This is a genomic window from Pseudomonas fragi (genome assembly GCF_002269505.1).
GTDB classification, from domain to species: Bacteria; Pseudomonadota; Gammaproteobacteria; order Pseudomonadales; family Pseudomonadaceae; genus Aquipseudomonas; species Aquipseudomonas fragi_D.
Genome location: NZ_NQKQ01000009.1, coordinates 1 through 56,908, shown reverse-complemented (window position 1 = coordinate 56,908; position 56,908 = coordinate 1). Strand labels below are relative to the sequence as shown.

Genomic DNA, 56,908 nt, shown 5'->3' with positions numbered 1-56,908 from the left:
GCCACCCCTGGTATTGACGCGCATCGCGTCGCCCCGGGGCGAGCTGAACTTCATGTCCACGTTCACCACGTTCGGCATGCCGCTCGATATCACGGTAACGTCATTACGCATCGAGCATCTGATCCCTGCCGATACCAGAACCTGGCAGATCATGACCGCGGCTTATGAGCGGTCACTGCTTGAGACGCAAAGCCGCCAGGACAACCTGCATACTGACGGACTGGCACACACTGTATTGCCCCATTGACGGCCTCGGGCTCAGTCCCGGCTAAGTCTTGTGCCGTACCTTTGCTCCAGCGCCAAACAGCGCGCCAAACAGCAGAGGTACATCCCATGAACAGCACCGCAGCCCGCTGGCTGAACAAAGTGCCCGAGGTGACGCTGTCATTCTGGGTAATCAAGATCATGTCCACCACCGTGGGCGAAACCGGCGCCGACTATCTGGCCGTCGATGCCGGATTCGGCGCAGGCCCCACCAGTATCGGCATGGCCGTACTGCTGGCCATCGCGCTGTTTTACCAAATGCGCACCAGGGCCTACACCCCCTGGATCTACTGGCTGACGGTTGTGCTGGTTAGCGTCGTGGGAACGCAGATCACCGACATCCTCACCGACAAGCTGGATGTCAGCCTGTACACCAGCACCACGATTTTTTCTGCATTGCTGGCGATCAACTTCATGGCCTGGTACCGCAGCGAACGAAGCCTGTCGATCCGCGACATCACCACCCCAAGGCGCGAGCTGTTTTATTGGACCACAGTGCTCTGCACCTTTGCCCTGGGCACCGCAGCCGGGGATCTGGCCACAGAGGCCCTGGGGCTGGGCTTCACCCTAGGCGCAGTGATTTTCGCCGCCCTGATCGGCGCCACGCTGCTGGCCTGGCGCTTGGGTGCCAATGCCGTGCTGACGTTCTGGATCGCCTACATCCTGACCCGGCCGTTTGGCGCGTCTCTGGGCGACCTGCTGACCCAGGCCAAGACCTACGGCGGGCTGGGCATGGGCGCCACCTGGACCAGCGCGCTGTTTCTGTGCGTGATCGTGCTGCTGGTCGGTGCTGCGCAAATCAGTGTCGACAGCAATCGCAAGGCCATTGCCGGGTAACTCTTCAACGCCAATCAAGGATATTCCCATGCGCCACACTCAACGCGTTATCCGTCATCTCGCCCTGGCCGCTTCCATCCTGTTGCTGGGGCTGAATGCCGGCTGTTCGAAACCTGCCGATCAACCGGCCACTATCAGCGCTTCCAGCACGAGCCGGACTGCCTCTAAACTGGGCGACCTGTCACAATTTCATGTCATCGCCGCCGAGGTTGGTGCACAGGTGCAGCGCAACGACCTGGCAGGCGCAAAAACCCGCATCAAGGATCTGGAAACCCTCTGGGATTCTGCCGAAGCCGGGATCAAGCCTCGGGCTGCCAGTGACTGGCATGTACTCGACAAGGCCATCGACCACGCCCTCGACGCGCTGCGGGCCGGCACCCCGAGCCCGACCGACTGCAAGGCAGCCATGGATAACCTGCTCAAGGCCTTTGACAGCATGAAAGGCGCCGCATAAACGCCAAACCGAAGCAAACAACGGCACAGATGCTTCACTGAGGTCTGTGCCGTTGGCTTTTTTGAGGGACAGGGACATGCGCATATTGCTGGTCGAAGATGACCCCATGATTGGCGACGCGATTCAGGGCGCGCTGACGGACGCAAGCTATGCCACCGACTGGGTGCAAAACGGCACCAGCGCCTTCAGCGCACTGGATACCCACCACTACGATCTGGTCCTGCTCGATCTTGGCCTGCCGGGCCTGGACGGCCTTGATGTACTGGCCCGCATCCGCGCGCGCAACAACCCCGTGCCGCTGCTGGTCATTACTGCCCGCGACAGCCTTGAAGACCGGGTACGTGGTCTGGATGGCGGCGCTGACGACTATCTGCTCAAACCCTTCGCCATGGCCGAATTGCTGGCGCGCATGCGCGCAGTACTGCGCCGCAAGGGCGGCAGCGCCGTGCCCGTGCTTGGCAATGGTATCGTTTCACTGGACCTGGTGTGCAAGCAGGCCAGCACTGAATCAAACAACGCAATCGCCCTGTCCAGCCGCGAATTTGCCCTGCTGCAAGCGCTGTTGATCCGCCCGGGGGCGATCCTCTCGCGCAGCGAACTGGAAGACCGTCTGTACGGCTGGGGCAATGAGGTTGAAAGCAATGCCATCGAATTCCTGATCCACGCCTTGCGGCGCAAGTTGGGCAGCCATGTGATCAAGAATGTCAGGGGAATGGGATGGATGGTTTCAAAAAACGTCTGAACGAGTCTGTGCAACTCAGGCTTTCAATTGCCCTGTCACTGACCATTGTGCTGGTCGCCGTGATCGCCGGCGTGTTCGTGTTCAGCTCGGCCTTCGACGAAGCCCACGAGTTGCAGGACGAGACCCTGCGTCAGGTTGCCCTGTTATATGACCGTCAGCACATGACCCTGCATTACCCTGAAGGCCCGGCCCTGGAGGGTGATGACGAAGAGTCCCGGGTGATCATCCAGCATCTGGCCGACGGCAAGGATGCTGCGGCCAATAATGACGAAACCGTGCCGTTACCCTTGCCCACCACCCTGGCCGATGGCTTGTCCACTGTGGATGTGGGTGGCGAAGCCTTTCGCGTACTGGTGCGCACCACCGGCCGCGGCGAGCGCATTGCCGTGGCCCAGGAAGTTGACAGCCGTAACAAGGACGCTCGCGAAAGCGCCTGGCGCAGTCTGCTGCCCTTCCTGATCCTGTTTCCGGCGCTGTTGCTGGTGGTCGCCGACCTGGTACGCAAACTGTTCCGCCCCATCGCCACCCTCGCGGCTGAAATCGACCGGCGTGGCCGGCATGAACTGCACCCGCTAGACGAACAGCACCTGCCCACGGAGATCCGCCCGTTTGTAGTGGCCATCAACCGCCTGCTGGCACGGGTGGCGCAGGCAATGGAGAGCCAGCGGCGCTTTGTGGCCGATGCCGCCCATGAGTTGCGCTCGCCCATGACCGCGCTGTCCCTGCAGGCCGAGCGACTGGCGGCCAGCCCCCTGCCAGCGCTTGCCCGTGAACGCCTGCAACCGTTGGCCCGGGGCATTGAGCGCAGCCGGCAACTGATCGACCAGCTACTCTGCCTGGCCGCCGCACAAGCTGGCGTGCCTCGCCCGCACACCCGGATTGGCGTGCTTGATATCTACCGACGGGTACTGGAGGACTTGCTGGCGCTGGCCGAGCAAAAACACCTCGATATCGGTGTCGAAGGTGACAAGGACGTGGAGCTACTGAGCAATGAAATGGACCTGTATACCCTGATCAAAAACCTGGTGGACAACGCCATCCGCTATACCCCCGAAGGCGGCACCATCGACCTGTGTCTCGCACAGACCCGCGACGGCGTGCACCTGCAAATCAGGGATTCGGGGCCGGGAATCAAGGTTGAAGAACGCTCGCGAGTGTTTGATCCGTTCTACCGCACCCTGGGTTCAGGCGAGAGCGGTTCCGGGCTCGGGCTGTCGATCGTCAAGGCCATTGCCGACCGTATCGGCGCCAGGGTCGAGCTGGCCTGGAGCGACGAGATAAACCGGCGCGGGCTATGTGTTTCTCTGTGGTTTACGCTCCCCGCACAGCAGAGCTGACATAGACTCTGTGGCACTTTCACCTACCACTCGGGCTGACCTTATGAGCACACCGTTTTTTTCATCCTGGACATTCTGGGCATTGCTCTCGGCGGTGTTTGCCGCCATGACGGCTATTTTCGGCAAAATCGGCATCACCGGCATCAACTCGGATTTCGCCACCCTGCTGCGTACCGTGGTGGTGCTGGTGAGCCTGGCACTGATCCTGTACGCAACCGGCCAGTATCAGTCGCTGGGCTCCATTTCGGCGCGCAGTTATGTGTTTCTGGTGCTCTCGGGACTGGCCACCGGGGCCTCGTGGATCTGCTATTACCGGGCACTGCAACTGGGCCAGGCGTCACTGGTGGCGCCGGTGGACAAACTCAGCGTGGTGATTGTGGCCGTGCTGGGCGTGACGCTGCTGGGTGAAAAGCTCGATATTCGCCAATGGGCGGGGATCAGCCTGATTACCGTGGGTGTGGTGTTGCTGGCGTGGCGCAAATGACCACGGCCCTCAACGCCGGTGCGCCAGGGAGCGCACCAGCCTGTCCCCCAGGCTTTGCACGCTCTGCACCAGGATCACCAGCACCACGACCGTGGCAAACATGACCTGGTTGTTGAAGCGCTGATAACCGTAGCGGATCGCCAGATCCCCCAGACCGCCGCCGCCAATGATCCCGGCCATGGATGAAAAGCCGATCAGCATCACCAGTGTCAGGGTAATCCCGGCCAACAGTGCGGGCAGTGCTTCGGGTAGCAGCACCTTGAAAATCACATGCCAGATATCGCCCCCCATCGCCAGGATGGCTTCGATGCGGCCCTTGTCGACTTCGTCCAGGGCGTTTTCAACGATACGGGCAAAGAACGGAAAGGCACCAATAGTAATAGGTACCACCGCCGCCGTGCTGCCCAGTGTTGTGCCGACCACCAGCCGCGTCAGCGGGATCAGGGCAATCAGCATCACCACAAACGGCAGCGAACGGCCGATGTTGACCGCCCCGCCCAGGCAGTTGTTGAGCCGGGGCATCGGGTACAGGCCATCGCGGCGGCTGATAAACAGCAACACCCCCAGCGGCAAACCGATCAACAGGGTGAAGAGCCCCGCCAGTACTACCATATAGAGGGTTTCACCGGTGGCATTGAGCACCAGTTGCAAGATGTCACTCCACTCGTTCATGCGGTTCATAGACGCTCCACCCTGACGCCGCGCTGCTTGAAAAAATCCATGACCCGGTGCAGTTTCGGCTCACCGCCGCCCTGGCCCAATGACACCCGCAAGCGCCCCACTCGCCGCCCGCCAATGGTTTCGACGCCGCTGGCCAGCAGGTTCACCTGCACGCCTTGTTGCTGCACCAGTTCATGCAGCACGGGAGCGGCCAGCAGGTTGTCAAAAAAGCTCAACTCCAGCGCCTGGCTGTCCTTGCCCAATGTCGAGCTATAGCCCGGCAACAGTGAGCGCCCCAGGCTCGATTGCGGATTGGCGAGCAGCTGCGCAATCGGCCCAGCCTCGACCAAGCGGCCGTTGGCCAGTGAGGCGGCGTGATCACAGATGGCCTTGACCACATCCAGTTCATGGGTGATCAGTACAATGGTCAGCCCCAGCTGACGGTTAATATCGCGCAACAACTCCAGGATCGACGCCGTGGTCTCCGGGTCCAAAGCGCTGGTGGCCTCATCGGACAGCAGATAAGCCGGGCGCGCAGCCAGGGCGCGGGCAATCCCTACCCGCTGCTTCTGACCGCCGGACAACTGCGATGGAAACGCCAGCGCCTTGTCACTCAGGCCCACCAGGTCGAGCAACTCCCGCACACGCTCCGTGCGTTGTGCCTTGGCCACCCGGGAGATTTCCAGGGGCACGGCAATGTTGTCGAACACTGTGCGTGAGTGCAGCAGGTTGAAGCCCTGAAAAATCATGCCGATGCGCTGGCGTTGCTGGCGCAGCTCGCTGTCGGACAAGGCCGTGAGGTCCTTGCCGTCGAGCAGGATGCGCCCGCTGCTGGGGCGCTCGAGCAGATTGAGGCAACGCAGCAAGGTCGATTTACCCGCACCGCTGCGCCCGAGAATGCCGTAGATCGCGCCATCGGGGATGCTCAACGACACCTGATCCAGCGCAGGTGCCTGCCCTGCCCGATAGGTTTTGCCCAACTGCTCGACAATGATCATGGCTTGGCGTCCAGGGCTGCCACCGGAATCACCGAACCGGCGTAATTGTCGGTAATAAATGTGCTCACCTGCGGCGAAGCCAGGTCCTTGGCCAACTGTTTGATCCGCGGGTCATCCTGCAGCTTGAGCGTGGTCACCACGATATTGGCGTACGGGTTGTGCTCGACCTTCTCCAGCCCCAGCGCATCCTTGGCGGGTACCAGGCCCGCTTCCAGTGCGTAGTTGCCGTTGATTACCGCCAGATCCACATCGTCCAGCGATCGCGGAATCTGCGGTGACTCGATTTCCAGGATCTTCAGTTGTTTGGGGTTTTCGGCGATGTCCTTTGGCGTTGCCTGATTGGCGGCCGGATCATTGAAACCGTCCTTGAGCTTGATCAGGCCGTTGTCCTGCAGCAGATACAGGGCGCGGCTCAGGTTAGTGACGTTATTGGGCACGGCGACCGTGCCCTGTTGCGGCACCTGATCGAAGGTTTTATGGCGGTGCGAGTAAATCCCCAGCGGCTCGATATGCACCGTTGCCGCCACGGCCAGTTTTACGCCCAGGGCCTGTTCCTGAGAGCGCAGATAAGGCAAGTGTTGAGTGTAATTGGCATCCACATCGCCATGCACCAGCAGCTCGTTGGAGTTGACCCCGGGTGGAATCTCGATGATCTTGAGGTTCAGCTGCGGGTCGATTTTTTGCACGTATTCGAGAATCTGCGCATGGGGCACAGCGTCTGCTGCGACCCGTAAAGGCGCCTGCGCCTGCACATTGAAAGCAGCGGTCAGCGCGCCCAGCACGGCCAGGGTCAAGCCTGTTTTTTTAATCATGTTCACGGTCCTTGCTCAATGAGGGCTCAAGCGCTCAGCGCGTTGGGAATCAATGCGTCGGCGTAATAACGTTGGGCAACATCGGGGTGCGAGCGCAGGCGGCCCTTGAGGTAGTTCCAGCCGACATCGCGAAACAGTGGATTGGCCGGGTCACTGGCCGGGCCCCTCGCCTCGCGCAGCAACGCCGCCGGCAAGGGGTAAAGCGGCACCACGGCATCCAGTTGCGCGCCCAGGAAAAACGCGATCGACAGGCGCTCGCTGCCCTGGGCGGGCGACTGCACACGGTGCACCGTGGCGCGCAAATAACCGTTGGTGGCCAGCTCCAGCAATTCGCCGATATTCACCACCAGGGTATTGGCCCGTGGTAGCACGTCGATCCAGCGGCCCTCCTCGATTTCGACCTGCAAGCCGGCCTGTTGGTCCTGCAGCAAAAAGCTCAGAAAACCCGAATCCTTGTGCGCGCCAACGCCCTGATGGCTGTCGTCCGGGGCCTGGCCCGGGTAGCGCATCAGCTTGATATGCTCGTTGGGTTTGTCACCGTACAACTGGTCAAATGCCTCTTGCGGCAAAGCCAGCGCCTGGGCGAAAGCTTGCAGCAAGCGCAGCGACATGGTGGTCATGGCCTGCTGCCAATCCAGCAGCAGGGGCTTGAGCGCGGGCAGCGCCTGCGGCCACTGGTTGGGACCTTGCAAACGCGCCCAGTACGGGCTGTTTTCATCCAGAGGCAGCGCTTGCCGCTCAGCGCCCAGATCGAACTGTTCGCGCAGGTCGGGTTTGCCCCGGGTGATCTCGGAAGCGGCACGGTTGTAACCGCGAAAATGCGGGGAGTTGATCATGCCGACTGCGGCTTTTTCACTGTCCGGCAAGGCAAAAAACTGGCGGGCGTGGTCCTGTACTTGCTGCAACAAAGCACTGTCGATGCCGTGTCCCGTCAGGTAGAAAAAACCCACATCCCGGGCCGCATGACGCAAATCGTCAAGCAAGCCCTGACGCTGCGCGGCAGTGCCTTCAAGCAATGACAAGTCCAGGGTTGGCAAAGCGATGATGTCTCGTGTAAGCGGCATGGCTCACTCCCATGTTGAGCTGCTGAAAGGCCCTGGACCTGTAGATGTCCGGCGTTGACTTAAAGCTAAACGATCTTAAAAACTGGTAATAAATATCGTTTTTGCATTAGCTTAGTGTCATTTCAAGCAGCCTTTTTGGTATGCCTTGGCACTTGAGAACCGCGGGCTATACGGCACCACGACACTTTCAGACAGATACGCGGCCCGGGGAGTGACTTTTCCTACACGCCAATCCTAGTATTGCCGCGCATCACCCTGCCCCTAAAAAAATAACGTATGGAAACTCAGCAAATGCCCTTCACCCGTACTCTTCTGGCCCTGTCTTTGGGCATGGCTTTACTGCAAAACCCGGCCTTCGCCGCACCGCCACTGTCGATGGTCGACGGCGTTGCCCAAGTCAACACACAAGACAGCAACGCCTGGGTCGAGATCAACAAAGCTGCGTTCGTGCACAACATTGGCGTATTGCAAGCCACTGTCGGCGACAAATCGAAAATCTGCGCCGTGCTCAAGGCCGATGCCTATGGTCATGGCATCGGCCTGCTGATGCCTTCGATCATTGCCACCGGCGTACCTTGTGTGGGTGTGGCCAGCAACGAAGAAGCCCGTGTGGTACGTGAAAGCGGTTTCAAGGGCCAACTGATCCGTGTACGCACGGCAGCCCTCAGCGAGCTGGAAGCAGCGCTGCCGTACAATATGGAAGAGTTGGTGGGTAACCTTGATTTCGCCGTCAAAGCCAGCCTGATCGCCGAAAAACACGGTCGCCCGCTGGTTGTGCACCTGGGCCTGAATTCCAGCGGCATGAGCCGCAACGGCGTGGAAATGACCACCGCCGAGGGCCGCCGCGACGCCGTCGCCATCACCAAGGTGCCCAACCTGGAAGTGCGCGCGATCATGACCCACTTCGCCGTTGAAGATGCCGACGACGTGCGCGCCGGACTCAAGGCGTTCAACGAGCAGGCGCAGTGGTTGATCAATGTCGCAGAACTGGACCGCAGCAAAATCACCCTGCATGCGGCCAACTCGTTCGCCACCCTGGAAGTGCCGGAATCGCACCTGGACATGGTTCGCCCTGGCGGCGCGTTGTTCGGCGACACCGTGCCGTCGCACACCGACTACAAGCGCGTGATGCAATTCAAGTCCCATGTGGCTTCGGTCAACAGTTACCCCAAGGGCAACACCGTGGGCTACGACCGCACCTGGACACTGGGCCGCGACTCGAAGCTGGCCAATATCACCGTGGGTTACTCCGATGGCTATCGCCGCGCCTTTACCAACAAGGGCATAGTGCTGATCAACGGCCATCGTGTGCCGGTGGTGGGCAAGGTGTCGATGAATACGCTGATGGTCGATGTGACTGACGCGCCGGATGTCAAAAGCGGCGACGAAGTGGTGTTGTTCGGGCAACAGGGCAAGGCCGAAATCAGCCAGGCGGAAGTTGAAGACATCAACGGTGCATTGCTGGCCGACCTTTATACGGTGTGGGGCAACTCCAACCCGAAGATCCTGGTCGAGAAGTAGCAAAGACATAAATTTGTGGTCGCTGCCGAGCATCGTGCAGACGAGGACGTTGTCCTCGATCGCAGCCTTCGTTCCTCGGCAGCGACTACAGACAGCGACCGCAAAGATCGCCTGACCCACCGCTACTCGAGATCTCCCAATGGAATAATCTGCGCGCTGCCATGGCGCACTCCGCGCTCGGCCATCACCTGGCGCGTGAGCTGCGCCACCTCGCCGACCGTGCCCTTGAGCACCGAGACTTCCATGCATTTGCCCTGGTCCAGGTGCACGTGCAAGGTCGACAGGGTCAGGTCATGGTGCTCGTGAAAGGCCGTGTTCAGACGTTTGGACAGCTCCCGGGTGGCGTGGTCATAGACGTAGCTCAAGGTCGCCACGCAAGCGCTTTGCAGGTCGCCCTGCTCCGGCTCCAGCAGGCCGGCGCGCAATAAATCGCGGATGGCCTCCGAGCGCCCCTGGTAGCCGTGGGTGCCCACCCGTTCATCAATGGCGGCCAATAAAGCATCGTCCAGCGAAATAGTGACCCTCTGCATCTAATCGGCCTCGCAGTTATGAACTTTTGACATAGACTTCATACCCAGCATCTGATCAGGCCACCGGCCATCAACTGAGGGAGACGCAGTGTGAAGCAGTCATGGACTAAAAAACAGCTGACCTTATGGATGATTGGAGCCTGCCTGAGCGCAGGCTTGTCGACTGCATGGGCGGGCGATCCGGCCCCCACACTGACCTACTCATGGCCAACCAATGCCGGGCCGCTGGACCCTCGCGGCTATTCACCGAACCAGATGTATGCCCAGGCCATGGTCTATGAACCGCTGGTGCGCTATACCGCCCAAGGCACCCTGGAACCTTGGCTGGCAACGTCATGGACGGTGTCAGCGGACGGCAAGACCTACACCTTCACCCTGCGCGACGACGTGACCTTCAGTGACGGCAGTGCATTCAACGCAGCTGCCGCCAAGGCCAACCTTGACGCGGTGCTCGCCAACAGCAAGCGCCATCAGTGGATGGAACTGGTGTCTACCCTGGAACGCGTCGAGGCACCGGACGCACATACCCTGGTGCTGGTACTCAAACACCCCTACTACCCGACCCTGATGGAACTGGCGCAAGTTCGCCCGTTGCGCTTTGCCGCCCCTGACGCCAAACCCGGTGTGCCGGTGGGCACCGGGCCCTGGGTACTGACGCAAACCCGGCGCGGCGAGTTCGACCGTTTTGAGCGCAACCCGCACTACTGGGGGGTCAAACCGGGCTACGCCGCGGTGCTGGTCAAAGTCATCTCCGACCCGGACAGTCGTGCCATCGCCCTGCAAACCGGTGAAATCGACCTGATTCAGGGTGCCGACGGCGAAATCTCCCCCGGCACCTTTGTGCGCCTGCGCGATTCGGGTTTCAAGACGGCCATTTCCGCACCGCTGGCCACCCGTACCGTGGCGATGAACACGGACCTGGCCCCGACCAATGAACTGGCCGTACGCCAGGCGATCAATCAGGCCGTGGACAAGGACACCATCATTGCCAAGGTGCTGCACGGCCAGGAGCCCCGTGCCGATGCGCTGTTCGCCAGCAACATGCCGTATGCCGACCTGGGCCTCAAGGCCCTGCCCTACGCCCCTGAACAGGCGAAAAAAACCCTGGAAGCGGCGGGCTGGAAAATCCCTGCAGGCAAACGCATTCGCGAAAAAGACGGTCAGCCGCTAAGCACCGAACTGGTGTTTCTGGGCCCCAGCGCCCTGCAAAAAAATCTCGCCGAAATCATTCAGGGTGAACTGGCCAAGGTCGGCATCGACGTCAAGTTGCGCGCCGAAGAAGACGGCGCCCTGGTACAGCGCCAGCGCGAGGGCAAGTTCGGCATGATCTTCGCCGACACCTGGGGCGCACCCTATGACCCGCACTCGTTTGTCAGTTCCATGCGCTACGCCGGCCACGCCGACTACATGGCCCAGCGCGGCCTGCCGATGAAGCCGGCCATCGACCGGAAAATCGCCGAAGTACTGGGCGAAACCGATGAGGGCAAACGGGCCGACGATTACCGCGAGATTCTTACCACCCTGCACGATCAAGCCGTGTACCTGCCGATTTCACACCTCACGGCCATCAGTGTCAGCGCTAACAACGTCGACAACGTGCAATTCGGCAGCACGCTGTTTGACGTGCCGTTTGAAGTGATGCACCCAACCACAGGGAAGCCATAGACCATGCTGCGCTATATCATCCTGCGGCTTGTGCTGCTGATCCCGGTTTTGCTGGGGGTGTCATTGATCGTCTTTGTCCTGCTGCACCTGGGCAATGGCGACCCGGCCCTGGATTACCTGCGCCTGTCGCAGATACCGCCCACCGACGCCGCGCTGGCCGAGGCGCGCCATGCCCTGGGCCTGGACCGGCCACTGCCCGAGCAATACCTCACCTGGTTGTGGAACGCCGTGCATCTGGACTTCGGCATGTCCTATATCACCGGGCGCCCGGTGCTCGATGACATCCTCTATTACCTGCCCGCGACCCTGCAACTGGGGGGGCTGGCCTTGCTTGCCACGCTGGTGATGAGCATTCCCCTGGGCCTGGCAGCGGCCCGCTGGAAAGGTCGCTGGCCCGATCAGGTGGTGCGCTTTATCACCTTTATCGGTGTATCCATGCCCAATTTCTGGCTGGCATTCCTGCTGATTGCCCTGTTCTCGCTGTGGCTGGGCTGGCTGCCGCCGATGGGCCGTGGTGGCCCGCAGCATCTGCTGATGCCAGTTCTGGCGATTGCCCTGATGTCGATGTCGATCAACGCCCGGCTGCTGCGCGCCAGCCTGCTGGATGTACGTGAGCATCGACACGTGTTCTACGCCCGGGCCCGCGGCCTGAACGAAAAGCGCGTGTGGCGTGACCATATTCTGCGCAATGCCTGGATGCCGCTGGTGACCGCCACCGGCATGCACATCGGCGAGTTGCTCGGTGGCGCGCTGGTGATCGAAACCATCTTCGCCTGGCCCGGCGTTGGACGCTTCGCGGTCAGCGCCGTGCTCAACCGCGACTTCCCGGTCATGCAGTGCTTCACCCTGCTGCTGACCACACTGCTGGTGCTGTGCAATCTGGTGGTGGACATCTGCTACGCCTGGCTCGATCCGCGTACACGTTTCTCGGGGGTGATGGCATGAGCACCCTGGCTGCTGTTTATACAGGCAAAAAAAACGGCGCGCGCATCGGTTATGCGCTGGTCGCCCTGCTGCTGTTGATGGCGCTGTTCGGCCCCTGGCTGGCGCCTTACGACGCCACCCTGGTGAGTCTCGACGATCGCCTGCTGCCCGCCAGTGCCAGCCATTGGCTGGGCACCGACCACCTGGGTCGCGACGTACTCTCGCGGCTGATCGTCGGCACGCAACTGTCCCTGGGCAGCGTGGTGCTGGTGCTGGGCCTGGTGTTGGTACTGGGCGTGGTGATTGGCGGTATCGCCGGGATTGTCGGGGGCAAGGTCGACATGTTCCTGATGCGCCTGTGCGACATGTTCCTGACCTTCCCGACCCTGGTGCTGGCGTTCTTTCTGATCGCCTTGCTGGGTACCGGCCTGACCAACGTCATCATCGCCATCGCCCTGTCCCACTGGGCCTGGTATGCACGTATGGTGCGCGGCATGGTCCTGGCCCAGCGCAACCGTGACTATGTGCTGGCGTCGCGACTGGCCGGTGCCTCGCGCCTGACCCGGCTGCGCCAGCATGTGATGCCCAACGTCGTGGGGCAATTGCTGGTGCTGGCGTCGATGGATATTGGCCACATGATGCTGCATGTCTCGGGCTTGTCCTTTCTGGGCCTGGGCGTCAGCCCGCCGACCCCCGAGTGGGGCGTGATGATCAACGATGCCAAGGAATTTATCTGGACCCAGCCGCAACTGCTGCTGTGGCCGGGCCTGATGATCTTTATCTCGGTGATGGCCTTCAACCTGTTGGGCGACGCCTTGCGCGACCGCCTTGACCCCAGCGTACTGGCGGAGATCAAGGAATGAAGCAGACATTGACCATTCGCGACCTGACCCTCAAACACCGACAACGCACCCTGGTCGACCGGGTCGAATTGACCCTCAAGGCCGGTCAGGTGCATGCGCTGGTCGGGGCCAGCGGTTCAGGCAAGTCGCTGACCAGCCTGGGCATCCTCGACCTGTTGCCCCCCGGCGTGCACAGCAGTGGCGCCAGCCTGTTGCTGGACGGCCAGGCGGTGGATGCTGCGCAATTGCGCGGGCGCCAGGTAGCGCTGGTGCTGCAAAACCCGCGCAGCGCCTTCAACCCGGTGCGTTCCCTGCGCCAGCACGCCCTCGAAACCCTCCACGCCCGTGGCCTGCAAGGGGTCGAGGCCGAACAACTGATCCAGGCCACGTTGCATGAAGTGGGCCTGCACGATGATCAGCGGGTACTGGACTCATTTGCCTTTCAACTGAGCGGCGGCATGCTGCAACGCATGATGATCGCCCTGGCCCTGCTCGCCGACAGCCGCTTCTTGCTGGCCGACGAACCCACCAGCGATCTGGATGTGGTCGCGCAGGCGCGTTTTCTCGACCTGCTGCAGCGGCTGGTAGAGCAACGCAACCTTGGCGTGCTGTTGATCACCCATGACATGGGCGTGGTGGCACGCTGCGCCGATCAGGTCAGCGTCATGGCTCACGGCCGTATCGTCGAACAGGCCGATGTGCACCAACTGTTCAATGCCCCGCAAAGCCAGGAAGCGCGCACGCTGCTGGCGGCGCACCACTCATTGACAATGGAGAGCTGCGCGCCATGAGTTTTATACAAGTACGTGATCTTGAGCACGGCTACAGCGCCGGTGGACTGTTCAGCAAACGGCATCGGGTGCAGGTGCTGAGCGGCTTGAACCTGGACCTGCACGAAGGTCAAAGCCTTGGCCTGCTGGGAGGCAGCGGCAGCGGCAAAAGCACCCTGGCGCGCCTGCTGATGGGCCTGGAAAGCGCCGACCGGGGCAGCATTGTGTTCAAGGGCCAGCCGCCGTTTTTGCAGCGTGTGCAGATGGTCTTTCAGGATGCGCTCAGCGCCTTCAACCCCCAGCGCAGCATTGGCTGGAGCATTGCCGAGCCTTTGCGCCATCTTTCAGACATGGACGCCGCGGCCTGCAGGGACCGGGTTGAGCAATTGCTCCAGCAAGTCCAGCTTGAAGCCCGTGATATCGACAAACTGCCGGCACAACTGAGCGGCGGGCAACTGCAACGCGCCGGTATTGCCCGGGCCATGGCGATCGGCCCGCAGTTGATCATCCTCGATGAAGCCCTGTCTAACCTTGACCGGGTGCTGCAAGTGCAGATTCTGGATTTACTGGCCCAGGTACGGCACGAGTCCGGCACCGGCTTTTTGCTGATCACCCATGACCTGAGCCTGGTGCAGCGTTTTTGCCAGCGGGTGGTGGTATTGGCAGAGGGCAAGCTGGTGGAAGACCTGCCGGTCACGGCGCAGATGCGCTTTACCCACCCTGCTGCGCGGACCTTGCAGGAGGCGGTGTTGCCGGCGATGCCGAGGGTCAGGACCGTTCGTGACCATGTTGATGCACGGACACTGGAAAAACTCTAACACCGTAAAACGTAAAACGTAAAACTGTAGCCGCTGACGAGGAACGAAGGCTGCGATCGGGCGCGAAGCGGCCGCAAAACCTCAGCACTCAATATATCTGCCACACCGAGTTGTATGATTTTACGAGCGCTTCGCGCCCGATCGCAGCCTTCGTTCCTCGTCAGCGGCTACAGGGGTTCAGGGATTCAGAGGTTCAGGTCACGTACCGCTTTTAACCTTGCTCCACACCCGTGTGCGCACCCGCTCAAGTTTCAGCGCCAGTGGCTCCAGCGGAAACAACGTTGCCATCACCTCTTTGCCTGGGTAGATATCCGGGTTGTCGCGCAACGACTGGTCCATCAGTGGCCTGGCGTCCTGGTTCGCATTGGGATATTTGAGGTAGGTCGAAGTCTGCGCAATTACTTGCGGGCGCAGCATATAGTCGATAAAGGCCAGCCCCTGTTGCGGGTTGGGCGCGTCGTTGAGCAATACCATGCTCTCAACCCAGATCGGCGCCCCTTCACGCGGGATGCTGTAGCGGATGTTGCGCCCATTGCCGGCCACCTGCGAGGCGGTTTTGGCGTCTTGCACCCCGCCCGCCCAACCCACCACCACGCAAATGTTGCCATTGGCCAGGTCGGTAATGAATTTCGACGAGTCAAAATAGCGGATGTAAGGACGTAACGTCAGCAGCAACGCTTCGGCCTTGGCATAGTCCTGAGGTTGGTTGCTGTTGTACGGCAAGCCCAGGTAGTGCAAGGCGATGGGAATGATTTCACCGGGGGCATCAAGCATGGCCACGCCGCACTGGCTCAATTTGCTCAGGTTCTCGGGCTTGAAGATCAGGTCCCAGGAATCCACCGGCGCGTCCGGCCCCAGAATCGCCCTGACCTTGTCGACGTCATAACCCACCCCTGTAGTGCCCCACAAATACGGCACGGCATAGCGATTGCCGGGGTCATTGCTCTGCATCTTGGCGAGGATGGCGGGGTCCAGGTGTACTCGATTGGGCAACTGCCCCGGATCGAGTTCCTTGAGCACCCCGGCCTTGATCAAGTTGGGCAACAGGTCCCCTGTGGCCACAACAACGTCATACCCGCTGCGACCGGCCATGAGCTTGCTTTGCATCACATCGCTGTTGTCGAACACGTCGTACATCGAGCCTATGCCGGTTTCGGCCTGGAAGTTTTTCATCGTGTCCGGTGCGATAAAATCGTACCAGTTGTAGATATTCACCTGAGGCCCGGCGGCGTGAACCAGGCTGCAACCCAAGAGCGCAGCCAGGGCAAGACCCATAGTGTTTTTAGTCTTCATTGGCTGGCTCCGATCAACAGTTCGCGACGCCCGTCCGAGTGCTCTATCTGTTCGCCCGACAGCATCAAACGACGATCTTTGAGGTAATCGTAGTCACGCCGGGCAGCCTTGAGCTGATCCAGGTCCAGCTCTACAACATGGCGAACCTCATCGCGCCCTGCTTCAAACAGCACACGCCCGAACGGGTCGACCGCCATGCTGCCACCGGCAAACACCAGGCCGTCATCCCCCGCCCCAACACGATTGACCATTACCGCAAACAACTGATTTTCCTGGGCGCGGGCCATGATCGCAGTGCGATGCACCGGGCCGTAGGGGTCCATATTGCCGTTGGTGACGATGACTACTTCTGCCCCCAGTTGCGCCAGTGCGCGGCTGGTTTCCGGCAACTCGATGTCGTAGCAGATCAGCAGGCCAACCCGCACACCCCGCCAGAGCACGGTGGTATAACGGTCGCCGGGGCTAAAGTCACTGCGCTCGCTTGGCCACAGATGGGTCTTGCGGTACTGCAGCGCAATACCCTCGGGAGTCACCAGTACCGAGCTGTTGTAGAACCTGCCTTGATGCACTTCGGCAAATCCCAGCACCACCGCCACGCCACGCTCGCGCACGGCCTGCAACACGGTTTGCAGGGTCGTGCCGTGCAAGGGCTCGGCCACCTGCGCCAGTTGCGCGCCGCCGACAAAGCCGCTCAGATAGGTCTCCGGGAACACCAGCAAATCGGTATCGCCAGCGCAGGTGGCGATGGCATTCAGTGTGCGCGACAGGTTATAAGCGGTGTCGCCGTCACGGCCTGCCAGTTGCACCAATTCAATTTTCATCTCGGTTCCTTGCACGGTGGGATGAGCCGAGTATGGTGCGCGGCACCGCGCCAATAAATGACTTCGATGGGGTAACACCCGGTGGGTAGTGAGATGAATCTGACCTTGCAGGATGTGGCCTGGCACGACGCGATGGGCCGCGTGATCGAAACCCTCGACCGGCCCAATTTCTGGACTGCGCTGGTACGTTTGCTGGGCCGCTATATACCCGTGGACAACTGGGTGGTGCTGATCTATAGCGCCGGCAAGCCGCAGGTTCTCGCCGAGTCCCCCGGTGCAGACGGTGGCATGGACTCGTTGTTTCAGGACTATCTCAAAGGCCTGTACCTGCTCGACCCGTTCTACATTGCCAACCGCGAAGCACCACAGAGCGGGTTAGTCCGCCTGCAGGACGTGGCCCCGGAATGCTTTGCACAGACCGATTACTACCAGCGCTATTTCCGCCTGAATATCGTCACTGACGAGGTGCATATCAATGTGCAACTCGACAACCAACGCACCCTGAGCCTGTCACTGGGCAGCCAGTGCCGCTTCAGCCTGGAACACGGCGCGTTGCTGGGGCTGGTACGGCCCTGGGTCGCAGCACTGATGCGTCAGCGCCTGATGTTTGAACGCGACCCCGGGGAGGCGCCGGAGCAGCCTGGCAACTGGGAAAGCCGCCTTGAAGCGGCTGCCGAGCAGTTGACCACGCCGCTGACCGCGCGGGAAATGGAAGTCGCCCTGCTGTTGCTAAGTGGTTGTTCAAACAAGGAAATCGCCCGCAAACTGGTGATTTCCGCCGAGACCGTCAAGGTCCATCGCAAGCACATGTACGGCAAGTTGGGAATCAAGTCACAGTCCGAACTGTTCTCGTTGTTTTTACAGGCGCAGGAGTAAAAAGTACCTACCGTCCCACGTCCTTGCAGTGTAAGTTTGGAAATGTTTTGTTTCATTTATTGCATATTTCTCTCCAACAACCTGTACAGGAATGCCCTGCAAAATGGACTTTTCACTTAAGCACCTGGCCGCTGCAACCATGATGATGGCCAGCCTTGCCGGGTTCAGCACTGCTGCCCACGCCACCATCACCCCGCAACAGAGCGCCGTGATCCTCAAGACCTTCAGCGACAGCAAAATCACTGACTTCCGGCAGTTTCTGGGGGCTTTGGGCAAGAGCGAGTTGGCGCAACAAGATAACCTCGGCCCGACCATCAACGCCTTCATCGACAACAAGGCATTGAGCGCAGAGCAGCAGAACGAAATCTATCGCCTGCTGGGCCTGTATACCCGTCTCAAATACGGCAAGGCGGCCACCGAAACCCTGCGTGAGCTGGTAGCTATCCCGACGGTAAACCTGGATGACGTGCCCCAGTACGAGAACCCGCAGTTTCTCAAGATCGCCGACAAAATCAAGGACCTCGCCAAGGCCTTCAACCTGAACTTTCGCAATATCGACAACCGTGTCTATGAAGTCTCCCTCGAAGGCAGTGGTGATGAAGTGGTCGGTATTCACGCCCACGCCGACGTCGTGCCGGTAACCCCGGAAAACTGGGTACTCAAGGACGGAACCAAACTCGACCCGTTCAAGGTCACCCTGATCGGCGACCGCATGTATGGGCGCGGTACAGAGGATGACAAAAACGGCATAGTGGTCGCGATGTACGCCATGAAAGTCATCAAGGAAGAGCAACTGCCACTGGCCAGAAACTTCAAGTTGCTGATCGACACCACCGAAGAAACCAGCGGTGATGCCATCCCTTATTACTTCGAACACAACCCGGTGCCCAACTACAACCTGGCGCTGGATGGCGGCTACCCGGTGGTGATCGCCGAGAAAGGCTACGGCACCGTCATGGCTACTTTTGCCCGACGCAAGGGCGAAGGCCAGGGCGCAGAAATCATCGCGCTGACCGGCGGCATGGCCACCAACCAGATCCCGTCGACGTCAGTGGCGACCCTGTTGACCGACAAACCGGCCGAGCTGGCGGCCAGCCTGAACAAGGCCGGTGCTGAATATGCCAAGCGCAATGGCGGCGATTTCGAGATCAATGCCAAGGTGGTGGGCAAAGAGGTAGTGCTGACCGTGACCGGGGTTTCGGCTCATTCCTCGGAGCCCGAGTCCGGGATCAACCCGGTAGCGCGGATGCTCGATTTTATCAGCAGCGTTGACGGCCCTATCGCCCTCAAACAAAACCACATCACCGATGCTGCGCACTATGCGGCCGACAACTGGGGCCTGGACTACAAGGGTGGCAAGCTGGGCGTCGGTTTTGCCGATGAGTTTATGGGGCCGCTGACCACTTCGCTGACGTTTGTGGGGCTGGACGACAAGGCGCTCAAGCTGGCGGTCAACCTGCGTGTGCCCAAGGGCAAGTCGCCTGAAGCACTGAAAGCACAGATTGCCGAAAAACTGGCGGCCTGGAGCAAGAGCAAGCAGGTGCCGGTGACCTTCGACTACACCATTGCCGAGCCGATGTACCGCAACCCCGAGGGTGAGTGGGTCAAGGCGTTGCTGGCCGTGGCCAGTGAGAACCTGGGCATGGAGCACAAGTTCGGAACTTCGGCAGGTGCGACCTCGGTGCATGAACTGCCTAACGGCGTGCAATTCGGCCTGGCCATGCCGGATGTGAAATACACCGGGCATACCGACAATGAGTTCAAGACGGTCGAGCAGTTTATGCTGGACCTGCAGATCGTCACCGAGATGATGGCCCGGGTGGGGCAGTTGCCCAAGCTCTGACAGGCACAGGACCGCGTAGTCGCTGCCGAGGAACGAAGGCTGCGAGCTCTTGCCTTGCAGCGACTCGAACAAAAAGCTCGCAGCCTTCGTTCCTCGGCAGCGACTACGGGATTACGGGATCAAGCGGCTTTCCAGCCCACCTGCTGCAACGCCACCAGCAAACGCTCAGGCTTGAGCGCCAGCACGGTGTTGCCACAGCCCGTCAGGTCATCGGCACCGAGCATGGCATTGAGTATCGCCTCCTCTACCGCATCCGCCGCCGCCGCAAACAGCGGCGAAATGTAGTCGTTGTTGACCATCTGCAATGCCATGGTCGGCTCACCCGGATGGCCGAAGTTGGCTGCCGGCAAGTTGCTGTTACCCACCGCAAAGGCAATAAAAATATCACCGCTGGAGTCTTCAGTGCCGCCCCCCACTCGCGCCAGCCCGACACTGGCACGCTGCGCCAGACGGGTACACTGGTGTGGCAACAACGGCGCATCGGTGGCGATGGTAATCACGATCGACCCCATGCCCGGCACGCCCACATTTTTCTCGCTCTTGAACGGCGACGGCACATCATCGAGGACGGTACCGACCTGGTACCCCCCCACCCGCAAGGCTTCGCGCACACCGTAGTTGGCCTGCACCAGCGCACCGACGGTCCAGCCACCCTGCTCCGGGCCCAGTACCCGCGAGGAAGTGCCAATGCCCCCCTTGAACTCGTGACAGATCATCCCTGTGCCACCGCCCACATTACCCTCCTGCACCGGGCCTGACCTGGCATCCTGCAGCGCAAGTTGCACATGCTCGGCCGTAACATGCTGGCCCCAGATATCGTTCAGCGTGCCGTCGTAGGTTTCAAGCACCACGGGCATGCACCAGTAGGTGTGCTGCTTGCCCAGTTCGCGCTCGGCCGCCACCAGCGCATCGCGCACCACGCCAACACTGTGGGTGTTGGTATAGGCAATCGGCGAGGTCAGCAAACCGGCTTCGCGAATCCACTCCAGCCCCGTGGCGTCGCCGTTGCCATTGAGCACATGCACGCCGGCAAAGCACGGTTGCAGGTGCGTGGCTCCCGCACGCGGTTCAATCACGGTGACACCGGAATGGATGGAAACGTCGCCGGTTTCCAGGTTGAGCGTGTGATGACCTACTCGCACACCCGGCACGTCGGTAATGGCGTTGAACACGCCGGGGGTGCCTGAACCGATGGTGATACCAAGCTCACGGATACGCATGGTGCTGTTCTCCTCGTTCTTAAGTACGGCCAGTGTAGAAACCTGGCCAGAGCTTGACGATAACCCCCATGCACTACCCCCGGGGGGTTACTTGTCCGACTTGATGCTGGTCCACACCCGCGTGCGCACACGCTCCATTTTTTGCGGCAGCGGTTGCACCACATACAAGGACTTGAGTGCCTCGCTGGTCGGGGTCAGGTTGGGGTTGGCGGTGATGTCCTTGTTGATCAGTGCCAGCGAATCCTTGTTGGCATTGGGGTAGCCCTGAAAATCGCTGATCCCGGCAATGACCTTGGGCTCCAGCAGGTGGTTGAGAAACTCGTGGGCCTCTTCGACGTTTTTCGCACTTTTAGGGATGGCGAAGGTGTCAAACCAGATCGGCGCGCCCTCCTTGGGCAAGCGCCAGTCCACCACCACGCCGTTGCCCGACTCTTTGGCGCGGTTGCCAAACTGGTAGAAGCTGCCGGAATAACCAATGGCCACGCAAATGTCGCCATTGGCGATATCGGTCATGTATTTAGCGGAGTTGAAGTAGGTCACGTAAGGGCGGATCTTGAGCATCAGCGCCTTGGCTTTCTCATAATCGGCCGGGTTCTGGCTGTTGGGGTCAAGGCCCAGATAGTGCAACGCCAACGGCAGGATTTCCGAAGGCGAATCGAGCATCGCCACGCCGCAGGATTTCAGCTTGGCCATGTTCTCGGGCTTGAACACCAGGTCCCAGCTGTCCACCGGCGCATTCTCGCCCAGCGCCGCCTTGACCTTGGCCGGGTTGAAGCCGATCAGCACCGTACCGTACATATACGGCACGGCGTACTGGTTGCCGGGGTCGTTGGTGTCCAGCAACTTGAGCAGGGCCGGGTCCTGGTGCTGCCAGTTGGGCAGCTTGCTCTTGTCCAGTTTCTGGAACACACCGGCCTTGATCTGGGTATCGAGAAACTGGTTGGAGGGCACCACCAGGTCATAGCCGGAGTTACCGGTCAGCAGCTTGGCTTCCAGGGCCTCGTTGGTGTCGAACGAGTCCCAGGTGACCTTGATGCCGGTCTGTTTGGCGAAATCCTTGGGCACGGACGGCAGGATATAGTCGGCCCAGTTGTACACCCGCAACTCGCGCTGTTCTGCCTGTACAGCGCCGGCCAACAGCGTCAGCCCGCAAACAGTGGCGCCCATCAGGCGTTTCAGAGTGTCCATGGCTCAGTTCCCCGAATTCGGCGTGAGATCGATAGTTATTATGTTGTGTACACGGCAGCGGCCAGCAAAGGGCTCAGGGCAAAGGCGAAAAGGATTATTGTTATTGTGTGGCGTGGTTGATTCTTGCCCAGAGCCCGACGCGTTCACAGAGGGAGGCAGGCCAAAAGGGGATAGTTGCGGCCATTGTCGATGTCCGATTCTATGTCCGGCAAAACGGCCCTCACCCCAGGGGTGAGGGCAACGCACCTGGCCAGTTACATAAACCCTGCGCGCAACTCATTCTTCGCCACCTTGTTCGAGGCATTCACCGGCAGCGCATCATAGAAGCGCACCAGGCGCGGTACTTTGTAGTTGGCCATATGCTCGCGCGCCCACAGGATCAACCCGGCCTCATCCAGCTGCACACTATGGCGCAACACCACGCACGCACACCCCACCTCGCCCATGCGTTCGTCCGGCACACCGATCACCGCCACCTGGGCAATGGCCGGATGCTCCATCAGCCCGGCTTCAATCTCCGCCGGGTAGCAGTTGAAACCACCGACAATAAACATGTCTTTAAGCCGGTCAGTAATGCGCAGATTGCCCGCTGCATCCTGCTGGCCAATGTCTCCGGTGTGCAGCCAGCCTTCACTGTCGATGGTTTCGGCGGTGGCCTGCGGGTCCTCGAAATAGCCCTGCATCACATGAAAGCCACGCAGGCAGATCTCCCCTGTACTGCCCACTGGCAACGCCTGGTTTTGCGGGTCGCGGATGCTCACTTCGGTGCCCGGAATCGGCCGCCCGCTGGTGCTGGCGATGATCGTCGCCGAATCAGAGGGGTCGCAAATAGTGGCCAAGCCGCCGCATTCGGTCAGGCCATAGGCGGTGGTCACCACCGCAAAGCCCAGCTCGCTGCGCATGCGCTCGATCAGGATCGGTGGCACCGTCGCCGCACCGGTCACGGCAATGCGCAGGCTCGACAGGTCGGTCTCGGCCAGCTTGGGATGGGCCAGCATCGACAGGTAAAGGGTCGGCGGCCCCGGCAGCACGTTGATGCGTTCTGCGGCAATGCGCTGGAACACTGCTTCGGCGTCGAACACCGGGTGCGGCAGGATAGTTGCCCCCGCCAGCAGGCACGTAAGCCAGCCCGCCTTGTAGCCGAAGGCATGAAAAAACGGGTTGATCACCAGGTAACGATCACCGGCCAGCAAACCGATCACCGAGACATATTCACTAAAGGCGCGGATGGTTTGCCCGTGAGCGCTCATCACGCCCTTGGGCTTGCCCGTGGTGCCGGAGGTAAACAACAGGTCACTGAGGTCATCGCTATTCACGCTGGCTGCACGCAATAGCGCGGCAGACTCGCTGGTGGCCGCGCCCAGGGCGAGAAAGCCGTCCCAGTCCAGGCCGGCGGAACTGGCCGCCGGGCTTTCGCCCAGCAACACCAGGCACTTGAGGCTGGCCGGTCGATAAGGCGCGAGCAAGGCCAGGTAATCGGTGCCCAGAAAACTCGGCTGCACAAACAGCAGACTACTGCCGCTGCGCAGCAAAATATCAGCCGCTTCCGGGCCTTTCATCCGGGTGTTGATCGGCACCATGACCGCCCCCGCGCAATGAATACCCAGCGCGGCGATGATCCAGTCACGCCCGTTGGGTGCCCAGATCGCCACCCGGTCCCCCTTGCCAATGCCCTGGGCCATCAGGCTGCGGGTTACGCCCAGGGCCAGGCGCGGCAGTTCGCTGTAGTCGATGCATTGGCCATGTTCTTCAATGGCCGTGCGCCCGGCATGCTGCACCGAGGCGTTGAACAGCAGTTGCGGGATCGAGCGCGGCAGGCTCTGTTGCAGGCTGGAAGTCATCGGTCACTCGTCTGGCAGGTTATTCGGGAAAGCACACGCGCAGCTGTTCGCTGCTGGGCACCGATTGGCACGCCAGCACCCAGCCGTCATTGAGTTCTTGTTGGTCCAGGGCATCATTGCGCAGCATCTCGACACTGCCGCGCTCAACCGTACACATGCAGGTCGCGCAGGAACCCACCAGACAGGAGCTGGGCGGTTTCAGGCCTGCTCGGTGCATGGCATTGAGCAGGGTTTCGCCTTCGGCACAGGGCACTTCAAATTCTTCACCGTCCAGGCGCACCGAGAGCTGGCTGCCGATCACCTCGGTGTTGACCGGCGCCGGAGCGGCCACACTGCCCTCTTCCGGCAGCGAGACAAAACGCTCGACGTGGATGCGCCCGTGCTCCATGCCGATCTCGTGCAAGGCGCTCACAGCGGCGTCCATAAACGGACCGGGGCCACAGATATAAGCCTGGGCATGCACAAACGGACGGGCCATCTGCGCCAGTTGTGCCACGGCCGGTATGCCCTGGACCGAGTCCAGCCAGTGGATCACCTGCAGACGCTGCGGGTAGGCGCTGGCCAGGGCTTTGAGTTCGCCGGCAAAGATCACCGACGCCTCATCGCGATTAGCGTAAATCAGCAGAATTCGGCCTGTACCGGCAATCAGCGCAGAACGCAGGATCGACAGCACCGGTGTGACCCCGCTGCCGCCGCCAAACAGCACAAAGTCATCGTCAAAATGCCGCGGTACAAACACCCCGGCCGGCGCCAGCACTTCAAGCTGATCGCCCTCACGCAACTGCTCGCACAGCCAATTGGACGCACGCCCGTCGCGGACTTGCTTGATGGTCACGCGCAGCGGCTCGTCCTCCAGCGGGGTGCTGGACAGCGAATAGCAGCGCGGCAACCAGCCGCCCTCAAAGGGCACGCGCAGGGTCAGGAATTGCCCGGACTTATAGGTGAACTGCTCACGCAGGGCCGCAGGGACGTCGAACACCAGGGAGCGGGAGTCCGCCGTTTCAGTCACGATTTGCGCCACGCGCAGGGAGAAATACGCCGGTAGGTTCATATCAGATACTCATCACAAACTGGCCGCTGTCGATCCGCAGCTCGATACCGCTGATGGCGCGGGACTCGTCACTGGCCAAAAACAACACGCTGGCAGCGACATCTTCGGGCAGGCACATGCGTCCCATGGGGTCGGCATCGATGGTCAGGCTCCACGGGTCGAGCCCGGCGGGCAGGCCCGCGGTGGTCATGGGGGTGAGGATGCCGTCAGGATGCAAAGAGTTGCAGCGAATGCGGTATTTGCGCCGACGGCACAACACCGCCACGGTGCGCGACAGGGCAGCAACCGCGCCTTTGGAAGCGCTGTAGGCAACGTAATCCTCGCGTCCGGCCACAGCCGCAATCGAAGACATGTTGATGATGGAGCCGCCCTCGCCTTCCTTCATCAGGCTTATGGCTGCGCGACAACCCAGGAAGACACTGTCGGAGTTGATGCGCTGCACCCGCTGCCAATCACTGTAGGTGGTCTGTTCGATATCGCCCTTGATCAGGATCCCGGCATTGTTGAACAGGATATCCAGGCGCCCGCAGTGCTCGCGAACGGTGTCGATCACCCGCGTCCAATGCGCTTCATTGCCCGCATCATGCTCAATAAACAATGCTTGCTCGCCGATTTCTTCAGCCAGGGCCAGGCCACCCGCCACATCGATATCGCTGATCACCACACGAGCACCTTCACGGGCGAGCAGCAGCGCCGTCGCCCTGCCCACGCCACTGGCCCCGCCGGTGATCAACGCCACCTTGCCCGCAACACGTGCGCTCATAAGGTCACCTTTGCACTGTCTGCGGGAGCGAGCCTGCTCGCGATTGTTGTGCTAGGCTCGCTCCTGACAGAGGCAGCAAGGCCGGCACGCCGCCCCGAAAACACGCAGTCGGCCAGGGACAAGCCGCTAATATAAAGGTGCGACGCCACGCCGATGGCGGTGCGCCCAGCGCTGAACAGACCGGCAATCGGCTGGCCTTGTATATCGAGGACTGCGCCATTGTCTTCATCGACTTTCAGGCCGCCCAGGGTCAGGGCACCCAAAGGAAAGATCGGGTTACCAACGCTGATATCGCAGGCATAAAACGGCCCCTTGTCCAGCACCTGGCGGCTGCCTTCAGATTTGCCAAAAGCATCCGGCCCATCACCCCGGGCACCGGCGTTATATGCGCGCAGGGCACCACTCAACTCCCCCGCCTGCATGCCGCAAACGCTGGCCAGGCGGTCGGGGTTGTCGCCCTTGCGAACCTTGAGCAGCATCAAGGCCAGCGCCGGCAGGCTCTGGAACCACCAATAGCCACCAAACAGCGCCTGGCGGATGGCCTGTTTGCGCAAGCGCGCATCCAGCACCAGCCACGCCTGCCCGCCCTGCTCATCGCACAGCGGCTGGCCAAGGGTGGCGCCGTAGACTTCTTCGTTGCAAAAACGCTGGCCATTGCTGTTGACCACAATGCCCTTGGGCCAGCAGTGCGGCGGGTTGATAAAGCGCCAGGCCGACACCCGGCTCAAACGCTCGCTGCGGGCCCCCACTGACTGCCCCAGCAGCAGACCGCTGCCATCACAGCCGGTCGCGCCCACCTTGAAGTTGCGCCTGAAGTTGGGCGCATGATCGCGGATCAGCCCGCGGTTGAAGATAAAACCACCGGTGCTGAGGATAACGGCGCGACTGGCACGGATCAGCAATGGCTGGCCATGGTCACGCTCCAGCTGGCTGACTTTGAGGCGCAGGCGGTCGCAGTAACCGGGGGCGAAGTTTTGCAGGCGCTCGGCCCGTGCCGCCAGGCGTGCATGCAAGCGCGCTTCGCGGCTGCCCTCGGGCAGGCTCCAGAACTCGGCACCCACTACCCGCCCGCTGGCATCCACCACCAGCCGGCGTGCCGCCGATTGCAACAACGGTTGCACCCCGGCCCGCAGGCACGCTGCTTTGAGGTGTCCGTACAGCACCGCGCCGCACTGGCCCTTGCCCACCGTACGATGGCCGCGGGGCGCCGGTGGCCGGGCCCCGGCATGGGAAGGCACCAGCTCATTGCCCGAGTAATACAAAAAATGGCCATCGGACGGGTACGAGGTTTTACCCCCCGGCGGTACGCTGTGGGCGTAACGGGCACCGTGGCTTTCAAGCCAGTCCAGATTGCTGACACTGTCATCGCAGAATTTTTGCAGGGTGGCGTCGCTGACCACGCCCTGGGTTTCGTGCTTGAGGTAGTCAAACATCGCTTGGGTGCTGTCGTTGAAACCTGCAGCCTGCTGATGCCGGGTGCCGCCACCGGCGTAGACCACACCACCACTTTTGGCACTCGCGCCACCGCCGGTAAAGCGGTCGGCCACAATCACCCTGGCGCCATTGCTGCTGGCCTCCAGCGCAGCGCAGGCACCCGCCGCCCCCCAACCGATCACCAGCACATCACAGGTGTCGTGCCAGTCCCGTGCGCTGAGCCGATCGGCCTGCAATGGCGCGAGGATTTTACTGTTACTGGTGGTGTTCTGCGCTCGGCTCATGACAGTGCCCGCACCTTGGCGCTGGCCGTTGCCGGCACGCTGCTGGCGATATGATTGGCGGCGATATAGCCGAAGGTCATGGCCGGGCCAAGGGTGCCACCGGCGCCCGGGTAGCTGGTACCCATCACTGATGCCGAGCAGTTGCCGATCGCGTACAGGCCGGGGATCGGCTGACCGTCCTCACGCACCACCTGAGCATGTTGATTGGTCAGCAGGCCGCCTTTGGTGCCGATGTCCCCGGCATCCAGGCGCATGGCGTAAAACGGGCCTTTGCGCAATGGCGCCAGGCACGGGTTGGGTTTGATATTGCTGTCGCCGTAGTAGCGGTCGAAGACGTTGCCGCCGCGATCGAAGTCCAGGTCGACACCGGTTTGGGCATAGCCGTTGACCTTCTGCACGGTGCTGTCCAGCCCCTGGGCATCCACACCGATCTGCATGGCCAGAGCCTCAAGGCTGTCGGCCTTCCAGTACACGGTGTTGAGCCACTCCTTGCGCAAACGGCTGTCGGGCACCACCTGGGCCGGCATCAACGGGCCCATGGCGTAATTGAAGCGAAAGTGCCCGTCGAAGATCACCCACGACGGCACTGAGCGGCCATCAGTCTTGCGATTGTCCTGGTACATGGCATCGACGAATTCAAGGTACGGCGCCGCCTCGTTGACGAAGCGCTGGCCCAGGCTGTTGACCACAATAGCCCCCGGGAACGCCCGCTCGGCAAATACACCGCGGGGTTTTTCTTCGCCGGGTACGGCAATGGTCGGTGCCCACCAGGCCCAGTCCATCAGCGCAGTGGCCGCGCCGATCTGCATGCCGGCCTCAAGCGCTGCCCCGGTATTGTTGCCCGGTGGCGTTGCGCTCCAGCTGGCACGGGTCGGCTGCGGCAAGAACTTCTCGCGCAGGGTCTGGTTCTGCTCAAATCCGCCGGAGCCGAAAATCACCGCGCGACGGGCCTTGAGTTCAAGCACCTTGCCGCCGGTGGCGACCTTGATGCCGCACACCCTATCACCGTCGAGCAACACATCCTGAAAGTCGGTGTTAAGCCACAGCGGCACGTTGCGATCCATCAGCGAACGACGCAGCGACGCCACCAGTGAGCTGCCCAGCGCAGCACGGCGGTCATATTTGCTCTTGCGCCGCCATTTGAAGTCGAGCTTGTAGCGCGCCATCAGCTTGAAGATCAGCCATTGCCAGCCAAAGCTGCGCGCCATGGCCTTGTGCGCGTCGCGGGCCGTCCAGGCAATGCGCCCCATCAACAGGGTGGAGGGTGAAGGCTTGCGCAGGTTGGGCAGTTCTTCAGCCAGCAGGCTGGTGTCGAACAGCTCCGGGTCCAGGGTGCGACCACCCGGCAAGGCGCCGGGCAGTTGCGGGTAGTAATCGGGGTATTTGTCGGCCACCGCGTAACGCACATGGCTGTTGGCCGTGAGCCTTTTGATCATCGGCGCGGCGTGATCCAGATACGCCTGCAGGCGCACCGGGTCGCCATGCTCGCCGGTGGCCGCCTTGAGGTACTGCATCGACAGCTCGGGGCTGTCCTTCCCGCCGAGCGCGGCAAAGTAATGGTTGTTGGGGATCCAGATACCACCACCGGAAATCGCCGAAGTGCCACCGTATTTATCGCTTTTTTCGACAATCAGGACCGACAGGCCCTGATCAGCCGCAAACAGGGCTGAGGTCATGGCGCCGGCGCCGGAGCCGACAACAATTACGTCATAGCTGGACTGAGACTGATCGTGAGCCGTCATTATTGTTATGCCTTGCGCTGAGGTCAGAGGTGTTTTGCCGGGTGCAGATCAGCCGATCACACAAACGGGTCCGCGTTGGGCAGGCCCAATTGCACCAGGCCATAACTGCGACGGTAAGCCGCCTCGTTATTGGCGATATGCCCGCGCGCCTGATGCAGGTCACGGAAGAAGCGCGCCACCGGGTTGGTGTTGTACAAGCCCGATGCGGCCATGCAGCGCAGCAGGTCACTGACCCGGTCGGCGCAGACATTGGTCACATGGGAAGACTGGTAGCGATACAGCAAGCGGGTTTCCACATCCGGGTATTCCCCCGCGGCGGCCAGCGCCATCAGGTTGGCGTAGTTGCGCATCAGCACCAGTTTTAACGAATCGACAGTGATGATGGCTTCAGCCACGGCAGCCTGCGCGGCCGGGTCTTCGGCGGTTTTGGCGCCATGCTTGCCGATATGCTTGGCCGCGTTGTCGCGGAACTCGTTGATCGCGCCTTGCAGTGCGCCGAGGGCCGAGGTAGAGACGGCGCGGGCAAACACCTGGGCAAACGGGATGGCGTACATCGGGTTGGTGTTGACCAGACGCCCCGGTGTGGCTTCGATGCCGTAATTGTTGGTGCGTTGCACCCGATGAGCCGGAACAAAGGCATCTTCGACGACTATGTCGTGGCTGCCGCTGCCGCGCAGGCCCAGCACGTCCCAGTTCTGCTCGATACGGTAGTCACTGGCCGGGATCAGGAAGGTGCCGTGTTCGGTAGGGCCGGTTTCGTCTTGCGGCACGATGCCGCCAAGCAGACACCACTGCGCATGCTGGCTGCCACTGGAGAAGCCCCAGCGCCCGCTGACCTGATAGCCGCCCTTGACCGGCGTAACCTTGGCCACGGGCATATAGGTCGAGGCCACCAGCACCGAGCTGTCCTCGCCCCACACATCACGCTGCGCCTCTACCGGGTAACGCGCCAGTTGCCACGGGTGCACACCCACTACGCCATAGACCCAGGCGGTGGACATGCAGCCTTCGGCCAGGGTCATCTGAATTTCAAAAAAGGTGCGCAAGTCGACTTCATGGCCGCCCCACATTTTCGGTTGCAGGGCACGAAACAGCCCGGCTTCCTGCATTTCGCGAACGGTTTCGTCAGGTAGCTTGCAGTCCTTGTCCGCCTGGGCTGAACGGCTTTTAAGCGCAGGTATCAAATTGCGCGCGCGTTGCAGCAGCTCAAGCTCAATCGGACTTTTCTCTCGTATCTGATCCATCCGTGTGTTCTCCGTCAGTCTCTCGCTGCGCGAATGCGCGGGCGGTGTGTGACGAATAATCCCGCCAGCGGGGTTGTGGATCATCGTCAAAGCGGACTAGTCGGGATATCGAGTGAAGGCTGGCCCTCAGCCCGACCCTTTCCCTAAGGCAGAGGGTTGGGCTGAGGGCGCTTTTTAAACCACCGGCAACTTCGCAAAAGGCCGATCCTGCTCGATCTGCGCGCCCAAACGCAGCAACACGTCTTCACCGCCCAATGGCGCGGTGAACATCATGCCGATGGGCAGGCCGTTGTCGCTCATACCCACCGGCAACGACAGCGCCGGTTGCCCGCTAACGTTGGCCAGTACGGTAAAAGCCGCGCTGCCCATGGCGTTGTGGGCATAGCTGTCCCACGGCTGATCCAGGCTCAGCAGGCCCAGGTCGGGGGTGACGTTGGCCGTGACTGGCGAGAGGATCACATCAAATTTCTGGAATTGGTCTTCCATGTAGCCGCCAATGCTTTCGAACGACTGGCGAGCCCGATACAGGCCCTCTCCGGTGACTTTTTGGGCATTGCCCAGTACCACCTGGGTGATGCGCTCGTAATCGTCGGCGGTGGCGCTGCGGCCCAGCGCTTGCTCACGATCGTGCACCATGGTCAGCAAGGCATCGCCAACCACCGAGCCGTGTGCTCCAAACAACTGCCGCGGGTCGATGCTCAGGCGCAGCTCTTCGACCTCATGGCCCTGCGCTGCCAGACGCCTGGCTGTGTCGTCCAGTACCCGGGCCACCGCCGGGTCCAGGGGCGAGCCGGTCAGCGAATCACGCACCACACCGATACGCAAACGGCCCGGCGCGGCGCGCAGCTCTTCAACATAAGGACGTACCAGGGGTTTGGCCCAATAAGGACTGCCCGCCTCATGCCCCTGCCCCACGTCCATAAACAGCGCCATATCGCGCATATTGCGCGACACCACGTTGCCCACGCTGGCTCCGAACCAGCCCTCGTACTTGCCCGGGCCGCTAGGCGTGCGGTAACGCGTGGGCTTGAGCCCGACCAGCCCGCAATAGGACGCCGGAATGCGGATCGAGCCGCCGCCGTCCGTGGCATGGGCCACCGGCACAATACCTGCGGCTACCGCCGAAGCCGCTCCGCCGGACGAGCCACCGGCGCTTTTGGCCAGGTTCCAGGGGTTGCGGGTCTGGCCCCACAGCAGGGATTCGGTGGTGGTGGTCAGGCCGAATTCCGGGCAGGTTGTCTTGCCAAACGGCACAGCCCCGGCCGCCTGGTAACGGGCAATCAGGGTACTGGTGTGAGGCGCTGGCGGCGCGTCCTTGTACAACCGGCTGCCATTGGTGGTGCGGGTACCTTCTAGGTAGGTGTTGAGGTCCTTGATCAGGATCGGCACCCCGGCAAGCGCACCGGTGGTGGAAGCGCCACTGGCGCTGCGGGCCTTGAGCAATGCCTGGGCGTAGTCGTCGTGACGCATATTGACGGCATTGACCTTGGGGTTGACGGCATCACAACGGGCCATGGCCGCTGCCAGCAGAGTGTGCGGGCTGAGTTCACCCTTTTGCACCGCGCGGGCCATGTCAGTGGCGTCCATTGCCAGGTACTCGGCGGACGAAATGGCGGTGCCTTCAGCGGCATTGGCAAAACGCCCCAGCAGCCCGGCCCCCACGGCCAGGGCGCCAGCTTTGAGGACATGGCGACGGGGCCAGCCAGAGGATTGTTCAGGTGTTTCGGCAGGGTTTGGCAAGGTCAATCTCCAGAGCAAATCTTGTTTTTATTTAAAGAACAACGCCCCTGGTGGGAGCGAGCCTGCTCGCGAAGAGATGCATAGCATCAAGGACTTCGCGAGCAGGCTCGCTCCCACAGGGCATTTCGGGTTTCAGTCGGCGGTGACCATCGCCTGCATGGCGGGCAAAAAGTGCTCGCCATAAGGCGGCAACAGGCCCCACTCGCGGCGCGGGTCGTGGGCCGGGGCCTTGTACACGGTGCGCATATGGCTGAACTCCAGGAAGCCTTCGCGACCGTGGTAGTGGCCCATGCCCGAAGCCCCAACCCCACCAAACGGTGCGTCGTGCAAGGCCGCGTGCATCATCACGTCGTTGATGCTGACACCACCGGAAATCGTGTGCTGCAGCACATGGCGCTGCTCTTCTTCACTTTGCCCGAAGTAGTACAGCGCCAGCGGGCGCTCGCGCGAGTGGATATCGGCGAGGGCGCGATCAAGCTGCTCATAGGGCAACAGCACCAGCGCTGGGCCAAAAATTTCTTCTTGCATGATCTGGCTGTCGCGCGGCGGGTTGATCACCACTTGCAACGGCCGCCGGCGAGTCACTGCGTCGACCTCAAGGGCTTGTGGGAAGCACTCTGTGCGCGCACCGCGTTCGCGGGCATCCTGCACATACCCTTCGATACGGTGCAGGTGGCGGGCGTTGACCACCGCGACCACGTCCGGGTTGGCGTCGGTGGCGGGCAGCAACTCAGTGTAGGCAGCACCCAGCAGGCCAATCAGGTCTTCCATCTGTTCCCGAGGCACATACACCACGTCCGGGTTGATGCAGATTTGCCCGCCGTTGTTGGCCTTGGCCACCGCAATACTGAAGGCCGCCTTGGCCAGGTCGGCACTACGGGAAATGATCACCGGCGACTTGCCGCCCAGTTCCAGGGTCAGCGGCACCAGGTTTTGCGCCGCATTACGCATCACTGAACGCGCTACTGCGGTGCTGCCGGTAAATACCAGATGATCGAAGGGTTGTGCAGTGAACACTTGCGCCAGTTCTGCATCGCCGGTCACCACGGCAACTTCCAGGGGGTCGAACAGCTCGGCAAACGCCCCAGCCAGTACCTGTGCCGTACGCGGCACCACTTCCGAAGGTTTGAGAATCGCTCGGTTGCCTGCCGCCAGCACGCAGGCCAAAGGGCTGAGCAAGGTGAACAACGGCGCATTCCAGGTGCCGAGAATGCCGATGCTGCCCTTGGGCTGGTGCATCACCCAGGCCTTGGCGCCCAACTGGTCATAGGGTGCAAATACTTGGCGCGGCTCGTCTGCAACCCAGTGCTCAAGATGGTCGCGGGCATATTTGAGCGAGGCCAGCGAGCCCAGCACGTCATTCATCAAGGAAAAACCTTGGGGCCTGCCGCCAAAGTCGGCGTCTATCGCTTCGACCAGTGGCTGCTGGTAACGCACCAGCAGCTCTATCACCCGCTGGATACGCTCCCGGCGTTGCTCGGCACTGACGTGGCCTGCGTCGACAAAGGCTTCTTTCTGCGCCGCCAACAGGCTGGTCAGCTGTTCTGGAGCAGTGCTGCTGAACGTCATGGATAAGTCCTCTGATACACCGGTTCGATCAACCGACGCTAGCGAACTAGGCCCCGCAATGCCTCGTCCGATCGGACGATAATCGGCCATATCCGTTAGTCCATTAAGACGATGTACCCCCCGTGAGCCAGGGGAATACTGCCAGCACGAAAATTCAATCCATGAGGTTCGTCATGGCAGTGCAAAGCAGTTTTGACCCGCAGGCATTCCGTACCGCGCTGGGCACCTTCACCACCGGGGTGACGATCATCACCACCCAGGCTGAAGATGGCTCGCCCATCGGCATTACGGCCAACAGTTTCAACTCGGTATCGCTCAACCCGCCGCTGGTGCTGTGGAGCCTGGCCAAGTCCGCCCGCAGCCTGCCGGTATTCAGTGCCGGTTCGCACTGGAACGTGCATGTGCTGTCGACCGAGCAGGAACCTCTGTCCGGCCGCTTTGCGATGCAGGGCGAGAACAAGTTTGCTGAAATCGAGCTCGATAACGGCATCAGTCCCGCGCCATTGCTGCAGGACTGCACCGCCAGGTTCCAGTGCCGCACCGCCTTTCAGTATGAAGGTGGCGACCATGTGATCTTTGTCGGGGAAGTCCTCGCCTTCGATCACAGTGACCGGGCACCGCTGGCCTTTCAAAGTGGCCAATATGCGTTGGCAACCCGCAAGCCGCGCAGCGAGTTGCGCCTGGCAACCACCCCGCCACCGCCGGAATGCAGTTACACCGAAGACCTGCTCGGTTACTTGCTGGGCCGCGCCCATTACCAGCTGCTCGACGCCCTGCATCGCCTGCTGAGCAATCAGCAACTGGACGAACATGCGTTTTTCATCCTGTCGGTACTGTGCATTCGCGACAACCTGACCCTGGATGAAATCAACCATTTTGTCAGCTACACCGGGCATGTGGTGAGCGTGGCAAGCATGCGTTTTCTGGAAAAGCAGAACCTGGTCGCCCTTGAAGGCAGCCAGCAGGCACCGCGTTATGTGCTGACCGCCACCGGCCGCGAGGCCTCGCTGCAACAGGTGGCGCTGGCCAAGGCAGTGGAAGAAAACGTGTCGGCGCGACTCGCTCCGGGCGATGCCCAGGCGCTCAAAGTGCTGCTCAAGCGCCTGATCGCAGCCAGTGATCCCGGCTTGCCCGACTTGTGGGCGCCCCGCTAGTTTTCTACCTAAAAAGGAAAAGGATTCTCTATGAACATTATTCAGCGCTTCAACCTCAACGGTAGCGTGGCGGTGATCACCGGCGGCGGCCGCGGCATCGGTCGCGGCATCGCCCTGGCCTACGCCGAGGCGGGCGCCGATGTGGTCCTGGCCGCCCGCACCCTGAGCGACGTTGAAGCCGTGGCCGAAGAAGTACGCAGCCTGGGCCGCCGGGCCCTGGCCCTGAGCTGTGACGTCAATGACAGCGAACAGCGCAACGCGCTGGTGACCCAGGCCCGCGAGCAGATGGGCCGCATCACCCACCTGGTCAACAATGCCGGCGGCGCCGGGCCCAACGATCCGCTGACCCTGAGCGTTGAGCGTTTTGAAGAAATCATGCGTTTCAACGTGTCTTCGGCCTATCACCTGAGCCAGCTGTGCGTACCGCATATGCGTGAAGCCGGCAGCGGCAACATCCTCAATATCACCTCGGGCGCGGCGCGTTATGCGCAAACCCAATTCAGCGCCTACGGCACCGCTAAGGCCGCGTTGAGCCATATGACCCGCCTGCTGGCCCAGGACTTTGCGCCGCAGGTACGGGTCAACGGCATTGCCCCTGGCCCGGTGCTGACTGCCGCCCTCAATGGCGTACTCCCGGTGGCCATGCGCGACGGCATGATCAAGGCCACGCCGCTGCAAAGCCTGGGCGAAGTTGAAGACATCGCCGCGGCGGCACTGTACCTGGCCAGCCCCGCTTCACGTTGGGTCACCGGCAAGATCCTGGAAGTGGACGGCGGCGCCGAATCGAGCGTCTGGCCGGGTTGAGCCACCATCAAACCGTGGGAGCGAGCCTGCTCGCGAAGAAGTTTCGCGAGCAGGCTCGCTCCCACAAGAGGATTTTCTGCATAGCCTCCCGAGAGCCAATTTATGGACACACAGTTGATTGAAGCCCTGGGCGACGAGCTGTTTCACGCCCTGCGTGAACGCCGCAGCCTGCAGCCATTGACCGCCCGCTACCCGGACTTGACGCTGGACACCGCCTACCGGATTTCCCTGCGCTTTTTGCAACGCCGCCAGGCCTTGGGCGAGCAAGTGGTCGGCAAAAAAATCGGCGTTACCAGCCGCGCCGTGCAGGAAATGCTCGATGTACACCAGCCTGACTTCGGTTTTTTGACTGACCGCATGCAAGTCGCCGACAACAGCGACGTCAGCTTCGCCGCCCACCAGTTGGTGCAGCCACGGGCTGAAGGCGAAATCGCCTTTATCCTTGGCGAAGACCTGCACGGCCCCGGCATCACCGCCGAAGATGTGATGGCGGCCAGCCAATGGGTGGTGCCGTGCTTCGAGATTGTCGACTCGCGCATTGCCGACTGGAAAATCCGCATTCAGGACACCGTGGCCGACAACGCTTCCTGCGGCGTGTTCGCCCTGGGTGAACAACGCATCAACCCACGCGAACTGGACCTGGCCAAGGTCGAGCTGCACTTGCGCAAAAACGGTCAGCCCTCCGGTCACGGCTTCGGCTCGGCAGTCCAGGGCCACCCCTGCGAGGCCGTGGCCTGGCTGGCCAATACCCTGGGCAAGTTCGACATCCCGTTTCGCAAGGGCGAAATCATTCTTTCCGGCGCACTCGCGCCGCTGGTACCGGTACAACCCGGCGACGAGGTCAGCCTGACCCTCAGCGGCCTGGGCTCTGCCCGCCTGCGCTTTGTGCCCTAACCCCTGTTCGAGACTTTCCCCATGAGCAAAAAGATCAAATGTGCCCTGATCGGGCCGGGCAATATCGGCACCGATCTGCTTTACAAGCTACTGCGCAGCGAGGTGCTCGAGCCCGTGTGGATGGTGGGCATCGACGCCACCTCCGAAGGCCTGAGCCGCGCCCGCGAAATGGGCCTGAAGACCACCAGTGACGGGGTCGACGGCCTGTTGCCGCACGTGCTGGCTGACAATATCCAGATCGCCTTCGACGCCACTTCAGCTTATGTGCATGCTGAAAACAGCCGCAAACTGAATGAGCTGGGCGTGCTGATGATCGACCTGACGCCTGCCGCCATCGGCCCGTATTGCGTACCGCCGGTCAACCTCAAGGCCAACCTCAAGCGCGGCGCCATGAACGTCAATATGGTCACCTGCGGCGGTCAGGCGACCATTCCGCTGGTGGCGGCCGTGTCCAGCGTACAGCCGGTGGCTTACGCCGAAATCGTCGCTACCGCCGCGTCCAAATCGGTGGGCCCGGGCACGCGCAAGAATATCGACGAATTCACCCGCACCACGGCCAGTGCCATCGAACAGGTAGGCGGCGCGAAAAAGGGCAAGGCAATCATTATCGTCAACCCGGCTGAGCCACCGCTGATCATGCGCGATACCGTGCATTGCCTGACTGAAACCGAACCGGATCAAGCCGCGATCAGCCTCGCCATCTCCACCATGATCGAGCAGGTGCAGCAGTATGTGCCGGGCTACAAGCTGGTCAACGGCCCGGTGTTCGACGGCAACCGGGTATCGATTTTCATGGAGGTTGAAGGCCTGGGCGACTACCTGCCCAAATACGCCGGCAACCTGGACATCATGACCGCCGCGGCCGCACGCACCGCTGAAATGTTCGCCGAGGAAATCCTCAAGGGCGAGCTGCAACTCAAGGCATCAGCCCCACAACCTGCCATCGCTTAAGGAGCCGATCATGGATCTTCGCGGCAAAAAAATTACCGTGCATGACATGTGCCTGCGCGACGGCATGCACCCCAAGCGTCACCAGATCAGCCTGCAGCAGATGAAAGACATCGCCTGCGGCCTGGACGCAGCCGGCGTGCCGCTGATTGAGGTCACCCATGGCGACGGCCTGGGCGGCAGTTCGGTGAACTACGGCTTCCCGGCGCACACCGATGAGCAGTACCTGTCGGCCGTGATCCCGATGATGAAACAGGCCAGGGTATCGGCCCTGCTGCTGCCCGGTATCGGCACAGTTGACCATCTGCAAATGGCCTATGAGCTAGGGGTTAACACCATCCGCGTGGCGACCCACTGCACCGAGGCGGACGTGTCGGAGCAGCATATTTCCTATGCCCGCAAGCTGGGCATGGACACTGTGGGTTTTCTGATGATGGCCCATATGAACAGCCCCGAGGGGCTGGTCAAGCAAGGCAAATTGATGGAGAGCTTCGGTGCCAACTGCGTGTACCTCACCGATTCGGCCGGCTACATGCTGCCCCACGATATCAAGGCACGGGTTGCGGCCCTGCGTGCAGCCCTGAATCCGGATACCGAGATCGGCTTTCACGGCCATCACAATCTGTCGATGGGCGTGTCCAACTCCATCGCGGCCATCGAAGCCGGTGCCACGCGTATCGACGCCGCCGCGGCCGGGCTGGGTGCCGGTGCGGGCAATACACCCATGGAAATCCTGGTGGCGGTGTGTGACCGCATGGGTATTGAAACCGGGGTCAGTGTGTTCGGCATTCAGGACGTGGCCGAGGATCTGGTGGTGCCGATCATGGACTTCCCGATCCGCAGCGACCGCGATGCCCTGACCATGGGGTATGCCGGGGTGTATGGCTCGTTCCTGCTGTTTGCCAAGCGCGCCGAGAAAAAGTACGGCGTGCCGGCACGGGAAATACTGGTGGAGATGGGGCGCCGCGGCATGGTTGGCGGCCAGGAAGACATGATCGAAGACACCGCCATGACCCTGGCGCGCCAGCGGGCCTGAGGCATCGCACCTTGCCGAAGGCGCTGACCGGGTCAGCGCCTTCGGCGTTTTTATCTGACAGGAAATCTACCATGTCCAACGCTCACGTCGGCTGGCGCAGCCATGCCTTGCTGTTATTGCTGGCAGCAGTGTTTGCCGACAACTTTGTCGGGCGCCAGATTCTGGCGGTGATGATTGAGCCGATCAAAGCCGAATTCGGCGTCAGTGACACGGCGATGGGGCTGATTTCCGGTCTGGCCTTTGCCGCAGTATTCGCCCTGCTGGCCTTGCCTGCCGGGCGCCTGGCCGACCGTATGGTGCGCACCCGCTTGCTGGCGATCGCCTGTTTGCTGTGGGCCGTGGCAACCATGCTGTGCGGGCTGGCAGTGAGCTTCTGGATGCTCGCCCTGGCACGCATGGCCGTGGCGGTGAGCGAGTCGCCGACCACCTCGACATCGATGTCGATCATTGCCGACCTGTACCCGCCCCATCGCCGTTCGTTTGCCATCAGTTGCTTCACTGCGGCACCGACCTTCTCTGCAGTGATCGGTCTGAGCCTGGGCGCCTGGGTGGTCGAGCAGTATGGCTGGCGCACCGCGTTTATCGCGATCGGCATGCCGGCGCTGATGTTTTCCACGCTGCTGGCCTTTGTGGTGAAGGACCCGGCGCGTGGCCGCTGGGACCTGGCCAGCGCCCATGCGGCCCACCCCCTGCAAAGCATGGGCATTGAAGCACGCAAACTCTGGGCCCTGCCCGCCTACCGCTGCCTGGTGATGGCTGGCGGCTTGACGACCTTGGGCTCGTATGCGATCGGCATGTGGAACACCAGTTTTCTGGTGCGCTCCCACGGCTTGTCACTGCAACATGCAGGGCTGCTGGCGGGTTTTATCTGTGGCGGCTTTGCCGGGATCGGCGCGTTGTTCAGCGGCTGGCTAAGTGACCACCTGACCCGGCGCAACCCGCACTGGCAAGTGGGTATTCCGGTGATCGGGCATGTGACGGCACTCAGTGCGCTGTTCGCTTACCTGCTATGGCCAAACACGGTGTGGCTGCATGTGGGCAGCGTGCCGGTGCCCAGTGCGATGCTGTTGTGCGCGCTCTACAGCTTTTTTTCGGTGTGGTGGGTGGCGCCGTCGTTCAATCTGATCACACAACTGGTTCCGGCCAACCGCCGGGGTACGGCGATGGCCTTGCAGACCATTATTTCGACCCTGCTGGGGATTGGCCTGGGGCCGTTGCTGGCCGGTTTGCTCAGCGATGCCCTGCAGCCGGCGTTCGGTATTGAATCGCTGCGCTATGCATTACTGCTGGTAAGCCTGCCGGTGGCAGGTGCAATCATGCTACTGATTCGCACCGCCAGCCATGCCGGGCAAAACCGCTACATGCATGCAGAACGGGCGATATAGTCCTCGACAAACTGGCGTGTCAGCTCAAAGGACGACAGTTCGGCGGTGCGCCCGGGGCTCAGGGGGAAAGCCTGACCTGCCCAGAGGTTGATAAAGTCGCCGCTGTCAGCGGCAGATTTGGCCTTGAGCGGCAACAGCACGCCCCCGGCCAACGGAAAGGCTGGCGACTGGGGATTGATCGGGCCCAGTTCGCGCATCACCCGATTGACGATGCCGCGTGCTGGCCGCCCGGTAAACAGGTTGGTCAGCGCGGTGTCACTGGCACTCGCCTCGCGCAACGCACGGTGATGAGCCTTGGCCAGTTTTGCCTCGGGGCAAAACAGGTACGCGGTGCCGATTTGCACCGCACTGGCGCCCAGGGCAAACGCCGCCGCAATCCCTCGCGCATCGGCGATACCGCCTGCGGCGATCACCGGCACCGACACGGCATCGACGATCTGCGGCACCAGGGCGAAGGTGCCGATTTGCGTGGTCAGTTCACGGTGCAGGAACATCGCCCGATGCCCGCCCGCTTCGTAGCCCATGGCGATAATTGCGTCACAGCCGTGCTCCTCCAGCCATTGCGCCTCGTCAACCGTCGTGGCTGAACTGAGCACCTTGGCCCCGCTGGCCTTGACCCTGGCCACGAACTCCGGTGCCGGCAGGGCAAAGTGAAAACTCACCACTTCGGGGCGCAGTTCCTCGACGAGGGCGCAGGTGGCTTCATCGAATGGCGCGCGGCTGGATACCGGGGTCGGCGCGTCATAGTCGGCACCGAGTTCACTGTAATAGGGCTTGAACAGCGATTTCCACTGCTCGATGGCAGCCTCGTCGTACTCCGGTGGCTGGTGGCAGAAAAAGTTCAGGTTAAGTGGCTGGTCGCAGGCAGCACGAAAGGCTGCCACCTCGTTGCGGATCGCCTCCAGACTCAACGTGGCACAGGCCAGGGAACCCAGCCCTCCGGCCTTTGCGACGCCGATCATGATATCGGCGCCAGCGCCCAGCATCGGTGCCTGGATCAGGGGATGGGCAATGCCCAGCAGATCGGTGAAGCGCGAATCGGGCCAGCAGCTCATGAGGGCTCTCAGGGTCGACAATCGGGAGCTGGATACTAGGGGCTCTCCTGCGGGTGAGGCAAGTTACCCGGGACTATGTAGTCGCTGAGGAGCGAAGCGAGGCTGCGATCGAGCGCGAAGCGCTCGTGAGTTCAGGTACGGCCCTCGGTTTTGCGACTGCTTCGCAGCCGATCGCAGCCTCGCTTCGCTCCTCAGCGACTACGCTAAGCGCGTACAACCCTATTATTTTTTGCCAGCCAGTGCCGCAATCAAGGCCGGGTCATGATTGTAGATATCCGGCGCATAGGTCACCTTGCCGTCCTTGCTTGCCTGGGCCGTCCAGTAGGTCATTAGAATGGGTGTCGGGTTGGACAGCCTGAATTCGTTGGTCAGGCCGGTACTCAACAACTCTTCGGTACGCACTTTTTCCGCAGGTGTCACCAGCAAGTCACGCAGCTGGAACACCGCTTCAACCCGCACGCAACCGGAACTGAAAGCCCGTGGCCCCTTGCTGAACAAGGCCTGGCTAGGCGTGTCGTGCAGGTACACCGAGAACGGATTGGGGAAGCGGATGGCAATTCGGCCCAACGGGTTTCTCGGCCCCGCACCCTGGCGCAGCAGGATATTGCCCGGACGGTCCCAGTCAATGTCCTGGGCCGCCAGCGGCTGGCCGTTGCTGTCCACGATCTGCAGGTCCTGACGGCTCAGGAAAGTCGGATCGCGGCGAATCTGCGGCAGTTTGTCTTCGCGAAAGATGGTCGGCGGAATGGTCCAGGTCGGGTTGAGCGTAAGGCGGTTGACCCGGGACTTGAGCAACGGCGTCTGGCGCTCCGCACGGCCAACCTGGGTGCGGGTCTGCCACACCGGTACACCGTTGCGGTACACGGTCAGCTGCGCTGCGGGCACATTGACCAACAGGATATCGGGCTCCAGATCCTGGGCGATCCAGCGAAAACGCTCCAGGTTGATGCGCAGCTGTTCACGCCGCGCCTGGGGGCTGATGTTGAGTTCTTTAAGGGTACCCGCACCGATTACGCCGTCGGCCTGCAACGAATGGTCAAGCTGAAAGCTCTTCACCGCCGCCACCAGCTCATTGCTGTAGTGGTGACCTACAGTCGCTGGCATGTGGCTGAGGTAGCCTTCGCTGACCAGCCGCCGGACCAGTTCGGGCACTCGCGCATCCTCAGCCCCCGGACGCAGCAACGGGCCGCTTGCCAGCGGTTGCCATTGTGGCAAAGGTTGTTGGCGCTGACGGGCATAGACCCGGCGCAGGTTTTGATACAGCTCGTTTTGCGGCCGTGCCTGTTCAAAGGCCCGGGGCAAGTCCGCCAGACCAGGGCCGGCAAGGGCCAGAATGCGGGCCTGGCGGTCTTGTGTCACCTCACTGGCATGCCATACCGGCTCGAACCGCGACTGCTGCAGGCGACCATAGTGCAGATCCTGCAAGGCTTGCAGATACTGCTGGCTGATCCCGATATCAGCACACAGATCCCCCGCTGCAGGCAACTTGTAGTTGCCGGGGTCCAGACCGTCATCCGCCAACTGCGCCAGCGCCCCTTGCAGGGCGCTCAAACGGCCATTGACCGACCACAGGGGCTGGTCATTTTGCCCTTGATATAACCCTTGCAGCATTCGCAGCATCGGCTCATTGACCCGTGGCGCCAGCCCCGGGCAGGCTTGCGGCAGCTGGCTGAGCGCCTGCTGCACCGGGCTTGCGGTGCCTGACTGCAGAGGATCGGCTACAGCGACCAGTGGCACAGTCAGTAAGGCAATGCTCAAGTAAAATGCGCGTTTTTTGAACAACTGCTTTACTCCAATTAAGGGCCGTCATCTTTTAACTTCAGCTCAATCAGCGGTCACGGCAAACCCACAGGCTAGCAGTTAAAACACAAGCGCCAAGTTATCGGCGCAGCATTACTGGTCTGACCACATCGAGAACACGCTAATCATGCTCAACTTTTTACGCCGTTTTTGCTTTGCAGCCATCGCCTTAAGCGCAACCTGCAATACTGCCTACGCTGCTAATCCGCTCTTGCTCAACAAGCTCAGCCATGCCGCTCCGGAACTCAACCCGCAGGCCCTGAAAAGTGCCCTGAGCGCCATGCAGTGCGCGGTCAACAACGGCGCCAAGCAGGCCCGACATCTGGCGGTAATCGACTTCTCGCAACCTTCGACTGCTCGCCGTCTCTGGATCTTTGACCTGAACCGCAAGACATTGGTTCTGCGCGATCTGGTGGCCCACGGCAAAGAATCCGGCGAAAACTTCGCCACCAGTTTCTCCAATACCGAAGGCAGCAACCAGTCCAGCCTCGGGCTGTTCAGCACCCAGGAAAGCTATGTAGGCAGCCACGGTTACTCATTGCGCATGGACGGCCTTGAGCCGGGTATCAATGACCAGGCCCGTGAGCGGGCGATCGTGATCCATCCAGCCAATTACGTGAGCCCGCGGTGGAGCAAGACCCAGGGCCGCATAGGCCGCAGCCTTGGCTGCCCGGCGGTCCGCCCGCAAGTGGCGCGTCAGGTCGTTGATAAACTCAAAAATGGCCAGTTCATGTTTGCCTGGTACCCGGACCAGCAATGGCTGCAATCTTCGGCCTATGTCAACTGCCAGCCACGTCAGGTGGCGAGCATCATGTCGGCCAGGCATGAAGTCGCACCCGGGGGTTGAAAACACCCTGGCAATACCGGTAGATGATGCGCACATGTTCGATTCAAGGAGAGTAACCATGTCCGCGCTGCAACAGGTTGCCCGTGTCTACCGCGCCATGACCCGCTCCGATTTACCCGCCGCCCACGGGCTGTCCGCGCAACTGAACTGGCCCCATCGCCTGGAAGACTGGGAGCTGTTGCATCGGCTATTCAAAGGTTTGGTGGTCTGTGACGGTGAGCGCTTGATCGGCACGGCGTTCGCCTGCCCTCAAGGTGCGTTCGCAACCATTGGCCTGGTGGTAGTCAGCCCCGATTACCAGGGCCAAGGGATTGGCCGCCAATTAATGGAATTGGCGCTCGAGGCCTGTAAGCCAGCCACTGCGATCCTCAATGCTTCGGCTGCAGGTGCACCGCTGTATCTGAGCCAGGGTTTTATCGAATTCGGCACCATCGAGCAGCGCCAGGGCCCGGCGCAAAGCGTGGCACTTGAACCGTTGGCCGCAGGCGAGCATGGCCGCAGCCTCAACGCACAGGATCAGGCTCGGCAACTGGCACTGGCCAACGCTGGCAGCGGGCTGGACCGCAGTGCAGTTTTCGCACAGTTGCACGGCACGATCGAGCACTCGGCAGGTATCGAGTGCGACGCACAGTTACAGGCTTTTGCCCTGTTGCGCCGTGCCGGGCGTGGTCATTGCATTGGTCCGGTCATTGCACAAAGTCCCAGGCAAGCCAGACATCTGATCGCCACCCTGCTCGCCCGGATTCCTGGCCAGTTTGTCCGTATCGATGTGCCACAGAGCAGCGGTCTGAGTGAATGGTTGACGCGGGTCGGCCTGGAGCCCGTAGACCGGGTGACGCAAATGGCCCTAGGCACGCCCCCGCAATCCATTGGAGGTGTTCATCAGTTCGCACTGGTTTCACAGGCAATGGGTTGACCTGCAGGATCGGACAGGACTGATCGGCCACAAACCGGTGTGGCATGCAAAAGACTTTGATATGAACGGGGGTATGAGTTACTAGCTGGATTGCGTCAGACCGGACGGCCTTGACGCTGTGCTTGAAGAGTCTTGCCCGATGCGGAACAAGATCTGAAAAATGGCAGGGGCGGCTGGATTTGAACCAACGCATGGCAGGATCAAAACCTGCTGCCTTACCGCTTGGCGACGCCCCTGTAGTTGTTGCGATGAATGCCTGGCATTCATTTAACGTTCTTGCAGCCTGCGAATGTTGCCAATCGCTGTGAACCTGTAAGGGTTCGCTGTGAGAACGAGCGCAAATATACCCGCACTCTCAGGACTTGGGAAGCTTTTTTTAAATAATTTTATTCAAAAACAGCCACTTAGTGATGAGCACTGGCACATTGTCCCGGCTGGCCGGGCTTTTCCCCGGCCTTGGCACGGTAATGGCCCTGTGTGTCAGGTGCTGTCCTGCACAACGGCGTCACCTCAATTGAAGGCACCATTGAGAATTTCATAAACCAGTCCGGTGGCAATGGAGACCAGAATCAACTCGGTACCCACCTGCTGCCATTCGTACCCTTCATAGTGAGGCAACCTGCTGGCCAGTCGGCCATCCAGCTTTTTGGCAATACCCGGCGGCAGCGGCTTGCCCCGCGCCAGATTCTTCTGGATGCCGGGCGGCAGCGCCTGGCTGCGGCTCCAGTAATCCCGATGCCCCTGAATGATTTCAAGGGTGGCCGCGCGATTGATACTCGGGCCATGTGCCCAATCGTCACCGCCTGACTTTTTGCCTTTATTGCCATGACCACCTTGCTTGCCATGATCCTGGTCATAGTACTGGCCGCCCTTGTCATTGCCTTTACCGTTACCCGGATCGGCCGAGGCCGTGACCGGTCCACAAACAAGCGCAAGACACGTGATGGCTGTAATCAGTGAGCGATGAGTGGACATGACCGTGGACTCGCAATAAGGGTGACCCTATGACTATAGACGGCGGCTCAGATCGGCGGGCAATCAGGCCTCCCATGTTTCACCCGGCATTACTGCCTGATCTGTGATCCGGTGTAAACCAGGCCATGGTGATATCCGCGATCAGATTGCCATCGGGCAGGCGGATACGCTTTTGGAGACGACCTTCCTCCACAAAGCCGAACTTAAGATAAAGGTGCCTCGCACGGCGATTGACCTCACGCACACGCAGTTCGACTTTCACCAACCCCGGGCGATCCCCGGCCCACTGCAACAAGCGCGTCATTAACACGTGGCCGATACCCTGCCCCACATAGTCGGGATGCACAACGATAGTCAGGCTCATAACGTGCTCAAGGGCCTCAAGCCCCATTGGTTCAAGCAGTGCGTGCCCGACTATCTGGTCATTCCATTCAGCAACCAGGTAAAGGCCATCGTCCTTCAGCGCAAGAATTTTTCGCTCAAAGGCTGCAGTGTTGAATTCACTCGGCCGCGAAACAAGCAAACCGGGGGTTTTGGCAGTTTCACGCTCCGCGTTGCAGAGCTGCGTCGCATCAGTGAGTTCAGCATGACGAATGACCAGATTTTTCAAACGACAACTCCATTTAAACTGTTCCAAGTTGGTCAACGGCTTAGGCCCGAACATTCGGGACTCCTGATTAACTATTGCACCATTACGGGGCAACCCAATCCGGGCCCTGCCCTTTCCCTTCCCTCTTCAGCCTTTCTAGCAATAATCGTTCCCCATGATAAAAGCTCCGCACAGCAAGGATTTCTTATATTGCCTGGCCCGCAAGCGAGTCAACAGTTGCGCACACTTGTAGCCGCACCTGCTTATATGCAAGGATTGGCCATGACTCAATTTATTCCAAACAATCGCCATCATCATCACGGACCTCGCTCAGGGTGCCGCGGTTGCATACGCTCATCGATTGATCAGATTTCTAAATACAGACTCTGACCTTTCAGTGAACCAAACCAAGGCGCCAATGGCGCCTTTTTTATTGCCTGTAAATTGGAGATATTGAAAATGACCATGCTGCGCGGAACACGAATTGTGACTGGGCAAGAAGCTGCAACAATGCGAGAGATAGAAGGCCGTTTCCGGAGCTATCTTCATCGATGCCGGGGCTGAAGAGGCCATAGTTCCTGCGTTATGGGGCCAGGACACCTTTATTGAAAAGGCTGGAGGGAGTGAAATTATCGGACAAATGTGGGCCTTCAATGACAAGGCCCAACGTCCTTGTTGCCTTATCCCGGAGGCAACCGCCCTTTTTCAGGAGCGCAACACTATCCTTCTGGGGGCACGAGAAGAAGCGATGTTCTTCTATATTGCTCGATGCTACCGGTACGAGCGCCCCCAAGCGGGTCGCTATCGCGAATTCACACAACTGGGGCTCGAAATTCTTGGCCCCACACCAGAACAGGCTTTGCTGCGTAGCCAAGCCATTTGCACGGGTTTTCTTGATTCACTGGGACTGGAATATGAACTCAGTATCGCAGTTAAGCGCGGACTGAGTTATTACCTTGAAGGGAATGGCTTCGAGGTTCGCTGCCCTGCATTAGGCGCACAACAACAAATTGTTGGCGGCGGTGCCTATCGAGAAGGCGCAGGGTTCGGTATCGGGCTCGAGCGGTTGGTTCTGGCCTCAGAAATAACCAGCAGAGGGTAATGGTTAAAGCGCCCCCCCACCAGGGGGCGGTTTAACTCGAGCGCAGTTGTACTTTTGCCGTCGTTACAAAATCAGCGAGCGGGTTTAGCGGCCCGAGTTCACTCACGTCATCAAACCCACCCTCAAGATGTGTATTACCGACCGCGAATACGTCCAGCGTGAAGTCAGGTTACCAACTGACACTTTGCCCATGCGCCTACGCGCGCAGCCACAGGCTTACTGAGCGGCGGATTACTGTGCATGCAAACTGCGACGGTATCGCTCGGGCATTAGACATATGATGTGGTTCGGCTAGCAAACAAAAGGAGTTACAACCTTCACTTCGCTCTTTTCCCCAAGAATACTGTTACCCCCCCAGCTCCCAACAGCTACAGTATCAAGCTCCAAAAAAGCTTGCTATTCTACCATACCTTTCGAGCAATCCAGATGAACATAACTCATGAAGCAACCCCATAGCTTAAAGAATTTTTGTGAGGCGGTCAGATTATCAGAAGTACACACAAAGCATCAGATGGTTGAAATAAAACATCCGCTTGATGGGCGACTCACTCGCGTCAAGAAGTACTTGGTCGACGGTTACCCAGAACTAAACTGCTGGCATAACTGCGCACAAAAAGTCAGTGAAAGTGGCGGGAAAATCATATTCGGATGGGCTATTTTTTTTAGCGGGGGAATATATCAAGCTCAGCATCACGCTGTATGGGAATGCCCTAAAGGCCATTTGCTTGATATCACTCCAGACACTGTACAAACTATTTTACTAATAGATTTTCTTCCAGATGGTCGCGTACCTTACAATATTGCAGCCAACTCGCACCCTGTGAGTGGGTATTACATTCCTGGTGAGACACATATAAAATGGGGTCTTCCTGGAGCCCCAGACTCTCCCCCCATGACCCGCTATATTTGGTATGTGCGTAGAGGTACCCCGAGCTAAAGATCATGATCTAAAAGCATTTTGATCACCCCGACTCACCTGAACAAAAATGAGACCGGCCTTCCTCAATCTCCAGCACCTTGGCTCGCCAATCCAGAAAGTGAATCCAGTGGATGCTCGGGGTCATTTCGTCCAGCTCGACCCATTCCTCAAGATCTTGCTTGATCCAACCGTGAAAGCCGTCCTCCTTGTACAAAAACGGATTTTTGATTGAGACTGGCCCCACGTCGACGTACATCAGGCGCATGCTCAACACCCTACCATCCTTGTATTGAACCCCACCGTATTGGCAGGTCACCTGTTCATTCCCAGGGGCACCCATGGCATCGGGCACTCTGAAGGAAAACTTGATAGCGGGATAGATGAACTTGCCCAGCTCACGCTCGACCAAGATCTTGTAACGAGTACCAGCGCGCAGAGGGTTGGTGTACGCAACGGGCAAGGCTTGCAGGCCATCAGGGAAAATCTGGACCCTGAGCAGCTCCATATCTTGCGGCGTTTTAACCAGCTTCAAGACAGTAGCTTCGCAATTATCCATGATGCCAAAGGCCAAGCGGGAGTTGGTGCCAAAACGGCAATAACTGAACAATGCAATTAGCATCACGATGTCCAGAATGGCCGCCACTGCTACCAGTACTTTCTTGTAATTGGGGCGCACTGTCATGCTCCGGGGCATAAAACGCTGAACCTACCACTCCGTATCACGACTGCAAGTCAGACATATCTGACAATTAGCTCCGAAACTTTTCTTCCCCCGTCATCTTGCTCGTCCTCCTGAGGCTCAGAGCGACGGTTGGGAAGCAAATCCAGCGCGGCGACTTCCCCCCCAGGCCTGAAAGGCAGGCATTGCCAGGAGTCGTATAGAAACCACCGATACTCCCATCAAGGCATTTACCCCAGCCCTATCTGTAGCACTTGCCACTCTATAGGCAACACCGACCCTTTAAAGAGCAGCAAGAACATCATAAGTACTTTTCCCGGTCAGTCATCCTCCTTCGCCCAACAAGTGAACACCTTAGGCTCGCTCGGGTTTGCGCACAAACAGGCGTTGGCACGCGGCCCGTACTGCGATGCGTTCCTGACGCCCTACGGTGCGGGCGATATGGGTACGCAGCCAGCCAGGGGTTTTATTGATGGCACGGCGTTGCGCATTGGCATGAAACTGCCGATGTGCATGGGCGTGTCATCATGAGGGCCGTCAATAACGCACTGTGCCGATTTGGCTAGGGGTGTGTGAACAGTATGGCTGCTGATGATTTAACGTCTGGTTACGTTAACGTGTATCGAAGGGTTTTCAGGTGTGATGAACTCAGGTGTCCTGGTGCTGAGCCTTATTGAGGCGGATACCTACATGATTATATTCTGCAGTATTGTGCAAGGCGGTTACCCTAACAGGCTATCCGGATTTGTAGAAAGAACGGTTGAAGACAATGATGCTCACGATGTCAAAAGAATCAAGCAGGCCCTGCATATTGAGCCGCGCGCGCAGGCATTGCCGAAGCAGCTGAACCTCAGTGATCTGAAACAGATTACTGATTTTGTAAACTGTACAACACTGCATTACTCGGCCAATTGTTCGCTGTTGGCAGCCTGTGTTCATTACAATATCGAGAAAGGCGCCATGCTTCTGTGTGCTGAGAACACAACATCGCCTCTTGTGGGCATGGATTCCGACGTCGTAGAGCAGGTTATTTTCGGAAAAGTGCTCAATGCCTCGCACAATCTGTACTCGCTTGATGAAGTGAGTCACGAAGTGCTTAGAAGGTACGATGTAGACGGTAGCAAGTCCTGTATTGTCGGCGCGCAGAACTACAGGGTTCCGTTAATCGGTGAAAGTGGCCATGACTTTAATGCCGCCGTGTTGCTGGATGCTAATAACAAGCCCTATGTTCAATTTGTGGATGCCTGGAAAACATCCAATACACCCCCTGACAGAACAAGTTTTGAGCGCCACTTTCCTTCTGGGGCGATCTTTATTGTTCGTACCTAAACCTAGTCTCTGACTGAAGTACTCAAACAGCTTGTTCAGCTCCTCAAGGGTCGGGCGCCGAACCCTTTCCTTGCTACGGGTGACTGCGCGCATCTTGCGCAACACCTTGCGAGCATCCGACATGGCCATAGGGTCAATGTCGTAACCCCAGGCGGGCCGAGCCACAGCAAGCACCGCACCTATATGGGCCAGATCATTGCCCACCGTCTGCGCCTGAATACCGTCATTTCTAATACGGACATCTGCGTACTCGACGAGCTTTTGGATCATCGCCTTGACCGTGATACCGGACCTGTTGGCTTTCTCAATGACCCCGGGGACGGCCATTTCAGTTTCGACACGCTTGATCCAGGCCTGAGCGGTTGCCTTACGGTCGAACGTCTGGCTTTCCTGATAAACTGTGACACCTTTGTGCATGATCCGGACCTGCGCGTTATATACGACAGAGCCGTCCTTGCGCTTACGAACGGTTTTAGAGCCCATTTTTTGCTGAACCCCTGATTGGTTTTGCTGAATTTCAGCAAGAACCTATCAAAATCAGGCAAAAAAGGTGTTAAACAGATGTAGAAGAGAGTTACCTCAATGCTCACCAAACCCACAGAAAACCTAGCCAAGACACCAGATTCGGTAGTTAGGAGGTTTTCTGTTGCACCGATGATGGATGATACGGACTGAGCCGCCAGCCCCTTTAAAACAAGGGTTTACGCCCTGCTTAATTTTTCTCTGTCCCATTTTCGTACCAGCCAACCTTCACTTTCCTCCCCTTTAAGCCCCGGTCTTGAGCCTTCTCGTCGCTCACAGCACATCCAATGCAGTAAACAATATCGACCCAATACATCTACCCAATGCATCTATCCCATCCCATGCACCCTCAAGCGGTATGGTCGGGGCTGTAGAGTCGAGCACGTCAGACAGAGCTTTCCCACCGGCCGGAATGAATTCTCCGGTTGAGATTTAAAGTGACTATTAAAGGTATTTTTTACTAACCTACTCTCTAACCCACAGAGACAAAGGCTTTCAGAGCTTTTATCAACCCTATTTTCCAGACCACCCCAGCTATTTATGGGGGTATCAGGACTACTATTTTACTAACCTCGCCAACCTACTGATTTATATGGGGTTTGTATTTAAATACCTTTCTAAATAGTCTTCCTGACCTTTTCGTCGCTATGCATGAAAGTCGCGCAGCACAAGGGCTACAGAGCATTTATCCCTCCGTTTTTCAGAGGGTGGCGAAAAATAGCCACTTTGAATGCCAACCTTAACTGACCTTTTCCAAAGGACTATTTTCACCACAGATTGATAGGAGTGACTGGTCCAGTTAAACAAGAGCCTTCTATACTTTCCTGACGGAATTAGAATTCAGCTCCATAGGAATTTCGAAAACTACTGACTGAACGATGCTAACTCTTTACTCAACCAACCGCATGTATGCCACCGCTGCCTTACCTGACACTTTCTCAACAACATCTCTATCCGCTTGCGCAGAGATAGCTTTGCTCGCAAGCTTCTGAGAAGCGATATTTTCACTATCTACAATTGCTTCAACATAGAACCTTTTTAACCCATTACGAGCCATCCCATTCTTCATCTCTTGGATGCTCTTTTCAACGATCTGCGCACCTATTCCATTTCTGCGAAATTTTTCAGGCACTGCATACCCAATTGAGAAACAAGGCAAGCCTTCAAATGGCTGAGCCTTGATAAAAACAACGTAACCTCTCACTCGCCCATGGATGACCTGAACATAAGTAACCCTTACTTCACCAGGAGCCGGATGATCAACTAACATCTGCAAGTCAGGGTAAATATCACATTTCTGTAACGCAACTTCATTCTTACCAATGGCACGCTGAAGGCTGTTCATACCAACAGTTGGATCAGTCATTCCTGTCATACATTCTTCCTTAATAAGTATGTTATTTCACAAGCACTATATTAAAATACAACAAAGTAAACTAGTGACTCCAGCTCATTTTTCTTAAAAAGTCGCCACAAACAGCCTTTTCCCTTCCACCTACGCAAAAGTCAAATACGTTGGAAGTCGAACCCACTGGTTCTCGGACGACAAGCAGGTAGTGGAACGATTCAGCCAAGAGCGAATGCAGCAGTACAAGCTATGATTTAGCGTCCAAGCGCGCCATAATGTAGCCGATTCGTATTTTTTTGTGTGGTGCGGCTTGGCTTCCCCATACGACAGCGATTAACAGAGTGACTATTTAACACAGAGAAATCCGATGCAAAATAATGACTTTTTAATTGTATTCGAAAAGATGTACTTACTCGAAAATGAGACAAAAGAAAAAATAACTATTCGAGTGCAGATTGTCTTCACTTTAACCCTCGCATTAATCGCTGTCTCAAGCTACATATTAAGGATGTTAGATTTTAGCTCAAACCAAACGATCGCTATAGCCACACTATCCACAACACTTGTATTCTTGGTACTTCTCGGCGCCTCCAGTTATTTCGCAGTAAGAGCTTTCTGGGGTAACACTTTCAAACAGACGCCATCAGCCTCAGAAATCAAGGGCTATTATAACGCACTAGTTCAATACAACTTAGATATAGATAAATTTTTAGCCGAACCGGAACATGGCGATCCGGAAAATGGCGACCAAAAAATCGATATAGACGCCGAGCTTAACTCATATCTTTGTGACGTATTTGAAGACTGCGCGACACACAACGCTCAAGTAAATTTTAGCCGTTCAAGAATGGTACACAATTCTTTTAAACTGCTACTACTCTCACTTGTGCCTTTAGGAGTCAGCGCTATAATGTTTATAGGTTTTGACATGGACGTGTCATCACCGAGAAAAAATTATCAAGTGATTGATAAATATGTAGGCGATCAGCTGATCAACCTAGATCAAGGGCTAGGTTCGCTTACAAAAGTAATCGACGAACTAAAAGTGATCTTGATGACAAACAGAAATGACGATAAGAACCAAGAGCCTCAAAACGTCCCACCAGAAAAAGCTCCCGCACCGGTTCAAATGAAACCTGAGCGACCTGAGCGACCATCTGTCCGGATAATGCTAGAAGATTTTAGCGAATTAAGGATAAAGTTTGATCATGACAAATGAAAAAAACAGTAGTGGCAGCTCAGGGCAAAAACCCAAGCCACCGCCAGTTCCAGTTCGCCCTCCGGTTAAATACGTCAAGGATGAGAAACTTATCCCGAGACCTATTAGATAACACCTACCCTATACAACCAACAATACTATAAAATATTTTTCGCATCACACCACCTTCATTAACGATAAACAACTTGTTAAATCCGGCATCTATGCCGGGTTTATCATTCAACTTTATTCTTAAACAGCCAACCCAACAACACTCCGAACATCCCACCCTTAAGAACAAATATCAATAAAGATAGGCCCGCGAAGCTAAACCGTTTACTTTAGGTGAAAACTGATCGTCCATCAGTGCTCAGCCCTGTGACATTTTCAAATACTCAGCAAACCTTGCCACCCTTAGCTTGTTGAGCGTTTAACTGCCGCATGCCCTTGCCCGTAATCAACGGAAAAAGTTCGTGCTCATTTTTGAAAACACACCGAAAACCGGGTTTTAGAATTACACACCCAATGAATCCGGGCACTTCGCCGCTTCGCCTTCCGCGGCTGTTCTGAGCACCGCTGTGCAACCGCGCTGCACATCCCTTCAAAACTTTACATTCTGTGCAACTGCCGATCACCTACAGAGCCCCACTGCCCGCCTGGGCTACAGGTTCGTTTGCACTACATCCACATTTGCAAAAAAAAAGACACAAGGCCCGTCGGCGGGAGGGGGATAAGTGCTTTTTCGCTAGCTTTTTTGTTCTGTGGAGGTATTTTTATCACCGGGAAGGCGCTAACCTTTCATCTCGGACTTTCAAGGAAGAACAAGTTAATGAAATTTCTAGTTATGCGGCATAAAACGCCGAGTCTGATTGTGGGGTTACTGTTCCAGACGTGCCCGCTAGTTTCTCGCAGGTCTCTACCTTTTCAGAAACGTTGGATTATGTGTGTGAGACATTTACTCTGCATTCTGCAGAGGTTGTAGCTTATGCCAGCCCCCTCCTCCCTGTTAGGGATGTAGCTGCTCATTTCGGGAGTCAAGATCATGTCGAACTGAGCTTGTAATATTTTCAAAAGTAGACCTCGCAACTCACGAACCTAGATAGCTTACTCAACTGACAGATAGGTGATAAATGTCGATCTATAAATACTTCCCACCAAAACGAGTCGACACACTAGAAAACAACAAGCTTTGCTTTTCAACCGCGCACAAATTTAATGATCCGTTCGAACTAAAGCCTTATGTGAAAGCAATATGCACAACTGAGTATTTAGAGGAGATGCATACTGAGAAAAGTAGTGTAGCCTTAGCGAAGGCTTACAAAGAACTTCCTAGAGCGCAAAGAAAAGCTTTCAGCTTCAAGAAGTTTGAAAAAATGTACGACTCGTACGAAGTAGTAAACGAGGCCAGCAAAAGAATGGCAGCCCTCACACCAATGGCGGCCAATTCTGCCTTAAGTGCATTAGCTAACAACACAGGCATTCTGTGCCTGACAAAACAACCCGACAACCTCCTAATGTGGTCTCATTACGCCGAATCACATCAAGGATTTGTTATTGAATTTGATGAGGAATCTTGTTTTTTCAATCAGAAAAGATCTGACAATGACGAATTTGGGCATTTACGAGAGGTTATTTATCAGCAGGCACGACCAAGCATTGTTTTATCCAACACTCACGCAAGTGAGCTCTTATTAACAAAAGGACTTATATGGGCGCCTGAAGAAGAGTGGAGAATGCTGTGGCCTCGTTCCAACGACCCAGGAGAGTCATACCTACTTGATTTCCCTAGCTCCGCAGTCAAATCCGTGATACTTGGATGCAACATGACAAAAAACAACAAGGAGAAAATTTTCGGAATTATAAACTCTGAAAAATACACCCATGCTGAATGTATAGAATACAAATTGTGCGAAAAAGAATATAAGCTAATTGCCTCCCCGTACAATCCTAAATTTAGCTTTCGGTGATAGCGCTCAAAGCATCTTTTTTTGTTAGAGCCAACACTGCATTTAGGGCGAACTTATCAGATGTATTCGTTACTGGCCCCTGAGCATGAACGTGTAACGCGATATCTTTGTTCATTTCCTGCACCAGGTCGAGCAAATCACACACCACCTGAAACAGGTTAACGCTCTCAGAGCCGATCCAGTTTTTTGGCGCGACCAGCCGCTGGCCATCCCCAGCCACGCTTTTGCGCAGGCCCTCGATCCGCTCCTGCATATCGCCACCCACGGTGGCGTTGTACTTATCCCCAACCACCAGATTCAGATCGCGGCCCGTGGCCTGGTGCAAGTCATCCACAGCAGCCACGCTCATCGACCCGCCTGACAGCAGCTTTACGGCGCCCAGCGCTTCTATGGTTTTGACCCCGTCGACTGTCTCTTTTGAGTGGTCGTCCACGGTTTGGCTGTGGCTTTGATAGTGCTCCTGGTTGTCCAGGGCCTGGACTTCGCGGTTGGCTGAAAAATCCTGTATGCAGCCATCGGTTTGCCGCGACCAGTTACCGTCGGCGTCCACGCGCTGCTGGGCGGTTTCGCTGTGCTGCCAGACTTGATCCCCTTTGGGCACCTTCGGCAGGCTCAGGCCGTGAGGCAAGATGGTTTGAATGAACGGCTTGCTCGGCATGCCGTAGGCGCAGTTGACCACGACCATGGTGCCTTCTGCCGGGAAGGCGAAAAAGCCCATCTCATCGCCTCCCACGGGCACGGGCAGCGGTACACCGGCCAGGATCGGCAGGTTGCGGTCGGGTTCGCCGTCTTCGGCCAGCACCTGCAGGTCTACCGCGTACCGGGGCCGGAAGTTGTCGCAGATGCAGGACTGGGCCGGGGCATCGGCCACGCCTTGCACCAGAGCGAATCTGGGCAGGTTGTAACCGCCGCTCAGCTCGGGGAATTGACGTTCTACAGCGCGTTTTATTGCTTCTTCCACTTCAAACCCATTTGATTCGCGGCCAGCGACACCGAAACGATGCGTTGTGCCTGGTTAAAGGTTGCACCAGGGCGAATGCCTGGCATGGCGGCGACCATGGCGCTTTCGTTGCCCTGGTAGCCGTCGAACAGTTCGATTGGCAGCTGCAGCGGCTCCCGGGCACCAAAAAAGCTGTCGGCCCAACTGCCCACAAAGACTTCGCCGTCGCCCTGCTGCTGCCAGATCGGGTCGGGGATGCTGAAAACCCCGGGCCAGGCTGTAATCGTTTGGTTGGTTATTGGAGATCAATGCGGCTCACACGTTCAAAAGGATGACTCATGGGTTGTCCTTGGCGTTCACGTTCATGCGCAATTGCTTGCAAATCTACCCAAATTGAACATTAGCCAATTTTTGGGGTTAGCCATCGGAAAAAGGTAATTTAGGTAATTCCAGATTCTAACGGGGCTATAAGCCACGAAAGACAAGGGTTGCAGTCAATATGGAAAAAGCAATCTCTAAGTAACTTTTAGGTAATCACATTACTTTTCATCGATGTAACATGCGGGCTGATCACGCTTCAGACAAATCAACAACTTACGAATAAATTACTTTTTATATTACTCAAAATTACCTTTTCAAGTAATTCACCCATACCTTAAAAGTGGGGCATTGAGCCCGTTCAATATGCATACTTACTCAAATTACCTTTTCTCGGTGCCTGACCTAATATTCTCAAAGAGAGCCGTGAGCAACAGGAAACCTCCAAACGTTAATACACCTCATGCATGCAGGGATGGCGGTCTCAAGGAACAAGTGCAACAGTCAGTTAATTTTTCTGAGCATGCTAATCACGAAACTGGGCATTCCCGC

Annotated in this window: 51 protein-coding genes, 1 tRNA gene and 2 pseudogenes (1 of these 54 cut by a window edge); 27 read left to right on the top strand and 27 right to left on the bottom strand. The window is 58.7% G+C overall.

Features of this window, described 5'->3' with window-relative positions; all coding sequences use genetic code 11:
- The 6 genes from CJU81_RS10175 to CJU81_RS10150 all read left to right on the top strand — a co-directional run.
- On the top strand, nucleotides 1-247 hold the 3' end of the coding sequence (locus CJU81_RS10175) for a helix-turn-helix domain-containing protein (RefSeq protein WP_095036479.1). Its footprint begins 623 nt before the window's first position; only the last 247 of its 870 coding nucleotides appear in the window; its start codon lies off the left edge, out of view; its stop codon occupies nucleotides 245-247.
- Nucleotides 248-333: 86 nt separating this feature from the next.
- Nucleotides 334-1,101 (top strand): COG4705 family protein, encoded by a 768-nt coding sequence (locus CJU81_RS10170; RefSeq protein ID WP_095036478.1) that lies wholly within the window; start codon nucleotides 334-336, stop codon nucleotides 1,099-1,101.
- Between the two features lie 28 nt (nucleotides 1,102-1,129).
- Nucleotides 1,130-1,555: a hypothetical protein gene (locus CJU81_RS10165; protein ID WP_095036477.1), complete on the top strand. Its 426-nt coding sequence runs from the start codon at nucleotides 1,130-1,132 to the stop codon at nucleotides 1,553-1,555.
- A 76-nt stretch (nucleotides 1,556-1,631) separates the two neighbouring features.
- Nucleotides 1,632-2,297: a response regulator gene (locus tag CJU81_RS10160; protein ID WP_095036476.1), complete on the top strand. Its 666-nt coding sequence runs from the start codon at nucleotides 1,632-1,634 to the stop codon at nucleotides 2,295-2,297.
- The gene (locus CJU81_RS10155; RefSeq protein ID WP_095036475.1) at nucleotides 2,273-3,634 is read left to right on the top strand and encodes an ATP-binding protein; all 1,362 of its coding nucleotides are present in this window, start codon (nucleotides 2,273-2,275) and stop codon (nucleotides 3,632-3,634) included. The genes CJU81_RS10160 and CJU81_RS10155 overlap by 25 nt, the downstream gene beginning before the upstream one ends.
- 43 nt (nucleotides 3,635-3,677) lie before the next feature.
- Nucleotides 3,678-4,118, top strand: a complete 441-nt coding sequence (locus tag CJU81_RS10150; protein ID WP_095036474.1) for an EamA family transporter — start codon at nucleotides 3,678-3,680, stop codon at nucleotides 4,116-4,118.
- A 9-nt stretch (nucleotides 4,119-4,127) separates the two neighbouring features.
- Here the strand turns inward: CJU81_RS10150 and CJU81_RS10145 are convergent, their stop codons facing one another.
- From CJU81_RS10145 to CJU81_RS10130, 4 genes are read right to left on the bottom strand one after another with little or no spacing between them, the layout of a single operon-like run.
- Nucleotides 4,128-4,790: a methionine ABC transporter permease gene (locus tag CJU81_RS10145; protein WP_441007415.1), complete on the bottom strand. Its 663-nt coding sequence runs from the start codon at nucleotides 4,788-4,790 to the stop codon at nucleotides 4,128-4,130.
- 5 nt (nucleotides 4,791-4,795) lie between these two features.
- A complete protein-coding gene (locus CJU81_RS10140; RefSeq protein ID WP_095036472.1) occupies nucleotides 4,796-5,776 on the bottom strand; it encodes a methionine ABC transporter ATP-binding protein in 981 nt (326 codons plus the stop codon).
- The gene (locus tag CJU81_RS10135; protein ID WP_095036471.1) at nucleotides 5,773-6,588 is read right to left on the bottom strand and encodes a MetQ/NlpA family ABC transporter substrate-binding protein; all 816 of its coding nucleotides are present in this window, start codon (nucleotides 6,586-6,588) and stop codon (nucleotides 5,773-5,775) included. Before CJU81_RS10135 ends, CJU81_RS10140 begins: the two co-directional genes overlap by 4 nt.
- A 26-nt stretch (nucleotides 6,589-6,614) precedes the next feature.
- Complete coding sequence (locus tag CJU81_RS10130; protein WP_095036470.1) at nucleotides 6,615-7,652, bottom strand: isopenicillin N synthase family dioxygenase; 1,038 nt, start codon at nucleotides 7,650-7,652, stop codon at nucleotides 6,615-6,617.
- Nucleotides 7,653-7,943: 291 nt separating this feature from the next.
- On the opposite strand from CJU81_RS10130, the gene alr reads away from it, so the two are divergent.
- Nucleotides 7,944-9,173 (top strand): alanine racemase, encoded by a 1,230-nt coding sequence (gene alr / locus CJU81_RS10125; RefSeq protein WP_095036469.1) that lies wholly within the window; start codon nucleotides 7,944-7,946, stop codon nucleotides 9,171-9,173.
- 122 nt (nucleotides 9,174-9,295) lie between these two features.
- Here alr and nikR read toward each other — a convergent pair whose 3' ends face one another.
- On the bottom strand, nucleotides 9,296-9,703 hold the full coding sequence (gene nikR, locus CJU81_RS10120) for a nickel-responsive transcriptional regulator NikR (RefSeq protein ID WP_095031046.1): 408 nt from the start codon (nucleotides 9,701-9,703) through the stop codon (nucleotides 9,296-9,298).
- A 90-nt stretch (nucleotides 9,704-9,793) separates the two neighbouring features.
- Between nikR and nikA the strand changes: the two genes are divergently transcribed.
- The 5 genes from nikA to CJU81_RS10095 are packed head-to-tail and all read left to right on the top strand — an operon-like array spanning nucleotide 9,794 to nucleotide 14,722.
- Entirely contained in the window at nucleotides 9,794-11,368 is a 1,575-nt protein-coding gene (gene nikA / locus CJU81_RS10115; protein ID WP_095036468.1) for a nickel ABC transporter substrate-binding protein, read from the top strand.
- Between the two features lie 3 nt (nucleotides 11,369-11,371).
- Nucleotides 11,372-12,313 (top strand): nickel ABC transporter permease subunit NikB, encoded by a 942-nt coding sequence (gene nikB, locus CJU81_RS10110; RefSeq protein ID WP_095036467.1) that lies wholly within the window; start codon nucleotides 11,372-11,374, stop codon nucleotides 12,311-12,313.
- Nucleotides 12,310-13,155, top strand: coding sequence for a nickel ABC transporter permease subunit NikC (nikC, locus tag CJU81_RS10105; RefSeq protein WP_095036466.1), 846 nt, complete (start codon nucleotides 12,310-12,312; stop codon nucleotides 13,153-13,155). The genes nikB and nikC overlap by 4 nt, the downstream gene beginning before the upstream one ends.
- On the top strand, nucleotides 13,152-13,925 hold the full coding sequence (locus CJU81_RS10100) for an ATP-binding cassette domain-containing protein (RefSeq protein ID WP_095036465.1): 774 nt from the start codon (nucleotides 13,152-13,154) through the stop codon (nucleotides 13,923-13,925). Before nikC ends, CJU81_RS10100 begins: the two co-directional genes overlap by 4 nt.
- Nucleotides 13,922-14,722, top strand: coding sequence for an ATP-binding cassette domain-containing protein (locus CJU81_RS10095; RefSeq protein ID WP_095036464.1), 801 nt, complete (start codon nucleotides 13,922-13,924; stop codon nucleotides 14,720-14,722). Before CJU81_RS10100 ends, CJU81_RS10095 begins: the two co-directional genes overlap by 4 nt.
- Nucleotides 14,723-14,920: 198 nt before the next feature.
- Here CJU81_RS10095 and CJU81_RS10090 read toward each other — a convergent pair whose 3' ends face one another.
- A complete protein-coding gene (locus CJU81_RS10090; RefSeq protein ID WP_086796738.1) occupies nucleotides 14,921-16,015 on the bottom strand; it encodes a polyamine ABC transporter substrate-binding protein in 1,095 nt (364 codons plus the stop codon).
- Nucleotides 16,012-16,836 (bottom strand): carbon-nitrogen hydrolase family protein, encoded by an 825-nt coding sequence (locus tag CJU81_RS10085; protein ID WP_095036463.1) that lies wholly within the window; start codon nucleotides 16,834-16,836, stop codon nucleotides 16,012-16,014. Before CJU81_RS10085 ends, CJU81_RS10090 begins: the two co-directional genes overlap by 4 nt.
- Before the next feature lie 93 nt (nucleotides 16,837-16,929).
- Here CJU81_RS10085 and CJU81_RS10080 point away from each other — a divergent pair, with 93 nt between their 5' ends.
- On the top strand, nucleotides 16,930-17,712 hold the full coding sequence (locus CJU81_RS10080; protein ID WP_095036462.1) for a helix-turn-helix transcriptional regulator: 783 nt from the start codon (nucleotides 16,930-16,932) through the stop codon (nucleotides 17,710-17,712).
- A 103-nt stretch (nucleotides 17,713-17,815) separates the two neighbouring features.
- Nucleotides 17,816-19,555, top strand: coding sequence for a dipeptidase (locus tag CJU81_RS10075; RefSeq protein ID WP_095036461.1), 1,740 nt, complete (start codon nucleotides 17,816-17,818; stop codon nucleotides 19,553-19,555).
- A gap of 119 nt (nucleotides 19,556-19,674) precedes the next feature.
- Here the strand turns inward: CJU81_RS10075 and CJU81_RS10070 are convergent, their stop codons facing one another.
- The 10 genes from CJU81_RS10070 to CJU81_RS10025 form a co-directional block, all read right to left on the bottom strand.
- On the bottom strand, nucleotides 19,675-20,775 hold the full coding sequence (locus CJU81_RS10070) for a DmpA family aminopeptidase (RefSeq protein ID WP_095036460.1): 1,101 nt from the start codon (nucleotides 20,773-20,775) through the stop codon (nucleotides 19,675-19,677).
- Nucleotides 20,776-20,862: 87 nt separating this feature from the next.
- On the bottom strand, nucleotides 20,863-21,963 hold the full coding sequence (locus CJU81_RS10065) for a polyamine ABC transporter substrate-binding protein (protein ID WP_095036459.1): 1,101 nt from the start codon (nucleotides 21,961-21,963) through the stop codon (nucleotides 20,863-20,865).
- A 254-nt stretch (nucleotides 21,964-22,217) separates the two neighbouring features.
- Entirely contained in the window at nucleotides 22,218-23,804 is a 1,587-nt protein-coding gene (locus CJU81_RS10060; RefSeq protein WP_095036458.1) for a FadD3 family acyl-CoA ligase, read from the bottom strand.
- Between the two features lie 19 nt (nucleotides 23,805-23,823).
- The gene (locus CJU81_RS10055; protein ID WP_095036457.1) at nucleotides 23,824-24,855 is read right to left on the bottom strand and encodes a ferredoxin--NADP reductase; all 1,032 of its coding nucleotides are present in this window, start codon (nucleotides 24,853-24,855) and stop codon (nucleotides 23,824-23,826) included.
- A 1-nt stretch (nucleotide 24,856) separates the two neighbouring features.
- Nucleotides 24,857-25,618 (bottom strand): SDR family oxidoreductase, encoded by a 762-nt coding sequence (locus CJU81_RS10050; protein ID WP_095036456.1) that lies wholly within the window; start codon nucleotides 25,616-25,618, stop codon nucleotides 24,857-24,859.
- A complete protein-coding gene (locus CJU81_RS10045; protein ID WP_095036455.1) occupies nucleotides 25,615-27,336 on the bottom strand; it encodes an FAD-binding protein in 1,722 nt (573 codons plus the stop codon). Before CJU81_RS10045 ends, CJU81_RS10050 begins: the two co-directional genes overlap by 4 nt.
- A complete protein-coding gene (locus tag CJU81_RS10040) occupies nucleotides 27,333-29,078 on the bottom strand; it encodes an FAD-binding protein (protein ID WP_095036454.1) in 1,746 nt (581 codons plus the stop codon). The genes CJU81_RS10045 and CJU81_RS10040 overlap by 4 nt, the downstream gene beginning before the upstream one ends.
- Nucleotides 29,079-29,134: 56 nt before the next feature.
- Nucleotides 29,135-30,322, bottom strand: coding sequence for an acyl-CoA dehydrogenase family protein (locus CJU81_RS10035; RefSeq protein WP_095036453.1), 1,188 nt, complete (start codon nucleotides 30,320-30,322; stop codon nucleotides 29,135-29,137).
- Between the two features lie 174 nt (nucleotides 30,323-30,496).
- Entirely contained in the window at nucleotides 30,497-32,062 is a 1,566-nt protein-coding gene (locus CJU81_RS10030; RefSeq protein ID WP_095036452.1) for an amidase, read from the bottom strand.
- A 132-nt stretch (nucleotides 32,063-32,194) separates the two neighbouring features.
- Nucleotides 32,195-33,631 (bottom strand): coniferyl aldehyde dehydrogenase, encoded by a 1,437-nt coding sequence (locus CJU81_RS10025; RefSeq protein ID WP_095036451.1) that lies wholly within the window; start codon nucleotides 33,629-33,631, stop codon nucleotides 32,195-32,197.
- A 173-nt stretch (nucleotides 33,632-33,804) separates the two neighbouring features.
- Between CJU81_RS10025 and CJU81_RS10020 the strand changes: the two genes are divergently transcribed.
- From CJU81_RS10020 to CJU81_RS09995, 6 genes are all read left to right on the top strand, one after another.
- Complete coding sequence (locus tag CJU81_RS10020; protein WP_095000070.1) at nucleotides 33,805-34,785, top strand: flavin reductase family protein; 981 nt, start codon at nucleotides 33,805-33,807, stop codon at nucleotides 34,783-34,785.
- A 30-nt stretch (nucleotides 34,786-34,815) separates the two neighbouring features.
- Nucleotides 34,816-35,589 carry a glucose 1-dehydrogenase gene (locus tag CJU81_RS10015; RefSeq protein ID WP_095036450.1) on the top strand — a complete coding sequence of 258 codons (774 nt, stop codon included), beginning with the start codon at nucleotides 34,816-34,818 and terminating at the stop codon, nucleotides 35,587-35,589.
- A gap of 102 nt (nucleotides 35,590-35,691) precedes the next feature.
- A complete protein-coding gene (locus CJU81_RS10010) occupies nucleotides 35,692-36,483 on the top strand; it encodes a fumarylacetoacetate hydrolase family protein (RefSeq protein WP_095036449.1) in 792 nt (263 codons plus the stop codon).
- 21 nt (nucleotides 36,484-36,504) lie between these two features.
- Nucleotides 36,505-37,434 carry an acetaldehyde dehydrogenase (acetylating) gene (locus tag CJU81_RS10005; RefSeq protein WP_095036448.1) on the top strand — a complete coding sequence of 310 codons (930 nt, stop codon included), beginning with the start codon at nucleotides 36,505-36,507 and terminating at the stop codon, nucleotides 37,432-37,434.
- 10 nt (nucleotides 37,435-37,444) lie between these two features.
- Entirely contained in the window at nucleotides 37,445-38,467 is a 1,023-nt protein-coding gene (gene dmpG / locus CJU81_RS10000) for a 4-hydroxy-2-oxovalerate aldolase (RefSeq protein WP_095036447.1), read from the top strand.
- Nucleotides 38,468-38,538: 71 nt separating this feature from the next.
- Entirely contained in the window at nucleotides 38,539-39,852 is a 1,314-nt protein-coding gene (locus CJU81_RS09995; RefSeq protein WP_095036446.1) for an MFS transporter, read from the top strand.
- Here the strand turns inward: CJU81_RS09995 and CJU81_RS09990 are convergent.
- On the bottom strand, nucleotides 39,825-40,907 hold the full coding sequence (locus CJU81_RS09990) for an NAD(P)H-dependent flavin oxidoreductase (RefSeq protein ID WP_095036445.1): 1,083 nt from the start codon (nucleotides 40,905-40,907) through the stop codon (nucleotides 39,825-39,827). The genes CJU81_RS09995 and CJU81_RS09990 overlap by 28 nt on opposite strands.
- A gap of 222 nt (nucleotides 40,908-41,129) precedes the next feature.
- Nucleotides 41,130-42,689 (bottom strand): L,D-transpeptidase family protein, encoded by a 1,560-nt coding sequence (locus CJU81_RS09985; RefSeq protein ID WP_095036444.1) that lies wholly within the window; start codon nucleotides 42,687-42,689, stop codon nucleotides 41,130-41,132.
- A gap of 145 nt (nucleotides 42,690-42,834) precedes the next feature.
- On the opposite strand from CJU81_RS09985, the gene CJU81_RS09980 reads away from it, so the two are divergent.
- Nucleotides 42,835-43,554 (top strand): murein L,D-transpeptidase catalytic domain family protein, encoded by a 720-nt coding sequence (locus tag CJU81_RS09980; protein WP_095036443.1) that lies wholly within the window; start codon nucleotides 42,835-42,837, stop codon nucleotides 43,552-43,554.
- A 58-nt stretch (nucleotides 43,555-43,612) separates the two neighbouring features.
- On the top strand, nucleotides 43,613-44,470 hold the full coding sequence (locus CJU81_RS09975) for a GNAT family N-acetyltransferase (RefSeq protein ID WP_095036442.1): 858 nt from the start codon (nucleotides 43,613-43,615) through the stop codon (nucleotides 44,468-44,470).
- Between the two features lie 161 nt (nucleotides 44,471-44,631).
- Here CJU81_RS09975 and CJU81_RS09970 read toward each other — a convergent pair.
- The 3 genes from CJU81_RS09970 to CJU81_RS09960 all read right to left on the bottom strand — a co-directional run bounded on the left by CJU81_RS09970 (nucleotide 44,632) and on the right by CJU81_RS09960 (nucleotide 46,109).
- Nucleotides 44,632-44,706 (bottom strand) — tRNA-Gln (locus tag CJU81_RS09970).
- 274 nt (nucleotides 44,707-44,980) lie between these two features.
- Nucleotides 44,981-45,445, bottom strand: coding sequence for an anti-virulence regulator CigR family protein (locus CJU81_RS09965; RefSeq protein WP_095036441.1), 465 nt, complete (start codon nucleotides 45,443-45,445; stop codon nucleotides 44,981-44,983).
- A 79-nt stretch (nucleotides 45,446-45,524) separates the two neighbouring features.
- Nucleotides 45,525-46,109, bottom strand: coding sequence for a GNAT family N-acetyltransferase (locus CJU81_RS09960; RefSeq protein WP_095036440.1), 585 nt, complete (start codon nucleotides 46,107-46,109; stop codon nucleotides 45,525-45,527).
- Nucleotides 46,110-46,575: 466 nt separating this feature from the next.
- On the opposite strand from CJU81_RS09960, the gene CJU81_RS09955 reads away from it, so the two are divergent.
- Both CJU81_RS09955 and CJU81_RS23760 read left to right on the top strand, forming a co-directional pair.
- Nucleotides 46,576-47,136 carry an ATP phosphoribosyltransferase regulatory subunit gene (locus tag CJU81_RS09955; protein WP_095036439.1) on the top strand — a complete coding sequence of 187 codons (561 nt, stop codon included), beginning with the start codon at nucleotides 46,576-46,578 and terminating at the stop codon, nucleotides 47,134-47,136.
- A gap of 439 nt (nucleotides 47,137-47,575) precedes the next feature.
- Complete coding sequence (locus tag CJU81_RS23760; protein ID WP_141232590.1) at nucleotides 47,576-48,073, top strand: hypothetical protein; 498 nt, start codon at nucleotides 47,576-47,578, stop codon at nucleotides 48,071-48,073.
- Between the two features lie 25 nt (nucleotides 48,074-48,098).
- On the opposite strand, the gene CJU81_RS09950 is transcribed toward CJU81_RS23760, so the two are convergent.
- Complete coding sequence (locus CJU81_RS09950) at nucleotides 48,099-48,731, bottom strand: hypothetical protein (RefSeq protein WP_141232589.1); 633 nt, start codon at nucleotides 48,729-48,731, stop codon at nucleotides 48,099-48,101.
- Between the two features lie 663 nt (nucleotides 48,732-49,394).
- Between CJU81_RS09950 and CJU81_RS23755 the strand changes: the two genes are divergently transcribed.
- The gene (locus CJU81_RS23755; RefSeq protein ID WP_254924848.1) at nucleotides 49,395-50,063 is read left to right on the top strand and encodes a T3SS effector cysteine hydrolase SpvD family protein; all 669 of its coding nucleotides are present in this window, start codon (nucleotides 49,395-49,397) and stop codon (nucleotides 50,061-50,063) included.
- Between the two features lie 9 nt (nucleotides 50,064-50,072).
- Here the strand turns inward: CJU81_RS23755 and CJU81_RS24220 are convergent.
- Together CJU81_RS24220 and CJU81_RS09940 are read right to left on the bottom strand one after the other, a co-directional pair.
- A pseudogene (locus CJU81_RS24220) lies at nucleotides 50,073-50,546 on the bottom strand (site-specific integrase); the annotation flags it as partial.
- A 928-nt stretch (nucleotides 50,547-51,474) separates the two neighbouring features.
- Nucleotides 51,475-51,960 (bottom strand): GNAT family N-acetyltransferase, encoded by a 486-nt coding sequence (locus tag CJU81_RS09940; RefSeq protein ID WP_095036437.1) that lies wholly within the window; start codon nucleotides 51,958-51,960, stop codon nucleotides 51,475-51,477.
- 340 nt (nucleotides 51,961-52,300) lie between these two features.
- On the opposite strand from CJU81_RS09940, the gene CJU81_RS09935 reads away from it, so the two are divergent.
- Together CJU81_RS09935 and CJU81_RS09930 are read left to right on the top strand one after the other, a co-directional pair.
- Nucleotides 52,301-53,152, top strand: coding sequence for a hypothetical protein (locus tag CJU81_RS09935; RefSeq protein ID WP_095036436.1), 852 nt, complete (start codon nucleotides 52,301-52,303; stop codon nucleotides 53,150-53,152).
- A 1,109-nt stretch (nucleotides 53,153-54,261) separates the two neighbouring features.
- Nucleotides 54,262-55,098 carry a DUF2971 domain-containing protein gene (locus CJU81_RS09930; protein WP_095036435.1) on the top strand — a complete coding sequence of 279 codons (837 nt, stop codon included), beginning with the start codon at nucleotides 54,262-54,264 and terminating at the stop codon, nucleotides 55,096-55,098.
- Here the strand turns inward: CJU81_RS09930 and CJU81_RS09925 are convergent.
- Complete coding sequence (locus tag CJU81_RS09925; RefSeq protein WP_254924846.1) at nucleotides 55,085-56,059, bottom strand: hypothetical protein; 975 nt, start codon at nucleotides 56,057-56,059, stop codon at nucleotides 55,085-55,087. The genes CJU81_RS09930 and CJU81_RS09925 overlap by 14 nt on opposite strands.
- A pseudogene (locus tag CJU81_RS09920) lies at nucleotides 56,044-56,304 on the bottom strand (hypothetical protein); the annotation flags it as partial. The pseudogene CJU81_RS09920 and the gene CJU81_RS09925, both read right to left, overlap by 16 nt.
- Nucleotides 56,305-56,908: the final 604 nt, after the last annotated feature.

What these genes read in the sequence shown, in the direction of transcription:
- CJU81_RS10170 (WP_095036478.1), top strand. Translation starts at nt 334, where the DNA reads ATGAACAGCACCGCAGCCCGCTGGCTGAACAAAGTGCCCGAGGTGACG.
- CJU81_RS10165 (WP_095036477.1), top strand. Translation starts at nt 1,130, where the DNA reads ATGCGCCACACTCAACGCGTTATCCGTCATCTCGCCCTGGCCGCTTCC.
- CJU81_RS10160 (WP_095036476.1), top strand. Translation starts at nt 1,632, where the DNA reads ATGCGCATATTGCTGGTCGAAGATGACCCCATGATTGGCGACGCGATT.
- CJU81_RS10155 (WP_095036475.1), top strand. Translation starts at nt 2,273, where the DNA reads ATGGATGGTTTCAAAAAACGTCTGAACGAGTCTGTGCAACTCAGGCTT.
- CJU81_RS10150 (WP_095036474.1), top strand. Translation starts at nt 3,678, where the DNA reads ATGAGCACACCGTTTTTTTCATCCTGGACATTCTGGGCATTGCTCTCG.
- CJU81_RS10145 (WP_441007415.1), bottom strand. Translation starts at nt 4,790, where the DNA reads ATGAACGAGTGGAGTGACATCTTGCAACTGGTGCTCAATGCCACCGGT.
- CJU81_RS10140 (WP_095036472.1), bottom strand. Translation starts at nt 5,776, where the DNA reads ATGATCATTGTCGAGCAGTTGGGCAAAACCTATCGGGCAGGGCAGGCA.
- CJU81_RS10135 (WP_095036471.1), bottom strand. Translation starts at nt 6,588, where the DNA reads ATGATTAAAAAAACAGGCTTGACCCTGGCCGTGCTGGGCGCGCTGACC.
- CJU81_RS10130 (WP_095036470.1), bottom strand. Translation starts at nt 7,652, where the DNA reads ATGCCGCTTACACGAGACATCATCGCTTTGCCAACCCTGGACTTGTCA.
- alr (WP_095036469.1), top strand. Translation starts at nt 7,944, where the DNA reads ATGCCCTTCACCCGTACTCTTCTGGCCCTGTCTTTGGGCATGGCTTTA.
- nikR (WP_095031046.1), bottom strand. Translation starts at nt 9,703, where the DNA reads ATGCAGAGGGTCACTATTTCGCTGGACGATGCTTTATTGGCCGCCATT.
- nikB (WP_095036467.1), top strand. Translation starts at nt 11,372, where the DNA reads ATGCTGCGCTATATCATCCTGCGGCTTGTGCTGCTGATCCCGGTTTTG.
- nikC (WP_095036466.1), top strand. Translation starts at nt 12,310, where the DNA reads ATGAGCACCCTGGCTGCTGTTTATACAGGCAAAAAAAACGGCGCGCGC.
- CJU81_RS10100 (WP_095036465.1), top strand. Translation starts at nt 13,152, where the DNA reads ATGAAGCAGACATTGACCATTCGCGACCTGACCCTCAAACACCGACAA.
- CJU81_RS10095 (WP_095036464.1), top strand. Translation starts at nt 13,922, where the DNA reads ATGAGTTTTATACAAGTACGTGATCTTGAGCACGGCTACAGCGCCGGT.
- CJU81_RS10090 (WP_086796738.1), bottom strand. Translation starts at nt 16,015, where the DNA reads ATGAAGACTAAAAACACTATGGGTCTTGCCCTGGCTGCGCTCTTGGGT.
- CJU81_RS10085 (WP_095036463.1), bottom strand. Translation starts at nt 16,836, where the DNA reads ATGAAAATTGAATTGGTGCAACTGGCAGGCCGTGACGGCGACACCGCT.
- CJU81_RS10080 (WP_095036462.1), top strand. Translation starts at nt 16,930, where the DNA reads ATGAATCTGACCTTGCAGGATGTGGCCTGGCACGACGCGATGGGCCGC.
- CJU81_RS10075 (WP_095036461.1), top strand. Translation starts at nt 17,816, where the DNA reads ATGGACTTTTCACTTAAGCACCTGGCCGCTGCAACCATGATGATGGCC.
- CJU81_RS10070 (WP_095036460.1), bottom strand. Translation starts at nt 20,775, where the DNA reads ATGCGTATCCGTGAGCTTGGTATCACCATCGGTTCAGGCACCCCCGGC.
- CJU81_RS10065 (WP_095036459.1), bottom strand. Translation starts at nt 21,963, where the DNA reads ATGGACACTCTGAAACGCCTGATGGGCGCCACTGTTTGCGGGCTGACG.
- CJU81_RS10060 (WP_095036458.1), bottom strand. Translation starts at nt 23,804, where the DNA reads ATGACTTCCAGCCTGCAACAGAGCCTGCCGCGCTCGATCCCGCAACTG.
- CJU81_RS10055 (WP_095036457.1), bottom strand. Translation starts at nt 24,855, where the DNA reads ATGAACCTACCGGCGTATTTCTCCCTGCGCGTGGCGCAAATCGTGACT.
- CJU81_RS10050 (WP_095036456.1), bottom strand. Translation starts at nt 25,618, where the DNA reads ATGAGCGCACGTGTTGCGGGCAAGGTGGCGTTGATCACCGGCGGGGCC.
- CJU81_RS10045 (WP_095036455.1), bottom strand. Translation starts at nt 27,336, where the DNA reads ATGAGCCGAGCGCAGAACACCACCAGTAACAGTAAAATCCTCGCGCCA.
- CJU81_RS10040 (WP_095036454.1), bottom strand. Translation starts at nt 29,078, where the DNA reads ATGACGGCTCACGATCAGTCTCAGTCCAGCTATGACGTAATTGTTGTC.
- CJU81_RS10035 (WP_095036453.1), bottom strand. Translation starts at nt 30,322, where the DNA reads ATGGATCAGATACGAGAGAAAAGTCCGATTGAGCTTGAGCTGCTGCAA.
- CJU81_RS10025 (WP_095036451.1), bottom strand. Translation starts at nt 33,631, where the DNA reads ATGACGTTCAGCAGCACTGCTCCAGAACAGCTGACCAGCCTGTTGGCG.
- CJU81_RS10020 (WP_095000070.1), top strand. Translation starts at nt 33,805, where the DNA reads ATGGCAGTGCAAAGCAGTTTTGACCCGCAGGCATTCCGTACCGCGCTG.
- CJU81_RS10015 (WP_095036450.1), top strand. Translation starts at nt 34,816, where the DNA reads ATGAACATTATTCAGCGCTTCAACCTCAACGGTAGCGTGGCGGTGATC.
- CJU81_RS10010 (WP_095036449.1), top strand. Translation starts at nt 35,692, where the DNA reads ATGGACACACAGTTGATTGAAGCCCTGGGCGACGAGCTGTTTCACGCC.
- CJU81_RS10005 (WP_095036448.1), top strand. Translation starts at nt 36,505, where the DNA reads ATGAGCAAAAAGATCAAATGTGCCCTGATCGGGCCGGGCAATATCGGC.
- dmpG (WP_095036447.1), top strand. Translation starts at nt 37,445, where the DNA reads ATGGATCTTCGCGGCAAAAAAATTACCGTGCATGACATGTGCCTGCGC.
- CJU81_RS09995 (WP_095036446.1), top strand. Translation starts at nt 38,539, where the DNA reads ATGTCCAACGCTCACGTCGGCTGGCGCAGCCATGCCTTGCTGTTATTG.
- CJU81_RS09990 (WP_095036445.1), bottom strand. Translation starts at nt 40,907, where the DNA reads ATGAGCTGCTGGCCCGATTCGCGCTTCACCGATCTGCTGGGCATTGCC.
- CJU81_RS09980 (WP_095036443.1), top strand. Translation starts at nt 42,835, where the DNA reads ATGCTCAACTTTTTACGCCGTTTTTGCTTTGCAGCCATCGCCTTAAGC.
- CJU81_RS09975 (WP_095036442.1), top strand. Translation starts at nt 43,613, where the DNA reads ATGTCCGCGCTGCAACAGGTTGCCCGTGTCTACCGCGCCATGACCCGC.
- CJU81_RS09965 (WP_095036441.1), bottom strand. Translation starts at nt 45,445, where the DNA reads ATGTCCACTCATCGCTCACTGATTACAGCCATCACGTGTCTTGCGCTT.
- CJU81_RS09960 (WP_095036440.1), bottom strand. Translation starts at nt 46,109, where the DNA reads ATGTTCGGGCCTAAGCCGTTGACCAACTTGGAACAGTTTAAATGGAGT.
- CJU81_RS23760 (WP_141232590.1), top strand. Translation starts at nt 47,576, where the DNA reads ATGAAGCAACCCCATAGCTTAAAGAATTTTTGTGAGGCGGTCAGATTA.
- CJU81_RS09940 (WP_095036437.1), bottom strand. Translation starts at nt 51,960, where the DNA reads ATGACAGGAATGACTGATCCAACTGTTGGTATGAACAGCCTTCAGCGT.
- CJU81_RS09935 (WP_095036436.1), top strand. Translation starts at nt 52,301, where the DNA reads ATGCAAAATAATGACTTTTTAATTGTATTCGAAAAGATGTACTTACTC.
- CJU81_RS09930 (WP_095036435.1), top strand. Translation starts at nt 54,262, where the DNA reads ATGTCGATCTATAAATACTTCCCACCAAAACGAGTCGACACACTAGAA.